This is a genomic window from Kitasatospora sp. NPDC059812 (assembly GCF_042732075.1).
Lineage (GTDB): Bacteria > Actinomycetota > Actinomycetes > Streptomycetales > Streptomycetaceae > Kitasatospora.
This window is the reverse complement of sequence record NZ_JBHWIO010000074.1, coordinates 1-41,015: the sequence shown is the minus strand read 5'-3', so window position 1 is coordinate 41,015 and position 41,015 is coordinate 1. Positions and strand designations below refer to the sequence as shown.

Sequence of the window (41,015 nt, the reverse complement as noted above, 5' to 3'; positions counted from 1 at the left end):
GTCGCATGGCACGCGGGCCTCGTGACTGGATAACTCGGGGGTTCGGGCGGGGCCCGGCCCCCCACCCTCGGGCCCCAGCGACCCCCCCCCGGCGGCCCAGCGGACGCCGCCGATGTGGATCGGGCCGGTCGGGTTGGCGGAGACGAACTCCAGGTTGATCTTCAGGCCCTTGAGCGCCTCGTTGCGCCCGTAGGCCTCGCCCGTCTCGACGATGGTGCGCGCCAGCGCGCCCTGGGTCGCGGCGTCCATGGTGATGTTCAGGAAGCCCGGCCCGGCGATGTCGACCTTGGCGACGCCGGTGATCCCTCGCAGGCGGTCGGCCAGCAGTTCCGCCACGGCTCGCGGCGGGCGGCCGGCCGCCTTGGCGAGCTGGAGGGCCACGTTGATCGCGTAGTCGCCGTGGTCCCTGTTCTTGGGTCGCTCGACCGTCACGTGCTCGGGCACGGCGACGGTCAGCTCGCCCGCCTCGACGGCGGCGCTCACTGCGGCCTGGACTGCCTGGGAAAGCTCTGCGGGTGTCACGACGCCAAGCGTAGGCGAGACGGGGTACCCGCCCGCCACCCGGTTTGCCGGTCGGGACGCCCGCGGGCGCTCCCGTCAGCGGTGTCAGCCTCGATCCGTCCGCTCTGTTCGCTCAGGGCGAAACCCGCTCGGCTGTCCGCCCAGGGTCATCAGCCGCCGCACCAGCGCCACCAGATCGGCCGGGTCGAAGGGCTTGCCGAGGTAGCCGTCCACCCCGACGGCCTCCCCCAGGTCCAGATCGGCCGGGGTGCAGGCGCTCACGATCGCGATCGGCAGCCGGCTGGTCCCCGGGGTCGCGCGCAGCCGGGCCGCCGTCCGCAGGCCGTCCAGGCGCGGCATCATCACGTCCAGCGTCACCACGTCCGGCTTCACCCGGCGGACCACCTCCAGGCACTCGGCGCCGTCGGCGGCGGTCACCACCTCGAAGCCCTCAAGCTCCAGGTTGACCCTGATCAGCTGGCGGATCACCTCGCTGTCGTCCACCACGAGGACCCGCCCGGACACTCCCGACACCTCACCGAGGGTATCGGCGCCCCCGCCGCCCCGTCCGGCCTTTGGGCACTTCCACCGCCCCCGCCGCCCGCCGCCGACGCACCCCGCACCCGCTCCCGCTCCCCCGCCGCAAACCCGTGCACGGACCACGCCCGGAGCCTGGTAGTGTTCTTCACGTCGGAGGCCGAAACGCCGACGACATCGAGCAGGCCCCCGTAGCTCAGGGGATAGAGCACCGCCCTCCGGAGGCGGGTGCGTAGGTTCGAATCCTACCGGGGGCACTTCGCAAGAAGTGCAACTGAGGCCCAGATCAGTGGAGTTGATCCACGGATCTGGGCCTTCGTCATGTCCGGGCCCGGTCGGCGGCGCGCGCTGCGGGCCCGGCCGGGCTCAGGACGAGGTGCCCTCGACCTGGGAGACCAGCCCGGCGATGGTGTGGTCGAAGTAGGCGCTGTAGGACGCGTCGTCGCTGTCGCCGCCCTGCTGGTAGCCGCCGATGGCGCCGACCACGTCGCCGGTGGCGACGTTGATCCAGGGGCCGCCGCTGGTGCCGGACGGGTAGGCGGGGCAGTCGATGACGCGCTGGTAGGTGCTCTGCCGGCCGGTGGTGTTGGTGCACAGGATGGGCTCCTCGGCGTCGCCGGGGTAGCCGTAGAGGCGGACGGTGGCGCCGAAGGGCTCGTCGGCGCCGAGCCGGTTGCCGCCGACCACGTCCTCGACGTTGCGGCCGTTGTTCGGGGCCGTCTCCAGGATGGCGAAGTCCTCGTCCTGGTCGCCCTTCTGGGACCAGCCGGTGGTGGTGTGGACCGCGGTGACCTGCCAGCTGCCGTACGGGGCGGAGCCGTCCCGGTAGCCGGGGACGAAGGTGACGCCGCCGGCGCTGCCGAGGCAGTGCGCGGCGGTCAGCAGCAGGTTGCCGCCGGGACTGTGCAGCACGCTGGCGGTGCAGAAGTGGTTGCCGGCCGCCGCGGCGCCGCTGAACAGCGCGCCCACGGTGGCCGCTTCGGGGGTGGCGGCGGCGGTGGCGGTGGTGCCGAGGACGACGCCGCGGGTGTCGGGGGTGGCCGGCGCGGAGGGCGTCGGGGTGGCCGCCGGGGCGCTGCCCGGGTCGGCGCTCGCGCCGGCGCCCGCACTGCCGGTCGGGCCGTCCGTCGGGCCGTCCGTCGGGGCGGCGGAGGGGCTGTCGGTCGGAGCGGGGGCGTCGACCGGTGCGGGTGCGGCGGGCGCCTCGGACGCGGGCGCGGTCGCGGCCGGCGCGACGGCGGCCCGGGAGCTGCGGGCCGCCTTCCCGGCGGCCGTCGCGTCGGACAGGCTCAGCCCGTGCGTGCCGGTGACCACGGCGGCCACCACCACCGCCGAGAGCGCGGTGAACAGGGTCGGCCCCAGAAGGCTGCGGCGGCGGCGCGACGTCGGGCGGCTGTGCTGACCCATGTCTGTCTCTCCTGCCAGTGATCGACGGCTTCCCGGGGGCTGCGTGCGATCAACGACTATGCCGCTTCAGCCTGGAAAGGTCGTTACCGGTGGCTGGGATATCCATGAGAAAAAGCTCACCCGTCGGCGCGTAAGCGGTCCAGCGCGCTCCCCAGTTCCTCGGCCCCGATGAAGGCGGTGTGCGTCCCGGCGACGGTGCAGGTGAAGGCACCGGCGACCGAGCCGGCCCGGGCGCACTCCAGCGGCGGGCGGCCCCGGAACCAGGAGGCGAGGAAGCCCGCGACGAAGGCGTCCCCGGCGCCGTTGGTGTCCACCACCGGGCGGCCCGGGTCGACGGCCGGCAGGTGGCGCACCTCGTCGTCGTCCCGGGTGAGCAGGTAGCAGCCGTCGGCGCCCGCGGTGGCGGTGACGACACCGGCGCGGCCCTCGGCGAGGATCGCGCGCATCACCTGCTCGTGCCGGCCGCGGCAGCCGGCCACCGAGAGGAACACCAGGTCCGAGCCGAGCGCGTAGTCGCGGTGGTGCGGGTTGCTGCCGTCCCAGTCGTGCAGGTCGGTGGAGGTGGTGCGGCCGAGCCGGTGGAGGTCGGCGTACATGTCCCGGTTGACGCCGGTGATGGAGAGGTGGACGTGCCGGCTGCGCCGCGCGTACGGCAGGTAGAACTCGGGCGGCAGCCGCAGGTCGGCGGGGTGGCGGCCGTCGAAGAAGGAGAACCGGCGGCCGGCGGCGTCCACCAGGTTGACCCCGCGCGGGGTGCCGTGCGGGCTCACCAGGTGCGCGAAGTGCAGGCCGTGGTGCTCGTAGGAGGCGCGGACCAGGGCGCCCTGCGGGTCGTCGCCGAGGAAGTCGAGGAAGGCGGTGCGCAGGCCGAGGCGGTGGGCGCCGAGGGCGACGCCGTTGCCGGTGTGGCCGACGTAGTCGCGGACGGGTCCGACGAACAGCGAGTCGCCGGGCGGGACCTCCAGCCGGTCCACCCGGACGATGGTGTCGACGCCGGAGCCGCCGACGACGAGCAGGTCGAACTCGGGCAGCACGACGGCGCCTCCTCGGTCCCTGGACGGTGGCCAGGAGTCAAGCAGGCGCCGGAGGTTGACTGCAAGGTCTTGCTGAAAATTTCAGGGTTCTCGTCGGGGCTCTGCCGGGACGGCCGGGTGGGCCCCCGCCTGCGCCTCGACCGGGGCGACGGTCGTCACGGCGGGCGCCGGCCGGTGGTCGATCACCCGGAAGGCGATCAGCGCGGCCAGCAGCAGGACGCCCGTCGACACCCAGTTCGCGACCACGTAGCCGTGCACCGTGGCCTGGGCCCGCACCGCCGGCGACGAGGCGATCCGGGTGGCCAGGAACGACGCGGTGGCACTGGCCGCGACCGTGTTCAGCAGCGCCGTGCCGAACGAACCACCCACCTGCTGGGCCGAGTTGATGGTGGCCGAGGCCGCGCCCGCCTCGCGCGGGGAGACCCCGAGGGTGGCCAGGTTCATCGACGGCATGAAGACCAGGCCCATGCCGGAGCCGAGCAGCAGTTCGGCGGGCAGCACCGTGCCGGCCCACGGGCTGTCCACCGTCATCCGGGTCAGCCAGGCCATGCCGGCCGCGGCGAGCAGCAGCCCGGGGCAGACCAGGTTCCGGGTCGGCACCCTGGTCATCAGCCGGGCCGCGAAGCCGGTCGAGCTGAGCACGATGGCGGCCGTCATGGGCAGGAAGGAGACGCCCGACAGCACCGGCGAGAAGTGCTTGATGACCTGGAGGTAGTAGGTGAGGAAGAGGAACAGGCCGAACATGCCGATCATGGCCAGGCCGACCGAGAGGGCGGCCCCGCCGCGGTTGCGGTCGGCGACGATGTGCAGCGGCAGCAGCGGGTGCGCGGTACGCCTCTCGACCAGGACGAACACCGCGAGCAGCGCCAGGCCGAGGGCCAGCGAGCCGAGCACCAGCCCGTCGCCCCAGGTCCGGGTGACGGCCTCGGAGGTGCCGAAGACGATCGCCAGCAGGCCGCCGCAGCCGAGCAGCGCGCCGGGCAGGTCGAGCCGGACCCGGCGCCCCCCGGCGGCGTGGTCGCGCTCCAGGAGGCAGGTGGCCGCGAGGGCCGCGGCGGCGGCGATCGGGACGTTGACGAACAGGCACCAGCGCCAGTCCAGGTACTCGGTCAGCAGCCCGCCCAGGATCAGGCCGAGTGCGGAGCCGCCGGCGGCGATCGCGCCGAAGACGCCGAAGGCCGTACTGCGCTCCCTGGGGTCCGTGAAGGTGGTGGAGAGCAGCCCCAGGGCCGAGGGGGCGAGCAGGGCGCTGAACCCGCCCTGGAGGGCGCGGGCGCCGAAGAGCATGGCCGGGCCGTCCGCCGAGCCGCCGAGGGCGGAGGCGGCGGCGAAACCCAGCAGGCCGACGGTGAAGACGCGTTTGCGGCCGAAGAGGTCGCCCAGCCGTCCGCCGAGCAGCAGCAGGCCGCCGAAGGCGAGCGTGTAGGCGGTGATCACCCATTGCCGGTCGGCGTCGGAGATGCCCAGGTCCCGCTGGGCCGACGGCAGCGCGATGTTCACGATGGTGACGTCGAGGACGATCATGAGCTGGGCGACGGCGATGACCGCCAGCGCCCACCAGCGGCGGCTGTCCGCGTTCTCATGACCGGTGGCGGTTCGCGCAGACACTGGTCAGCCTTCCGGAGGGGTACGGAGGGGTCACGCAGTCGGGGAAGTCACGCAGTCGCCTTCAAGCGAAGCTCCCGCACGGACGGATGGCAAGGAAAAACCTCACCAAATCGACCTTTTCGGGCCAAAGGACCAGCGGCCCCGGGACTCGCGGACGAGGCCCGGGGCCGGCGGCCGACCTACAGTGCGGACAGCTCCTCGACCAGGTCGTCCAGCCCCAGCGAGCCCTGCGAGAGCGCCGCCATGTGCCAGGCCTTGAGGTCGAACTCCTCGCCGCGCGCCTCGTGCGCCGCCCGCGCCGCCGCCCGGCCGCGCAGCCAGGCGCGCTCGCCCAGCTTGTAGCCGATCGCCTGGCCGGGCATGCCCAGGTAGCGGACCAGCTCGCTGTCCAGGTAGTCGGGGGTCAGGCCGCAGTACCGGCCGAAGAACTCCCGGGCCGCCTCCGGGCTGACCGGCTCGCCCGGCAGGTACGGGGAGTCGGCCGGGAAGTCCAGGCCCGCGTGCATGCCGATGTCGACGATCACCCGCAGCGCACGCATCATCTGCGCGTTGAGGTAGCCGAGGCGGTGGCCCGGGTCGGTGAGGTAGCCGAGCTCGTCCATCAGGCGCTCGGCGTACAGCGCCCAGCCCTCCAGGTTGGCGCTCACCCCGCCCAGACTGACCTGGTAGGTGGAGAGCCGGTCCGCGACGTAGTTCCACTGCGCGAGCTGCAGGTGGTGGCCCGGGACGCCCTCGTGGTACCAGGTGGAGACCAGGTCCCAGACCGGGAAGCGCTCCCGGCCGAGCGCCGGCAGCCAGGTCCGCCCGGGGCGGCTGAAGTCCAGCGAGGGCGCGCTGTAGTACGGCGCGGCCGCACTGCCGGGCGGGGCGATCCTCGACTCGACCCGGGTGATCGGCTCGGCCAGGTCGAAGTGGGTGCCCTGGAGGTCCCGGACCGCCTGGTCCATCAGCTCCTGGAGGTACACCCGGGTGGCCTCGGCGCCCTCCACGGCCGGGCCGTCCGCCTCCAGCCACTTCATCGCCGCCATCGGGCCGGCGCCGGGGCGGACCTTCTCGGCCTCGGCCTCCATCTGCGCGAGCAGGTCGCGGAACTCGCCCCAGGCCCATGCGTAGGCCTCGTCCAGGTCCAGGTCGGAGCCGGTCCAGAAGCGGACGAAGCGGCGGTAGCGCTCGCGGCCGGTGGTGTCGGAGGTGTCGGCGGCGGCCGGGCCGTAGACGTCGCGCAGCCAGTCGCGCAGGGCGGCCAGCGCCTCCCCGGCGGCCAGCGCGGGCCCGGACAGCTCGGCGCGCAGGCCCTCCGGCGCGCCCTGGACGAACGCGCCGAACCAGCCGCCGGGCACGTCCCCCTCCAGCCACTCGCCGAGCTGCCCGACCACGGTGGCCACCTGGCGCGGGCCGGACAGCAGGCCGCGCTCGATGCCGGCGGCCAGCGTCTCCCGGTACTGCGCCAGCGCGAGCGGCACGCGGGCCAGCCGGCGGCCGACCACCTGCCACTCGGCCTCGGTGTCCGTCCCCATCAGGGTGAAGACATCCCGGACCTCGTGCACCGGGGAGCCGAGGTTGCGCACCGCGCGGAAGTTCTCCCCGGCCTCGTGGACGGCGAGGGAGGCGGTCAGCCGCTCGCGCAGCAGGCGGGCGCAGCGGCGCTCCGCCTCGTCCTGCGCGGCGTCGGAGCGTTCGGCCTCGGCGAGGGCCGCCAGGGTGCGGCGGCCGAGGTCGGCGATCGCCTCGGCGCCGGCCGGCGAGAGGTCGGGCAGCCGGTCGTCCTCGGGGCTGAACCCCAGGTAGACCGCGGTCAGCGGGTCGAGTTCGGCCAGGGCCCGGACGTAACCGTCGGCGACGCGGCGCGGGGTGGTGGCGTCGGAGGTGATCAGTTCTTCAACCATTCGGACATCATGGCGCGGCGGGGGCCGATTGCAAGCCTTTACCGGGCGATCGGTGACATGCACCGGCCGACCGCCGCCGGGCGGGCCCACGCAAACACACGTTCGGGAAACCGCCGCGCGCGACAGGATCCGATCGGGCCCACGCCCATTACGCTGACCGCCATGGAAGCCCGCCCCGCCACGGCAACCGACCAGGTGCCCGCCCCGGCCGCACCCGGCCCCCGCCCGCGCCGCACCGGCTACCGGCGGCTGCCGGTGCAGCAGCGCCGCGAACAGCTGATCGCGGTCGCCCTGGAACTGTTCGCCGCCCGGCCGCCCGAGGAGGTGGGCCTGGACGACGTCGCCGAGGCCGCCGGGGCCTCCCGCCCGCTGGTCTACCGCTACTTCGCGGGCGGCAAGCAGCAGTTGTACGAGGCCGCGCTGCGCAGCGCTGCCGACGAGCTGACCAGCCGCTTCACCGTCCCGCTGGCCGGGACCCCGTCCGAGCAGCTGGCGGCCGTCCTGGACGGCTACTTCGCCTTCGTGGCCGAGCACGACGCCGGCTACTCGGCGTTGCTGCGCGGCGGTTCGGTGGTGGAGACGGCCCGCACCTCGGCGATCGTCGACGACGTCCGGCGGGCGGCGCTCAAGCGGACCCTGCGGCACCTCGGCGTGCGGGAGGCCGGGCCCCGGCTGACGCTGCTGGTGCGCTCGTGGATCGCGGTGGTCGAGGGCGCGTCGCTGACCTGGCTGGACGAGGGGCGCACGCTGCCGGTGGGCGAGCTGCGCGACTGGCTGGTGGACCAGTTCACGGCGATGGCGGCGGCGACCGCGCTGCACGACCCGCAGACCGCGCAGGTGCTGGCCGTGCTGCTCGCGCTGGAGGGGCCGCAGGCGTCGCGGGCCGAGCGGCTGCGCGAGGTGCTGGCGGCCCGGTGACCCGACCCCCGTGCCCGGGGTCGGGGCGGCCGGTGCCGCGCCGGCAGGGCGTTACGCCTTGCCGAGCACCTGCCGCTGGCGGCCGAGGCCCTCGATCTCGATCTCGACGATGTCGCCCGGGGCCAGGAACGGCGTGCCGGGGTGGCCCAGGGTGACGCCGGCCGGGGTGCCGGTGACGATCACGTCGCCCGGCTCCAGGACCATGAACTGGCTGACGTAACGGACCAGTTCGAGCACCGGGAAGATCATCTTGCCGGTGTTGCCGTCCTGCCGCAGCCCGCCGTTGACCCACAGCCGCAGCGGCAGCTGCTGCGGGTCGGCCACCTCGTCCGCGGTGACCAGCCAGGGCCCCAGCGGGGTGAAGGTCTCCGCCGACTTGCCCTTGTCCCACTGGCCGCCGCGCTCGAACTGGAAGGCCCGTTCGGTGACGTCGTTGGCGATCGTGTAGCCGGCGATCACCGCCGCGGCCTCCTCGTGCCCGGCCAGGTAGCGGGCGGTACGGCCGATCACGACGGCCAGCTCGGCCTCGTAGTCGGTCTTCTCGCCGCCACGCGGCACCAGCACCTCGTCGTACGGGCCGACCACGGTGCAGCTCGGCTTGAGGAAGATCACCGGCTCGTCCGGGGGCGCGACCCCGGCCTCGGCGGCGTGGTCGCGGTAGTTGAGCCCGATGCCGACCACCTTGCCCGGGCGGGCGACCGGCGCGCCCACCCGCTGCCCGGCGAGGTCCACCCGGGGCAGCACCCCGGCGGCCACGTCCCGCGCCAGGGCGGCGGCGTCCAGCCCGGCCAGGAAGGCCCCGTCAATGTCCCGGGCACGCCCGGAGAGGTCGTACCCGATGCCGTCCTGGCCCAGCACGACCGGGCGCTCGGCGCCCGGGGGTCCGACGCGGAGGAGCTTCATCGATCCGTCACCAGCCTTTTCGTCGCAGCTCACCGGGGCGGCCGAAGACACCGCACCCGACTCTGGCAACGAGGTATATCAACGCCACCGGCCGTGAACCAGACCGTCCCGGTGGGCGGATTCCTCTCAATTCCCACAGTCGCCGCAGACGCCGAATCAGCGGCCCGCACGGTTGACAGCCTCCCGCCCGTACGGCGCCGAGGGCCCTCAGCCGCCCTGCGGACCGCCGCCGAGCAGGCCGGCCAGGCTCAGCGCCCGCGGCCGGCCCGGCCCGCTCCGGGCGGCCTCCCGGTGCCAGCGGTCGAGGTCGCGCAGCGCGTCGGCCCGGACGTCCGGTTCGGCGGCCGGCTCCGCGGCCAGCTCGCGCAGCAGCGCGACGGCGGCGCCCGGGCTGCCGTCCTGGGCCAGCCACAGGGCCAGGTCGTGGCAGGTGCGCAGGGTGCGCGGGTCGGCCGGGCCACAGATCCGGGCGAGGTCGGGGATGAGCGCGGTGAGCATCTCGACGGCCTCCCCGGGGGCGCCCTGCGCGCCGCGTAGCCAGGCCTGGTCGGCCCGGCGGCGCAGCTGCTCCGGGCTGGGGTCGTCCGGGCGGAGCACCCCGGGCCGGATCCGGCGCAGCCGTTCCAGCACCTCGGCGGCGGTGGCCGGCCGGTCCGCGGGCCGTTTGGCGAGCAGCCCGGCGACCAGGTCGGCCAGCGCCGGATCGGTGCTGCGCACCCGGGGCGGGGTCTCCTCCAGGTGCTTGTACATGTACTCGGCGGCCGAGGAGGCACGGAACGGGCGCCGCCCGGTGCAGAGTTCGTACAGCATGACGCCGAGCGCGTAGAGGTCGGCCCGGCCGTCCACGGCGGCGCCGGACCAGCACTCGGGCGCCAGGTACGGGACGGTGCCGACCACGCTGCCGGTGGAGGTGAGCACCGCGGACTGGGTGAGCAACCGGGCGATGCCGAAGTCCAGCACCTTGGCCTTGCCGCCCGCGTCGACCATCACGTTCTCGGGCTTGATGTCGCGGTGGACGACGCCCGAGCGGTGCGCGGCGTCCAGCGCCTTGCAGACCTGGCGCATCCACTTCAGCGCGGCCTCCTGGTCCGGGACACCGTCCTTGAGGATGTCGGACAGGGCCCGGCCGCGGACCAGTTCCAGCACCAGGTAGTGGGTCCCCCCGGTGGCGGTCGCGACCAGGCCGTAGTCGTACACGGTCACGATGTGCGGATTGGAGAGGCCGCCGGCCGTACGGGCCTCGCGGACGAACCGCCCGACGGCCTCCCGGTCGGCGGCGTGCTCCGCCAGCAGCAGCTTGACCGCGACCTCGCGGTCGAGCCGCTGGTCGGTCGCCTTCCAGACCACCCCGAAGCCGCCCCTGCCCAGCCACTCGTCCAGCCGGTACCGGCCGTCGAGCACCTCCCCCTGCTGCATGTCCTCCCCCAAGTCCGCCGTGTCCGGGCGGTGTTCGCCGTCGGATCGGAGGGGTCACCATAGCGGCGGGGGGCGGCGAACGGGTGAACGGACGGGCCCTACGGCTTGGGCAGCCCGGGCGGGTTGACCTCGGAGGTCGGCACCGCCTCGTTGTCCAGGCCCCAGCGCTTGAGCACCTGACCGTAACTGCCGTTCCTGATCACCTCGTTCAGCGCCCCGTTGAGCGCCTGGACCAGCCCGCTGCCCTTGCGGGTGGTCGCGGCGATCTTGCCGAGGACGTCCGCGCCGCCGCCCGAGTAGGTGCCGACGATCTCGGTCTCGCCGGTCTGCGCGACGTGGAAGGCCAGGTTGGGATTGGGGCCGACGTAGGCGTCGATCCGGCCGGAGGAGAGCGCCAGGTAGAACTCGGCGCCCTGGAAGTACTTGATGTCGATCGGCTTGAGGCCGTTCCTGGTGTTCTCCTCGCTCCAGGAGATCAGCAGCTTCTCCTGGTTGGTGCCGGAGGAGACGCCCACCGACCTGCCCGCCAGGTCCTTGGCGCCGGTGACCTTGAGACCACTGCCCTTCCTGGCCTCGAAACCGAGGACGTCCAGCCGGTAGGTGGCGAAGTCGTACTTCTCCTTGCGCGCCTCGGTGACGGTGATGTTGGAGAGGCCGACGTCGTACTTGCCGCTGTCCAGGCCGACGAAGATGTTCTCCCAGGAGACCGGGTTGAACTCGACCTTGAGGCCGAGCACGTTGCCGACCAGGGCGGCGATGTCCGGCTCGACGCCGATGATGGTCCTGTCGTCGTTGGCGTAGAAGTCCAGCGGCGGGGTGGTGCCGAGGGAGTCGACGACGGCCAGGGTCCCTCTCCTCCTGATCTCCTCCGGGACGAGCGCCGCGATCGCGTCGACCTTGGCCGTGGTCACCCGGTTCTGGTCGGCCGTCAGGTTCACCACGGCGCCGTTCGGCGCGGTGCTGCCCTTGGCCGGGGCGAGTTCCGCCGTGGCTCCCGAGGACGCGCCGCCGCAGGCGGTCAGGGCGAGGGCGGCGGCGAGCGCGGCGGCGGCGGTCACGAGGGCGCGACGGGGTAGGGGCATGGCGGAACTCCTGCTCGGTGAAGGGGGTTTCGGTGCGGCGGGAAGGGCTGGAGGCCCTCGGTTCAGAGCACCTCGGCTCAGAGCACCTTGGCGAGGAAGGCCCGGGTGCGTTCGTGCCGGGGGCGGTCCAGGACTTCGGCCGGCGGGCCCTGCTCGACCACCACGCCGCCGTCCATGAAGACGACGGTGTCGGCGACCTCGCGGGCGAAGCCGATCTCGTGGGTGACCACGATCATGGTGGTGCCGGTCCGGGCGAGGTCCTTGATGACGTCCAGCACCTCGCCGACCAGCTCCGGGTCGAGCGCCGAGGTGGGCTCGTCGAACAGCAGCACCTTCGGCTCCAGGGCCAGCGCCCGGGCGATCGCCACCCGCTGCTGCTGGCCGCCGGAGAGCTGCCGGGGGTACGCGGCGGCCTTGTCCGCCAGCCCGACCCGCTCCAGCAGCGCCAACGCCGTCGCCCTGGCCTCGGCCCGGGGGCGGCGCAGCGCGGCGATCGGCGCCTCGACCAGGTTCTCCAGCACGGTGAGGTGCGGGAACAGGTTGAAGTTCTGGAACACGAAGCCGATGTGGGTGCGCTGGCGCAGCACCTCGCGCTCCTTGAGCTCGTACAGCCGGTCGCCGGAGCGCCGGTAGCCGATCAGCTCGCCGTCGATGGCGACGTAGCCGCCGTCGAGCTTCTCCAGGTGGTTGATCGCGCGCAGCAGCGTGGACTTGCCGGAGCCGGACGGGCCGAGCACCACGGTGACCGAGCCGGCCGGGACGTCCAGGTCGACGCCGCGCAGCACCTCCAGTGGCCCGAAGCTCTTGTGCAGGCCGCGGACCTGCACCATCGGTGCGGCCGCCGGTTCGGTCCTGGTGAGCGTGGTCATCGACGTCCTCCGGTGGTGCGGGCGGTCGCTGCGCGGGTGGTCGGCGTGCGGGTGGTCGGCGTGCGGGCGGGCAGGCTCCGGACGAAGGCCCGGGCGCGCTGGAGCGGGGTGGGCGGCGGGGTGCGCTGCGCGCCGCGGGCGAAGTAGCGCTCGACGTAGTACTGGCCGATGGACAGCACCGTGGTCAGCAGCACGTACCAGACGGTGGCGACCATCAGCAGCGGCACCACCCGGCCGGTCCGGCCGTAGACCACCTGGGCCTGGTAGAAGAGCTCGCCGATGGCCATCACGTAGACCACCGAGGTGCCCTTGAGCAGCGAGATCACCTCGTTGGCGGCGGCCGGCAGGATGCCGCGCATCGCCTGCGGCAGCACGATCCGCCAGCTCTGGCGCCAGCGCGGGATGCCGAGCGCGGTGGCGGCCTCCCGCTGGCCGACGTCCACCGCGATGACGCCGCCGCGGATGATCTCGGCGGCGAACGCGGCCTGGTGCAGCCCGAGGCCGAGCACGGCGGCGCCGAGCGCGCTCAGCACGCCGACCGTCTCGAAGTCCCCGAAGGTCGGGCCGAACGGGATGCCGATCCCGAACCGCTTGTAGAGGTACGACAGGTTGAACCAGAACACCAGCTGGACGATCAGCGGGATCGAGCGGAACACCCACACGTACGCCCAGGCGATGGACTGGAGGATCGCGCTGCGGGACAGCCGCATCGCGGCCACCACGGCGCCCAGCAGGAAGCCCAGCCCGGTGCCGTAGACGGTGAGTTCGAGGGTGCGGCCGACCGCCTGGACGATCGTGTCGGCGGTGAAGTAGAGCCGGAAGGTCGCCCAGTCCCAGCCGGGGTTGGTGGCCAGGCCGTGGGCGAACTGGGCGAGCACGACGAGGGCGGCGACCCCGATCCCCCAGCGCCAGGGGTGCCGGGCGGGGACGGCCCGCAGAGCGGCCAGTTCGTCGAGGTCCAGGCGGGGGCCGGAGCCCGGACCGGGATCGGGTCCGGTCGCCGGTGCCCGCTCGGCCCGGACCGGGACCGGGGCCTGGGCTTGGGCTTGGGCCTGGGCTTGGGACGTCGCGGTGGTGCTGGCGGTCATCGGGAGGCTCCTTCGGCAGACCCGGGGATCACTGGTGTTCGGGCGGGCTGATCAGGGACTCCTTGATCGCCGATTCGGCGACCCCCCACTTCCTGAGGATCCGCTCGTACGTCCCGTCCTTGATCAGCTGGTTGACCGCCGCCTGGAAGGCCGGGGTGAGCTTCGAGCCCTTCTTGAACGCGAAGCCGACGTCCAGCCGATGGAACTCGCCGAGGAAGCGCGTCCCGGAGGCCTCCTGCGCGGCCTGGTAGCGCAGGCCGTTGATGGTGGACATCAGGACGTCGACCCGGCCCTGCTGGAGGCCGGTGAGCACGGCCCCCGGGTCGCTGAACGCCCTGACCTCGTACGGCTTCTTCCCGGCGTCGGCGCAGGCGGTGCGCTTCGCGTTCAGCGTGGTCTCGAAGGTGGTGCCGGCGCCGGTGCCGATGGTCAGCCCGCAGAGCTGGAGCAGGTCGGTGACCGGCTGGACGGCCTGGTTGTCCTTGCGGACCGCGAAGCCCTGGCCGTCGTCGATGTAGGTGACGAAGTCGATGGTCTTCAACCGGGCCGTGGTGACCCCGAAGTTGCCGGTGCCGACGTCGAACTTGCCGCTGTCCAGGGCGGGCAGGATGGTCTCGAAGGCGGCCTCCTGGCGCTGCACGGTCAGCCCGAGCAGCCTGGCCACCGCATCGGTGAAGTCCACGTCGATCCCGGCCGGCTTCTTGGTGGCCTGGTCGGCGTAGAAGGCGGTGGGCGGCGAGCCGAAGGACGCGCCGAAGGTCAGCGCGCCGGCCTTGCGGACCTCCTCGGGCAGCAGCGCGGCGGCGGCGTCCGACTTCGCGAGGCCCGAGACGACGTCCTGGGAGACGGCGGTGGCGGCGGGCCCGCTCGCCCCCGCCGGGCCCGCGATCTTCGGGTCCGGGCCGCACGCGGCCAGCGCCAGCACCGGCAGCAGGGCGGTGGCCGCGAGCAGGCGGCGGCGGACGGTGGTGCTTCTCACGGGGGGCCTTTCAGGGGGTCGGAGCCAGCACCGGCAGGTGCTTCTCGAACGGGAGCGGGCCGATCGTCAGGGGGTCGGCGGCGACGTCGAACAGCGGGGTGTAGCCGGACGCCAGGTAGAGGCCCCTGGCCTCGGGCTGGCGCGGACCGGTGGTGAGGTAGATCCGGGCGTAGCCGGCGGCGGCCGCCGTCCGCTCCAGCTCGGCCAGCACCCGGCGGGCCAGGCCGCGGCGACGGTGCGCGGAGTGCGTCCACATCCGCTTCAGCTCGGCGGTGCGCGCGTCGTACCGCTTGTACGCGCCGCCGGCGACGGGCTCGCCGTCCTCCAGCAGGAGCAGCAGGACGCCGTGCGGCTCGGCGAAGGCGTCCCGGGGGTAGCGGGTCATCTCCTGGCGCGCCTCGGGGCCGTAGCGGCTGACGTACTCGTGGGTGAGCTCGCGTAGCAGCGGCTCGACCAGCGGGTCGTCGATGGTGACCCGGCGGAACCCGGCCGCCGGGCCCGCCTCCCGGTCCGGAGCGCTCACGCCTGCACCGCGATCAGCTGGTGCCGGTCCCGCTCGGCGCGCTCGGCTACCGCCGCGGCCTTGGCGGCGTCGCGCTTGGCGACCTCCTCGCGGACGATCGGGATGACGTGGCGGCCGAAGTCGATCGCGTCGTCGAGCAGGTGGTAGCCGCGGGCGGAGAGGATGTCCACGCCGAGGTCGTAGTAGTCGAGCAGCGCCTCGGCGACCGTCTCCGGGGTGCCGACCAGGGCGTTGGAGTTGCCGGCCCCGCCGGTGGCCGCGGCGGTCGGGGTCCACAGCGCGCGGTCGTAGCGCTCGCCGGCCTCGGCGATCTCGATCAGCCGCTGGGAACCAGTGTTTTCGGGCGCTGCGGCGCCGAGCGGGCGGCCCCGGCGGACGAGATCCCCGGACTCCCGGCGGGCCTTGATCGCGGCCACCGTCCGGTGCGCCTTCTCCCAGGCCAGTTCCTCGGTCGGCGCGATGATCGGCCGGAACGCCACCTGGATCCGCGGCACGTCGGTGCGCCCGGCGGCCCGGGCCGCCTCCTTCACCCGCTCGATCTGCTCGGCGGTGCGGGCCAGCGGCTCGCCCCACAGGCAGTAGACGTCCGCCTCGGCGCCGCCGGCCGCGTAGGCGGCGTCCGAGGAGCCGCCGAAGGAGACCCCGGGGCGCGGCTGCTGGACGGGGAAGACGTCGGAGACGAAGTCGTTGAAGCGGTAGTGGGCGCCCTCGTGGTCGAAGGGCTCCCGGCTGGTCCACGCCTTCTTGACGATGCCGATGTACTCGCGGGTGCGCTCGTAGCGCTCGTCCTTGGACAGGAAGTCGCCCTCGCGCTGCTGCTCGTGGTCGCTGCCGCCGGTGATGAAGTGGACGGTCAGCCGCCCGTCGCTGATCTGGTCCAGGGTCGCGAAGGTCTTGGCGGCGAAGGTCGGGTAGGAGACGTTCGGCCGGTGCGCCAGCAGGATCTGCAGCCGGTCCAGGTGCGAGGCGAGGAAGGCCGCCGCGGCCGCGGGTTCCGGGGAGCCGGCGCCGTACGCGAAGAGCACCCGGTCCCAGCCGTGGTCCTCGTGGGCCCGGGCCAGCCGCAGGGTGTAGTCGCGGTCGAAGGCGGCGGTGGAGCGGGGGGTGGTCTCCGAGCCGTCGCCGGTGGCGGCGATACCGAGGAATTCGACGGGCATGGCGGAACCTTTCGGGGTGAGCGGAGTCCGGTGGACTGCGGGTGGGCAGGCCGGAGCCGGCCGGGGCGGGGCGGCCGTGAACACGGGTGCGCGGCGGCCGCGCCGACGGTGGGGTCGGCGCTCGCGCGGCGGGAGGAGGTGGGAGGCAGGCGTGGACGAGGGAGTACTGCCGGAGTTCAGTGCGCGGTCGTCGGACGGCAGCGTGCGCCTGGGACGCCGTCAGCTGCGGACGGCTGGTCCCGGCCCGCGGCGGGGCAGACCGAGGGAGGGCTCCCCGCGGGAGATCAGAGGGCCGGACGGGCGGCCCGCTGCCGGGTCAGCCGCAACACGCCGCGGACCACACCCGACCGAAGTCGATGTGGTCGCGGGTGACCAGGGGCTGCTCGGCGTACATGGCCTCAAGTTGAACAGCCCGCCAAGTGGTCCGTCAACCACCCATCATTGCCGCTCTGTTGCGATCTCCTGTCGCCCTGCGACCGGTCCGCGCCGGGCCCCGGCCAGGGCCCGGACCACCCTTGACAGCCGTCGATCGCGCATGCGTACGATCACGGCGGAGTGCAGTGCACAGCGCCGGCCGTGTTGAGGGACACGGGCCGGTGCGACGGCCGTACGTGACCACACCCGTACCTCCCGCCCGCCCGCACCTCCGCCAGGAGCCGCCGCCATGGCCAGCCCGCAGGACCTCCTCCCCGCCCGCTCCACGCCCACCCCCGCTTCCACCTCAGCCCCCGACCTCCCCGGCCCACCGCCCGACCCCGGCGCCCGGATCGTCGCCCGCCGCCGACCCGGGCAGTGGGCCTGCGCCGGGATCGCGCTGCTGCTGACCGCGATGGCCGTCAACTCCGTGGTGCGCAACAAGGCCTTCCAGTGGGACGTGGTCGCCGACTGGTTCACCGCCGGGTCGGTGCTCAACGGCCTCACCCTGACCCTCTGGCTCACCGCCGTCACCCTCGCCCTCGGCTTCGTCCTCGGCACCGGCCTCGCCGTCATGCGGATGTCCGGCAACCCGGTGCTGCGCACCCTGAGTTGGGGCTACATCTGGATCTTCCGCTCCACCCCGCCGCTGGTGCAGCTGCTGTTCTTCTTCAACATCGGCGCGCTCTACCCGACCCTCGGCCTCGGCATCCCGTTCGGCCCCGAGTTCGTCACCGTCAAGACCGTCAACCTGATCGGCCCCACCCTCACCGCCGTCATCGGCCTCACCCTGCTGGAGACCGCGTACGCCGCCGAGGTGATCCGCGGCGGCATCCTGTCCGTCGACCGCGGCCAGTTGGAGGCCGCCTCGGCGCTCGGCCTCGGTCGGTGGCGGGTGCTGCGCCGGATCGTCGTCCCGCAGGCGATGCGCTCGATCGTGCCGACCGCCGGGAACATGCTGATCAGCGCGCTCAAGGGCACCAGCATCGTCAGCGTGCTGGCCGTCTCCGACCTGCTCTACTCGGTACAGCTGGTCTACCTGCAGTCGTACCGGGTCATCCCGATGCTGGTGGTCGCCACCATCTGGTACCTGGTGGTCACCACCCTGCTGTCCGTCGGCCAGTACTACGTCGAGCGCCACTACGCCAAGGGCGCCACCCGGGACGGCCTACCGCCCACCCCGCTCCAGCGGACCCGGGCCGCCCTGCGACGGCTGCGCGAGGTGGCGGCATGAACACCCTCGTGATCGTCGGCGCGGGCCCGCGGGGCACCGGGCTGCTGGAACGGATCGCCGCCAACGCGGCCGAACTCCTGCCCGCCGAACGCCCGTTGCACGTCCACCTGGTCGACCCGCACCCGCCCGGCGCGGGCCGGATCTGGCGCCACGACCAGTCCCCGCTGCTGCGGATGAACTCGATGGCCGAGGACGTCACCATGTTCACCGACGAGCGCTCGACCATCGACGGGCCGGTCCGCCCGGGCCCCTCGCTGGCCCAATGGGCGCTCCGGCGGCGGGAGTTCGCGCCCTACCGGGAGGTCGCCGACCCGGCCGTCCGGGCCGAACTGGACACCCTCGCGCCCACCGACTTCCCCACCCGCCGGGCCCATAGCGCCTACCTGAACTGGGCGTTCCGCCGCGCCGTCGCCGACCTGCCGCCGCACGTCACGGTCACCGTGCACCGGGACACCGTCCGGCGGATCGACGGCCCGCCCGACGGCCCGCAGACCGTCCACCTCACCGGCCGGACGCTCACCGCCGACCACGTCGCCCTCACCCTCGGCCACCTCGACTCCACCCCGCACCCCCGGTACGCCGCCGACGCCGACTTCGCCGCCCGGCACGGCCGCTTCCACCTCCCGCCCGCCTACTCCGCCGACGCCGACCTGGACGGCATCGCCCCCGGCGAGCACGTCGTGCTGCGCGGCCTCGGCCTGGCCTCCGTCGACCTGGTCGCCCTGCTCACCGAAGGGCGCGGCGGCCGCTTCGAGCCCACCGGGGACGGGCTGCGCTACCGCCCGTCCGGCCGCGAACCGGTGCTGCACCTCGGCTCCCGGCGCGGCGTCCCGTACCACTCCAAGACCGACTACCGACTCCAGGGGCCGCCCGCCCCGCTCCCCCGGTACTTCGACGCAGCCGCCGTGGACGCCGTCCTCGCGACCGGCGGGCCGCTCGAACTCCGGCGCGACTTCTGGCCGTTGATGGCCAAGGAGACCGCCTTCGGGCACTACCACGAGCTGTTCCACGCCCACCCCGAGCGCACCGCGCTGCCCTGGCCGGAGTTCCTGGCCCGGTTCGACCGGCACGACTGGTACTCCCCCGACCTGGCCGCCCTGGTCGCCGAGGCGGTACCCGACCCGGCCGACCGGATCGACTTCGAACGACTCGACCACCCGCTGGCCGGCCTCGAACTCGGCTCCGCCGAGGAACTCCAGCAGCACCTGCGCGCCTACGTCACCGCCGACGCCGACCGCCGCGCCGACCCCGCGCACAGCGCCGACCTCGGCGCCTTCCTCGCCCTGCTCTCGCTGTTCGGCCAGCTCCCGCGCATCCTCGCGACCGGCCGGCTCACCGCCCGCTCGGTCGCCGAAGAGGTGGACGGGTGGTTCTTCGGCTACTTCAGCTACCTCGCCTCCGGCCCGCCCGGCTTCCGGCTGCGCCAGCTGCTCGCCCTGTCCGAGGCCGGGATCGTGCACTTCCTGGGCGCGGGCGTCCGGGTCGAACGGGACGAGGCCACCGGCACCTGGCGGGCCGGCGGCGACACCGTGCCGGGCCACCGCATCACCGCCACCGCCCTGGTCGAGGCGTACCTGCCCAAGCACCAGCTGACCCGCACCCTCGACCCGGTGCTGCGCGAACTGCACCGCGCCGGGCGGCTCGTGGAGGAGGTGGTCGCCGACGAGGAGTACACCCACCGCTCCGGCCTGGTCACCATCGCCTCCGGCGACAGCCGACTGCTCGACCCGGCCCTGGGCGGCGCCCCGCACCCGCGGCGCACCGCACTCGGCCCGCACACCAGCCTGCGCGCCGCCGCCGCCTTCGCCCGGCCCCGCACCGACTCCCCGGGATTCCGGCAGAACGACGCCGCCGCCCGCGCGCTGCTGCGGGCACTGGCCGCGCTCCCGGCCGCCGCCCCGGCGCCCGTCGTCGATCCCCCGCCCGCCCGCCGCCGCCAAGGCACCCGCCTCGCCGCGCGGTCGGCGGTCGCCGCCCCTGCTCCGCCGTGCGGTCAGCGCACCCCGCCACCGCCGCGCCCGCCCTCCGGCCGGACGAGGGGGGCCTGACGGCGGGCCCCGGGAGCGGCCCGGTCGCAGGTTCGGGGCCCGAAGACCCGTTCGACCCCCCTCCCCCCGTCCGTACCCGGATGGAAGGATGGGCCCTCAGCCCCCGCGCCGAAGCGGCGGGCCCGGCGGACCCGGTGTCACCCCGGTGTCACGGCCGCCGGACGAGCAGAGCCGAGGAGAAGCGGTCATGGCCAAGCAGGCCCCGCAGAGCGACCCGGCGCAGGACGCCCCCGAGGTGTCCGCGCCCCAGCACGCGGCGGCCGGGCTGCCCGCGGTCGGCCACAGCCTGCGGATGGCCGCCGAGCAGATGGGCCCCCTGCGCACCCTCGCCACGCTGCGCAAGGTCAACCAGCCGGACGGCTTCGACTGCCCCGGCTGCGCCTGGCCGGAACCGGGCAAGACACACACGGCGGAGTTCTGCGAGAACGGCGCCAAGGCCGTCGCCGAGGAGGCCACCGAGCGCCGGATCCGCGCCGAGTTCTTCGCCGCCCACCCGGTCGCCGAACTGGCCGAGCGCTCCGGCTACTGGCTGGGCCAGCAGGGCCGCCTCACCCAGCCGATGCTGCTCGACGAGGGCGCCACCCACTACACGCCGGTCTCCTGGGACGACGCCTTCGCGCTGATCGCCGAGGAGCTGCGCGCCCTGGACACCCCGGACGGCGCCGCCTTCTACACCTCCGGGCGGACCAGCAACGAGGCCGCCTTCGCGTACCAGCTGTTCGCCCGCCGGCTGGGCACCAACAACCTGCCGGACTGCTCCAACATGTGCCACGAGTCGTCCGGCTCGGCGCTCACCGAGACGCTCGGCGTCGGCAAGGGCAGCGTCAGCCTCAAGGACCTCTACCAAGCCGACCTGATCATCGTGGCCGGCCAGAACCCGGGCACCAACCACCCCCGGATGCTCTCCGCGCTGGAGCGCGCCAAGCGGGCCGGCGCCACCATCGTGAGCGTGAACCCGCTGCCGGAGGCCGGCCTGGAGCGCTTCAAGAACCCGCAGCACGCGCGCGGCCTGGTCGGCCACGGCACCAAGCTGACCGACCTGTTCCTGCAGATCCGCCTCGGCGGGGACCTGGCGCTGTTCCGCGCGCTCAACCGGATGATCCTGGAGCAGGACGGCGTCGACCGCGCCTTCGTCACCGAACACTGCCACGGCTTCGAGGAGTTCGAGGCGCAGGCGGGCGCGACCGACCGCGCCGAGGTGCTCGCCGCGACCGGCCTGCCGTGGGAGCAGATCGAGGAGCTCGGCCGGCTGGTGCTGGGCTCCCGGAAGATCATCGTCTGCTGGGCGATGGGCCTCACCCAGCACAAGCACGCCGTCCCGACCATCCGCGAGGTGGTCAACTTCCTGCTGCTGCGCGGCAACGTCGGCCGCCCGGGCGCCGGGGTCTGCCCGGTGCGCGGGCACAGCAACGTCCAGGGCGACCGGACGATGGGCATCTTCGAGCGGCCCTCGACGGCCTTCCTGGACGCGCTCGGCAAGGAGTTCGGCTTCGAGCCGCCGCGCGCGCACGGCCTCGACTCGGTGGACACCATCCGGGCGATGCGCGACGGCCGGGTCGGGGTGTTCTTCGCGATGGGCGGCAACTTCGTCGCGGCCACCCCGGACACCGACGTCACCGAGGCGGCGATGCGCCGCTGCCGGCTGACCGTGCACGTCTCCACCAAGCTCAACCGCTCGCACGTGGTCACCGGCGCCCGCGCACTGATCCTGCCCACCCTGGGCCGCACCGACCGGGACGTCAGCGGCGCCGGCGCCCAGTTCGTCAGCGTCGAGGACTCGATGGGCCAGGTGCACTCCTCGCGCGGCGGCCTGCGCCCGCCCGCCCCGGGCCTGCTCTCCGAGACCGCGATCGTCTGCCGGCTGGCCCGCAGCGTCCTCGGCCCCGGGGACACCGTGCCGTGGGAGGACTTCGCCGCCGACTACGACACCCTGCGGGACCGGATCGCCCGGGTCGTCCCCGGCTTCGAGGACTACAACGAGAAGGTCCGCCGCCCCGGCGGCTTCACCCTGCCGCACGGCCCGCGCGACTCCCGGACCTTCCCCACCGCGACCGGGAAGGCCAACTTCACCGTCAACCCGCTCACCGCCCCCGAGGTCCCGCCGGGCCGCCTGCTGTTGCAGACGCTGCGCTCGCACGACCAGTACAACACCACCATCTACGGCCTGGACGACCGCTACCGGGGCATCAAGGGCGGCCGCCGGGTGGTCCTGGTCAACCCGGCCGACGCCGCCGAACTGGGCCTGGCCGAGGGCGCCTTCGTCGACCTGGTGAGCGAGTGGCGGGACGGCGTCGAGCGGCGCGCCCCGCACTTCCGGGTGGTCCACTACCCGGTGGCCCGCGGCGGCGCGGCGGCCTACTACCCGGAGACCAACGTGCTCGTCCCGCTGGACTCCACCGCCGACATCAGCAACACGCCGACCTCCAAGGCCGTGGTCGTCCGCTTCGAGCCGGACACCGGCGCCCCGGCGTGACGCACGCGAAGGCCGCCCGGTGTCCGTGGACGCCGGGCGGCCTTCGTCATGGCTCAGGCCCTGTCCGGACCTAGGGCCTAGTTGCCGCCGAGCGGCAGTGTCGCGGTGGCGCTGCCCGGGGCTCCGGCGCTCGCCGAGCCGGTGGTGGTGGAGGCCGCGGTGCCGGTGGAACCCGGGGTGCCGGTGCCGGTCGGCGCGGGCGTCGCCGGGCCCGTGCCGGTCGGCGCGGGCGTCGCCGGGCCCGTGCCGGTCGGCGTCGGGGTGCCCGTCCCGGTCGGGGTGGGCGTGCCCGTCCCGGTCGGGGTCGGGGTCGGCGTGGACGTGCCGGGGGCGGTGGTGCCGGTGCCGGACGGCGTCCCCGGGTCGGCGGGCGTTCCGGTCCCGGTGCCGGACGGCGTGCCGGTGCCGGTGCCGGTGCCGGTGTCCGCGGGCGTGCCCGGGGTGGTGGACGGCGTGCCCGGGGTGGCCGGCGGGTTGGCGGGCGTGCCGGGGGCCGGGGCGGTCGGGACCTGGTTGGCCGGGCTGGGCGCGATCGGGGTGACGGTGTCCCAGCCGGCGGGCAGGTCCGGCACCTTCCAGCTGCCGCCGGCCTCGTCCGCCGCGCCGGACGGGTCGGGCCGCACCGCCCCGAGGATCGGCATCGAGCCGATCGGCGACACCTTGATGACGGCGCCCGGCCGGGGTGCCTGGACGACCAGTCCGCCGCCGATGTACATCGCGACGTGCGTGGCGCCCTCGAAGTAGATGACCAGGTCGCCGGGGCGGAGCTGGTTCAGCGCGATGTGCGGGAGCTGGGCCCACTGCTCCTGGCTGGTGCGCGGGATCGGCAGCCCGGCGTGCAGCCAGGCCTGCGAGGTGAGGCCCGAGCAGTCGTAGGAGTCCGGCCCCGCGCCGCCCCACAGGTACGGCTTGTTGAGCTGGGCGAGCGCGAAGGCGATGGCGGTGCGGCCGGCCGCCGACGGGGTGCGCTCGCCCTTGCCGAGGACGCCGGAGGCGAGGAAGAGGAGCTGGGCCTCGTCGGCCTTGGCCTTCTCCAGCTTCTCCAGTTCGGTGCGCTGGGCGCCGGTGAGCGAGGAGACCAGCTGCTCGACGGAGGCGAGGTCGGTGGCGACCTTGGCCTTGGCGGCGTCCTGCTGGGTGACCAGCGTCTGGGAGGTCTTGAGCGCGTCCTCGGTCTGCTTCGTCAGGCCTGCGAGGGCCTCGCGGTCGGTCTTCAGCCGGTCCAGGAACTCGGACTGCGAGCGGCTGGCGGCGGTGAGCAGTTCCGCGATGGTGACGGCCTCGTACGGGTCCTTGGAGAGCAGCAGTTCGGCGTAGGCGGAGGCGGCGCCGTTGCGGTACTGGGCGGCGGCGAGCTGGGAGGCGATGTCGGTGCCGGCGTCGACCTGCTTCTGCTGGCGGTCCAGCCGGCCCTGGAGGTCGGTGAGCGCGGCCTGCTGCTCGGCGACCTTGGCGACGGCGCCGTTGTACTGCTCGGTGGCGGTCTCGGCGCTCTGGTAGAGCGCGTGCAGCTGGTCGAGCAGCGGGCCGAGGGTGGCCTTGGCGGCGGCGAGCGGGTCGTCGCCCGGGCTGGCCGCGGTGATCGAGGCGCCCGGGTCGGGGGCGGCGTACGCGGCCTGCGCGGCGAGCGGGAGGGCGAGCGCGGCGGCCGCGAGGGCGGCTCCGCAGCGCAGTGCCGCCCGCAGCCAGGGCCGTACGACTGCCGTTTCAGTGCGCTGTGCAGCCCCGCCCATGGGTTGGTCCTCCCCGCCCCAGCCTGTCACCGGCGTCCCCGGATCCCGCAGATCCTCCCACGGGTTACTCACCGGAAACAGGGCGCATCCGGACTGGGAGGTTAATTCTGGGTTGATCTGTGAGACAGCTCTCAGCAAACCGGAGCGAACCGGGGCGAACTTCGCTAATGTCCAGCTCAGCGCGACCGCCGACACCCTTCCGAAAGCTCCCGGACACCGCTGGGACACCAGCGGAACCACGATTCCCGGCTCAGTTCACCTTCCGTTTACCAAACAGACCTACGGTCGCGACGACACCAACGTCCGTGCGACAACTACGACGATTGTTTGGGTATGGAACACATCTCGTTCCTGGTAGCCGTTGTGATCATCACGGCGCTCGCCTTCGACTTCACCAACGGGTTCCACGACACCGCCAATGCGATGGCCACCTCCATCGCGACGGGAGCCCTCCGGCCGAAGGTCGCGGTCACCATCGCGGCCGTCCTCAACTTCGCGGGCGCGTTCCTGTCCGTGAAGGTCGCCACCACCATCTCCGGCGGCATCGTCAACGAGAAGAGCGGCATCCACCCCGAGATCATCTTCGCCGCGCTGGCGGGCGCGATCCTCTGGAACCTGCTGACCTGGCTGCGCGGCCTGCCGTCCAGTTCCTCGCACGCGCTGTACGGCGGCCTGATCGGCGCCACCGTCGTCGGTGTCGGCATGAACGGCGTCAACTTCGACACCGTCCTCTCCAAGATCCTGATCCCGGCGATCGCCTCCCCGCTGGTCGCCGGCCTGGCCTCCTGGGGCGCCACCAAGCTGGCCTACGCGATCACCCGCAAGGGCAACGAGACCACCGCCACCAAGGGCTTCAAGACCGGCCAGATCTTCTCGTCCTCGCTGATCTCGCTCGCGCACGGCACCAACGACGCCCAGAAGACGATGGGCATCATCACCCTGACCCTGGTGTCGGTCGGCGCCCTGCCGCACGGCGCGCTGCCGCCCACCTGGGTGATCATCTCCGCGGGCGCCGCGATCGCGCTCGGCACCTACATGGGCGGCTGGCGGATCATCCGCTCGATGGGCAAGGGCCTCGCCGACATCAAGGCGCCGCAGGGCTTCGCCTCCGAGTCGGCCGCCGCGACCGTCATCCTGACCTCCTCGCACATGGGCTTCGGCCTCTCCACCACCCAGGTCTGCTCCGGCGGCATCATGGGCGCCGGCCTCGGCGGCCCGAAGGCCGAGCTGCGCTGGAGCCTGGTGCGCCGCATGGTCTACACCTGGGCGCTGACCCTGCCGGCCGCCGCGCTGGTCTCGGGCGGCGCCGCGCTGCTGGTCCGCCAGGGCACCTGGGGCATCGTCCTGGTGGGCGCCGTGCTGGTGGCCGGCTCCGGCGCGATGTGGCTGATCTCCCGCCGCCAGCCGATCAGCGCGGACAACGTCAACGACGTCAACGACGTCACCCCGGTGGAGGTCCCCGCCACCGCCGCCCCCGCGAACGCCCCCACCCCCGCCTCGACCACGGTCGCGGCCTGAGCGCCGCAGGCTGAGGAGCACCCGCCATGCACATCAAGTGGAACGCCCTGGCCCAGACCGCCGGTGCCAGCTTCGGCATCACCGTCGCCGTGGTCTCCGTCTTCGCCCTCGGCATCCTGGCCCTGTCCCGCCGCGAGGCCGCGCTGAGCGCCCGCGAGGGCGAGGCCGCCCAGGAGCCGGGCGGCGGCCGGCTGGCCCTGGCCGGCGCCTACGCCTGCTTCGGCCTCTGCGCCGCGGCCGTCGTCTACGGCCTGGTCCTGATCGCCGCGCCGTAGCGCGTGGTCCTGATCGCCGCGCCGTAGCGCGTGGCCGACGGTTCCCGCCGTCCGCGCGCGGGACGAACCGAACGGGCCGGGGAGTGTGATCCACGCTCCCCGGCCCGTTCGCGCATCCCCGCCCGGAGTCAGCCCTGCTGGCTGGTCTTCAGCGCGGTCTCCCGGATGAACAGCACCGTGACGAAGGCCAGCGCCGCGAACGGCGCGGCCCACAGGAAGACGGTGCCGACGCCGTGCCCGAACGCGTCCGTCACCAGCGGGACGATCGGGGCGGGCAGCTTGTGCAGGTCCGGGATGCCCCCGCCGCCGGCCGCGCTCGCGGCCGGGATGTGCGCGGCGGCCAGGTTCTCCGCGAGGTAGTGGGTCACCTTGCTGTTCATCAGCGCGCCGAGCGCGGAGACGCCCATCGCGCCGCCCATGGTGCGGAAGAACGTCACCACGGAGCTGGCCGCGCCGAGCTCGTGGCGCGGCACCGTGTTCTGCACCGCGAGCACCAGGTTCTGGCTGGTCAGGCCGAGGCCGATGCCGGTGATCGCCATGTAGACGCAGAGCAGCTTGTAGTCGGTGTCGGCGCGGGCGGTGGCGAGCAGGCCGAAGCCGATCGCGAGCAGCGCCGTGCCGGCGACCAGGTAGGCCTTCCACTTGCCGTACTTGGTGATCAGCCGGCCGGCGACGGTGGAGGCGAGCGCCAGGCCGAGGATCATCGGCAGGGTCATCAGGCCGGCCATGGTCGGGGACTTGGCGCGGGCCAGCTGGAAGTACTGGCTGAGGAAGGTGGTCGCGCCGTACATCCCGACGCCGACCAGCACGCTGGCCACCGCGGCCAGGGTGACGGTGCGGTACTTGAAGAGGTCCGGCGGGATGATCGGCTCGGCGGCGCGGCGCTCGATCACCACGGCGAGGGCGCCCAGCAGCAGGCCGCCGCCGACCATCGCGGCGGTCTGCCAGGACAGCCAGTCGTAGTTCGTGCCGGCCAGCGTGATCCAGATCATCAGCAGGCTGACGGCGCCGGTGATGACCAGCGCGCCCAGGTAGTCGATCTTCGCCTTGCGCTTGACCACCGGCAGCTTGAGGGTGCGCTGCACCACCAGGATCGCGGCCAGCGCGAACGGGATGCCGACGTAGAAGCACCAGCGCCAGCCCAGCCACGAGGTGTCCACGATGACGCCGCCGATCAGCGGTCCGCCGATGGTGGCCAGCGCGAAGACCGCGCCGAAGTAGCCGCTGTAACGGCCGCGCTCGCGCGGCGGGACCATCGCGGCCAGGCAGATCTGGCCCAGCGCGACCACACCGCCGGCACCGATGCCCTGGAGGGCGCGGCAGGCGATCAGCTCGGCGGTGTTCTGGGAGAGGCCGGCCAGGGCGGAGGTGGCGATGTAGATCAGCAGGGCTATCTGGAGCAGCAGCTTCTTGCTGACGAGGTCGGAGAGCTTGCCCCAGATCGGGGTGGAGGCGGTCAGGGTCAGCAGGGCCGCGGTGATCACCCAGGTGTAGGCGGACTGGCCGCCGTGCAGGTCGGTGAGGATGTGCGGCAGGGCGTTGGAGACGACGGTCGACGAGAGCACGGCTACGAAGAGGCCGAGCAGCAGGCCGGACAGCGCCTCCATCACCTGCCGGTGGGTCATCGGTTGATCGTCGACGGCGGCTCCGACGGTCGCCTCGGCTGTGACGGTCATCTGGGTCCTTCGGCGGGAGGAGTGAGCGGGGGGCGGGGGGTGCGCAGGCAGGGAAAATTGTTGCCTTACGCAACCATAGGCCCGATGGTTGACTAAGGCAACTTTCTTCAAGCCCAAGTAAAGGCCGCGCCCCCAGGCCTGGATCCAGCCACCGTGGCCCCGACCCCGCCCCGGGGCCCGGCCCCCGGTCACTCCGCCGGCGGCTCCCCGATCACGTCGTTGAAGCGGTGCAGCAGCACCGCGAAGCGGTCCACGTCCTCCGGCGACCAGCTGCCCAGCAGCTCCCGCACCCGCCGCATCCGGACGTCCCGGGCCGCCAGGTAGCGCCGCCGCCCATCCTCGGTCAGCGAGACCAGCGCGGCCCGGCGGTCCAGCGGATCCGTCTCCCGGGCCACCAGGCCCAGCTCCTCCAGCGCCCGGATCTGCCGGCTCACCGTGGCCTTGCCGACCGCGAAGTGCACGCCGACGTCCGTCACCCGCACCCGCCCGGCCTGCTCGATGTAGCCGAGCATGCTGTACGCCATCCCCTCCAGCTCGGGGTGCACCCGGCGTGAGAGCTCCGCCACTCGGGCCCGGCCCCGCCGGAACATCAGCGCGACCTCGCGCTCCACCGCCAGCAGGGATTCCTCGTCACTCACCGCGCCAGTATCCCGCAGCCGCACTGGCTGGAAGGCGGCGCGTGGGGTGCGACAAGCTAACTAGTTCATGGTATGAAGTATCCGTTTTCCCCCAATACACAAGGAGATGTGGATGGCCGCCCCGGGGCAGGGTTTCGTCGCTGAACTGAAGGGCGCGGTCACACCGCGTGCGGCACTGCTCGTGATCGGCGTGCTGCTGCTGCAGCTCGGCTTCATCACCTCGTACGTCGGGGCGCTGCACCACCCGGCCCCGCACGAGCTGTCGATCGCGGTGGTCGCCCCGCCGCAGGTCGCCCCCAAGCTGGTCCAGGCGCTGGAATCCGTGCCGGACGACGCCGTCAAGGCCGTCACCGCCCCGGATGCCGAGACGGCCACCCAGCAGATCAAGGACCAGAAGATCTACGCCGCGCTGGTCGTGAACCCGACCGGCACCGAGGACACCCTGCTGGTCGGCGGCGCCCGCGGCACCTCCGCCGCCAAGGCCGCCGAGTCCATCACCACCGCGCTGGACAAGGCCCAGGGCCGCACCGTCAAGGTCGAGGACGTCGTGCCGCTCGCCAAGGGCGACACCAACGGCCTCTCCGCGTTCTACCTGGTCATCGGCTGGTGCGTCGGCGGCTACCTGGTCGCCTCGATCCTCGGCATCAGCGCCGGCTCCAAGCCCGCCAACGTCCACCGCCTGCTGATCCGCCTCGGCGTGCTCGCGCTGTACTCGGTCGGCGCCGGCCTCGGCGGCACGATCATCGCCGGACCGGTGCTGGACGCGCTGCCCGGCTCGATCCTGGCCCTGACCGGCATCGGCGCCCTGGTGGTGTTCACGGTCGGCGCGTTCACCATGGCGCTGCAATGCCTGTTCGACGTCATCGGCATCGGCGTCGCGGTGCTGATCTTCGTGGTGCTGGGCAACCCGAGCGCCGGCGGCGTCTACCCGGCACCGATGATGCCGCCGTTCTGGCGGGCCATCGGCTCGCTGATCCCGAACGGCGCCGGGACCAGTGCCACCAAGTCGATCGCCTACTTCGGCTCCACCAACCTGGGCATGCCGATCGTGGTCCTGGTGGTCTGGGCGCTGATCGGCATCGGCGTCGCCTACCTGGCCGTGCTGCGTGGCCCGCGCTCCGGCGGCCGCGAGATCGTCGCCGCCGAGGCGTCCTCCGAGGCCTGATCCCCCGCGTTCCTGCGCCCGAGCCCCCGGCCGCCCGGCCGGGGGCTCGGGTGCGTCCCGGGCCGGGAGGTCAGCCGCCGGCGAGCCGGCCCGGGTCCGCGACGACGGCCCGCACCACGCCCACCGCGGCGCCCAGCAGCGGCCCGCGCCGGCCCAGCCGGGACACCGTCAGCCGCTCGTCCGACCAGGGCCGCACCGTCACCCGGGCGGCCAGCTCGGCCCGCATCGCCGGCAGCAGCCAGGGCGCCAGCCGGGCGTAGCCGCCGCCCAGCACCACCTCGGCCGGGTCCAGCAGGTTGACCGCCCCGGCGGCCGCGATGCCCAGCGCCGAACCGGCCCCGGCCAGCACCGCGAGGGCCGGCTCGTCCCCGGCCCCGGCCCGCCCGGCGAGCAGCGTCACCCAGTCGCCCCGCGCGCCCGCCGGCCCGGCCGCCCGCAGCACGGCCGCCTCCCCCGCGTACTGCTCCAGGCAGCCGTGCGCGCCGCAGGCGCAGCGGTGGCCGTCCGGGTGGACCGGTACGTGGCCGAACTCGCCCGCGTAGCCGCGCGCCCCGCGCAGCAGCCGCCCGCCGACCACGATCGCCGCGCCGACGCCGGCCTCGGCCGACACGTACAGGAAGTCCTCCGGCCCGCCGCCCAGCCACCGTTCGGCCAGCCCGCCCAGGTTGGCCTCGTTGTCCGCCTCGACCGGCAGCTCGGCCAGTTCGGCCGCGCCGGCCGCGCGCAGCGCCGGGCGCAGTTCGGCCGCCAGCGGGACGTCCCGCCAGCCCAGGTTGGCGGCCCGCTGGAGCACCCCACCGGAGGTGCCGACCAGCCCGGGGACGGCCAGGGTCAGCCCGGCCGGGCGCAGGCCCGCCTCGGCGACGGCCGCGTGCAGCAGTTCGGCGAGGTCGGCCATGACAGCGGCGGGCCGGCGACCCCGGTTGCGGACCTCGCGGCGGCGCCAGGTCCGGACCTCGCCGCTCAGGTCGACCACGCAGGCGCCGAGGTGCTCCACGCCGATCTCGGCGCCGAGGCCGCCGGGCCCGAGCGGGTTGAGCCCGAGCGCGGTGCCGGGGCGGCCGACCTTGCCGCTGGGCGCGGCCGGGCCCTCCTCGACGACCAGGCCGCCGGCGATCAGCTGTTCGGCGAGCGAGGAGACGGCGGCCCTGGTCAGCCCGGTCTCGGCGGCCACCTCGGCCCGGGAGCGCGGGGCGCGCGCGATCACCCCGAGCACCAGGGCCAGGTTGGCCCGGCGCATCCCCTGCTGGCTGGCGGGCCCGCTCCGAACCGCGTCCGGTTCCCCGCGCATAACCCTCACCTCACGGCCTTATGGGGCATCCCGTGGCATCTCGGGTGCAGCGTAACCGGGTTCGTACCTCGGGTGCGCCCGTTCGGCGGGCCGGGTGAAGACCCACCGCTGCATCGCCCAGAAGCGGAACAGCATCGCGGCGAAGGTACCGACGACCATCCCGCTGAGGAAGTCCGCGGTCTCCTGGACGAGCGGGCCGACGTACGGCTCGCGCAGGTCCAGGGCGTAGCGGGAGAGTGCCAGCGGCAGGTCGTTGACGGCGATCGCCATGGCGCTGACCAGGAAGAACAGCAGTGCCTCGCGCGGGTGCCCGGCCGTCCGGAAGGCCCAGCGACGGTTGAGCACGTAGGAGACGACGGTCGAGATCACGGTCGCGACCGTCAGCGCGACCACCGGCTTGTGCTCCAGCACGGTGAACTTCAGCTCGAAGTCGGTCACCGTGGTGAGCACGAAGCAGGCGCCGCCGACCAGCAGGAACTTCACCAGCCTGCGGTGCCGCACCAGGAACGGACGCAGCCGGGCCGGCACCCGGGCCAGGGCGCGCTGCGTGGGGGACGGCATCTCCGCAGTGTGGCACGCGCAGACGCCGTCCTCCCGTCGATCCTCCCGCCGACCCGGCGCGGCCGGGTCAGGCCGCCGCGGCCAGGACCTTGGCCGGCTCCAGGGCCAGCTCCAGCACCTCCCGCACGTCCGCCACCGGGTGCACGGTGAGCCGCTCCAGCACCTCGGCCGGGACGTCGTCCAGGTCGGCCTCGTTGCGCTTGGGGATGATCACCGTGGTGACGCCGGCCCGGTCGGCGGCGAGCAGCTTCTGCTTCACCCCGCCGATCGGCAGCACCCGCCCGGTCAGCGACACCTCGCCGGTCATCGCCAGGTCGGTGCGGACCTTGCGGCCGGACAGCAGCGAGGCGAGCGCCGTGGTCATGGTGATGCCGGCGCTCGGCCCGTCCTTGGGGACGGCCCCGGCGGGGACGTGCAGGTGCACGCCGCGGTCGCGCAGCGAGGTGACCGGCAGCTCCAGTTCGGCGCCGCGCGAGCGCAGGTAGGAGAGCGCGATGTGCGCGGACTCCTTCATCACGTCGCCCAGCTGCCCGGTGAGGGTGAGCCCGGTGCCGCCGGTCTCGGCGTCGGCGAGCGAGGCCTCGATGTAGAGGACGTCGCCGCCGGCGCCGGTCACGGCGAGGCCGGTGGCCACGCCGGGGACGGCGGTGCGCCGCTCGGCCGGCGCCTGGGCGGCCTCCGGCACGTGGTGGGGCCGGCCGATCAGGGCGCGCAGCTCGTCCGGGCCGATCGCGGCGGGCAGTTCGCGCTCGCCGAGCTCGGCCTGGGCGGCGATCCTGCGCAGCACCCGGGCGATCGAGCGCTCCAGGTTCCGCACGCCGGCCTCCCGGGTGTACTCCCCGGCCAGTCGGCGCAGCGCCGCCTCGTCGACGCTGACCTGCTCGCCGCCCAGTCCGGCCTTCTCGCGCTGGCGCGGGAGCAGGTGGTCGCGGGCGATGACGACCTTCTCGTCCTCGGTGTAGCCGTCGAGGCGGACGAGCTCCATCCGGTCGAGCAGCGCCTCGGGGATGGCCTCCAGCACGTTGGCGGTGGCGAGGAAGACGACGTCCGAGAGGTCGAGCTCGACCTCCAGGTAGTGGTCCCGGAAGGTGTGGTTCTGCGCCGGGTCCAGCACCTCCAGGAGGGCGGCGGCCGGGTCGCCCCGGTAGTCGGAGCCGACCTTGTCGATCTCGTCGAGCAGGACGACCGGGTTCATCGAGCCGGCCTCCTTGATCGCCCGCACGAGCCGGCCGGGCTGCGCGCCGACGTAGGTGCGCCGGTGGCCGCGGATCTCGGCCTCGTCCCGGACGCCGCCGAGCGCGACCCGGACGAAGGTGCGGCCCATGGCGCGGGCCACGCTCTCGCCGAGCGAGGTCTTGCCGACGCCGGGCGGGCCGACGAGTGCCAGCACCGCGCCTCCGCGCCGGCCGCCGACCAGTCCGAGCCCCTGGTCGGCCCGGCGCTTGCGCACGGCGAGGTACTCGACGATGCGGTCCTTCACGTCGGCGAGGCCGGCGTGGTCGGCGTCCAGCACGGCGCGGGCGCCGGCGATGTCGTACGCGTCCTCGGTGCGCTCGTTCCAGGGCAGCTCCAGGACGGTGTCCAGCCAGGTGCGGATCCAGGGGCCCTCGGGGGACTGCTCGGAGGCCCGCTCCAGCTTGTCGACCTCCTTGAGGGCCGCGTCGCGGACCTTCTCGGGCAGGTCGGCGGCCTCGACCCGGGCGCGGTAGTCGCCCTCCTCGTCGGCCGGGTCGCCGTTGAGCTCGGCCAGTTCCTTGCGGACGGCCTCCAGCTGGCGGCGGAGCAGGAACTCCTTCTGCTGCTTGGCGACGCCCTCCTCGACGTCCTTGCGGATGGTGTCGTTGACCTCCTCCTCGGCGAGGTGGTCGCGCAGCAGGGTCAGCGCGTACTCCAGGCGGGCGACCTGGTCGGCCTCCAGCAGCACCTTGAGCTTCTGCTCGGCGGTGGCGAAGGGCGCGTAGCCGATGTTGTCGGCGAGCTCGCCGACGCCCTCGATCTGGGCCACCCGGTCGACGATCTGCCAGGCGCCGCGCCTGCGCAGCCACTGGGTGGACAGCGCCTTGTACTCCTTGACCAGCTCGGCGGCCCGGCCGGCCGCCGGGGTGTCCACCGAGGACTCCCGGAAGGGCGTGGTCTCCACCCAGAGGGCGGCGCCGGGGCCGGTGGTGCCGGCCCCGATGCGGACCCGGCGCACGGCGCGCACCAGCGCGGCCGGCTCCCCGTCGGCCAGCCGGCCGACCTGCTCGACGGTGGCCAGGGTGCCGACCGCCGCGTACGAGCCGTCCACCCGCGGGACCAGCAGGACCTGCGGCTTGCCGGTGCCGGTGGCCGCCGCGCGGGCGGCCTCGACCGCGGCGCGCACCTCGGTGTCCTTGAGGTCCAGCGGGACGACCATGCCCGGCAGGACGACCTCGTCGTCGAGCGGCAGCACGGGCAGGGTGAGCGGTGTGGACGTCGATGCCATGATCTCTCCCCAGTCAGTGAAGTTGAGTCGACCTGACTAAGGCCTGGCGTGCGCCGGATGTTCCCGGGGCGGTGTTCGCCGTGAGCGAACAGGAGGAGGGTGCGGAGCGAACGGGGGGAGGGCGCGGGAAGCGCCGTCAAAAGCACGCGGGAACGGCACCCGGAAGGGTCAGCGCACGTCCAGGACCGGAGCGCCGCCCGGCGCGGGCGAGGAGCCCGCGGCCGGCGCCTCGACCCGGCGCATCCGCGGCTTCGGCCGCGGTCGGCGGGCCTGGACCCGGCGCAGCCAGCGCCACAGCGCCACCCCGGTGAGCACCGCGGCGGGGTGCCCCACGGCGGTGACCAGGTCCCGCTCGGTGAGGATCTGCTCGGCGATCAGCAGCCCGGCGCCGCCGAGCGCGACCAGCCGCCCGCGCCACGGCAGCAGCCCGGCCACCGCACCCAGGCAGGTGAGCACGCCGTAGCTGACGCCGATGTCCAGGTAGTCCAGCGCCGCGGTCTCCATCCGCCCGGTCTCCACCGCGGTGATCACCACGCCCTGGGACAGCAGCGTGGCCGTGACGTGCCCGATCGCGAAGACCGCCGCCGCCCGGGCGGGACCGATCCGGCGCTCCAGCGGCGCGAGGGTGACGGCGAATCCCCACAGGTAGGGCATCCACACCTCGCCGGCCACCCAGAAACCGCTGAGCAGCAGCGCGCGCAGGGGGTGCTGCAGGAGGTTGTGGCCGTCGGAACTGGAGGCCTCCTGCAGCCGCTGCACGAGTTCCGGATCGGCGAGTTTGGCAAAGGTCGTGGTGGCGCCCACCACGGCGAGATAGCCGAGGGTGAAGGGGTTTCGCCGGGGTGTCGGCACCCGCGCCAGCAGCCACTCGACGACGCCGGTGCGCAGACCGTGCCGGAGCATGCCGTACGGCGGGCCGGCGGGCGACGCCCCGACCCGTCCGGCACCTCGCCGCAGTCCAGCCATGCCGCCCTCCGCTCCACGCCGGCAGCCACCGGCCCCTCACCAGGTGCCCAACGTACCGGCGCGCGCCGCGGATCCCGCCCTGCGGGGCGTTGTCGTGGCCACGTTACGTCGAGGTTCTGAGAGGCATCTGAGAAAAGCCGGTGAAGACCGTCAGGAAACCGGTCGACCGGATTCCTGATATTGGTCCAGACCTTCTTCCGGCGGGCGCACCGGCAGGGGCTCTGACCGGCGACTTGGCGTCAACTCGACTGCATACGTACCGTTACGCAGAGAAAAATCGCCGGGTAAGGTATCGGCCCGTGCCCACTCGTGCAGTGGGCTCCGAGGGCGGCCCGACAGCCGGCCCACGGGCCGGAAACGTCCGGTCCACCTGCCGGGAGGCATCCGCTGTCCGTACGCTGCGAAGTGCGCGGGAGAAGTGGGCGGGCGACAATCCGCCCGCCGACCCGCACGCACGACGGGACGGCGGACCCGGCACAGTCCACGACGGAACAAGACTACGAGCGGAGCCCGCCATCCCCACAGGTGGCCGGCCCGCAGCCCTGGGGGCGGTGGCGTGACCGTGACAGAACTTCAGCAGGACAACAACCACAGCGGCGGCACGGTGAGCAGCCAACGCAGAGTGCTGGTGGTGGAGGACGAGCCGACGATCGCGGAGTCGATCGCGGCCCGGCTGGGCGCGGAGGGCTTCAAGGTCGCCGTGGCCCACGACGGGCCGGGCGCGGTCGACGGCTTCCACACCTGGCAGCCGGACCTGGTGGTCCTCGACATCATGCTGCCCGGCTTCGACGGCCTTGAGGTGTGCCGCCGGATCCAGGCGCAGCGCCCGGTGCCGGTGCTGATGCTGACCGCGCGCGACGACGAGACGGACCTGCTGGTCGGCCTCGGCGTGGGCGCCGACGACTACATGACCAAACCGTTCTCGATGCGCGAACTGGCCGCCCGGGTCAACGTGCTGCTGCGCCGCGTCGAGCGCGCCCAGCAGGCGGCCCGCACGCCCGCGCTCGGCTCGCTGCGCTTCGGCGAGCTGGAGATCGACCACGTGCAGCGCCGGGTCCGGCTCGCCTCGGGCGACGTCCACCTGACGCCCACCGAGTTCGACCTGCTCGCCTGCCTGGCCGCGCAGCCGCGCGCCGTGCTGACCCGCGAGCAGCTGCTGGCCGAGGTCTGGGACTGGACGGACGCGTCCGGCACCCGCACCGTGGACAGCCACGTCAAGGCGCTGCGCCGCAAGATCGGCGCGAGCTGGATCCGTACCGTCCACGGCGTCGGGTACGCGCTGGAGGCCCCGCTCTCCTAGCGGCGAGCCTCGGGCGACGGGCCTCCGGGGGGCCCGTGTCCCGAACTGCCGCGCACCACGCGGGGGACGTACGCGGGGATCACAGGGGACCAATGACCTTTCCACAGCAACGCAACGGGGACACCGGCGGCACGCGGTCGCAGACGCTGGCCGCCCGCGCCGCCCGCCGGGTCTGGGCCGACATCCGGCCGCTCGACCCGGTCCGCTCGATCAAGGGCAAGCTCGCCCTGCTGGTGATCGTCTCCGTCTTCCTGGCCACCGGCATGGTGGTCGTGGCGATCCGGTCCGAGACCCAGATCCGGATCATCATGGTCTTCTCCATGATCGCCTCGCTGCTCTTCATGCAGTTCCTCGCGCACGGGCTGACCGCCCCCCTGCGCGAGATGACGGCCGCCGCCCGCGCGATGGCCTCCGGCGACTACAGCCGCCGGGTCGAGGTGAACTCGCGCGACGAGATCGGCGAGCTGGCGACCACCTTCAACCAGATGGCCGCCGACCTGGGGGCCGCCGACCGGCACCGCCGCGAGCTGGTCGCCAACGTCTCGCACGAGCTGCGCACGCCCATCGCCGCACTGCGCGCCGTGCTGGAGAACGTGGTGGACGGCGTCGTCCAGCCCAATCCGGCGACCCTGGGGGCCGCCCTGGAGCAGACCGAGCGGCTCGGCCGCCTGGTCACCCACCTGCTGGACCTCTCCAAGATCGACGACGGCGTGGTCGACCTGGACGCCCGCCCCTTCGAGGTGCGCGAGTTCCTGGACGGCGTGCTGCGCGGGGTCACCGTGGACGGCGCGACGGCCGGCGGGGCGTTCTCCCGGCGCGGCGACGTCCGGCTGGCGCTGGAGGTCAGCCCGACCGGCCTGACCGGCGTGGCGGACCCGGAACGGCTCCACCAGGTGGTCGCCAACCTGGTCGACAACGCCTGCAAACACTCCCCGCCCGGCGGCACCGTGACGGTGCGCGCGCGGCCCGACGGCGGGCCCGGCGGCCTGCTGCTGGAGGTCGAGGACGAGGGTCCGGGCATCCCGCCGGCCGACCGCGGCCGGGTGTTCGAGCGGTTCAGCCGCAGCGGCACCGCGACCGCCCAGGGGCCCGGCTCGGACGGCGGCACCGGCCTCGGCCTGGCCATCGCCCGCTGGGCGGTGGACCTGCACGGCGGTCGGATCGCGGTCGCCGAGTCGCCGCGCGGCTGCCGGATCGAGGTCCGGCTGCCGGGGCAGCGCTGAGGGTCGGATGTGTCACAGAAGCGACACAGACGTACACGAAGATCATTGGATGATCTACGTGCGCCTTTGTCCGGTTTTGCCCGGATATGCCCCATGGGTGGGCGCGATCGCTTCCCCTCAGATACGGCTTTCTAACGCACATTTTCAGCCAAACTGCAGGTCAGGACTGTGATCTGGGCGACGCCTGGGGCCCGGGGACTGCGCGATCACTGGTCAGGGGCGTAGCCTTAATCCCCGCTGTCCAAACATCCCAAAAGGAAGCGGAAGAGGGCGGTTGCCGCCGTGTCGCCACAGTCCCCTGAAACCCCCAATAGCTCGGCTAGCTCCACTGGCTTCGGTCCCAATGAGTGGCTCGTCGATGAGATCTACCAGCAGTACCTCCAGGACCCGAACTCGGTCGACCGAGCCTGGTGGGACTTTTTCGCCGACTACAAGCCCGGTACCGAGGTGACCCCAGTGACCCAGGCCGCGACCCAGGCCGGCCCCACGCCGACCCCTGCCGCTGCCCCCGCGCCCGCTGCTGCTGCTCCGGCCGCGACCGCCCCCGCCGCACCGGCCGCCCCGGCCGCTCCGGCGCCGGCCCCCGCGCCGCTCGCCGCAGCTCCCGTCGCGCCCCCGGCTCCGGCCCCGGCCCCCAAGGCCGCCGCCCCGGCCCCTGCGGCCGCTCCGGCCGCCGCCGCGGCGGACGCGCCCGCCGGCCCCGAGCTGATCCAGCTGCGCGGCCCGGCCAAGGCCGTCGCCACCAACATGGACGCCTCGCTGGAGGTGCCGACCGCGACCTCGGTCCGCGCGGTGCCCGCGAAGCTGTTGATCGACAACCGCATCGTCATCAACAACCACCTGCAGCGCGCCCGCGGCGGCAAGGTCTCCTTCACCCACCTGATCGGCTACGCCCTGGTCCAGGCCATCAAGGCCGCCCCGGGCATGAACTACAGCTACAAGGTGGAGAACGGCAAGGCCTTCCTGGTCAAGCCCGAGCACGTCAACCTCGGCCTGGCCATCGACCTGGTCAAGCCGAACGGCGACCGCCAGCTCGTCGTCGCGGCCATCAAGAAGGCCGAGACCCTCGACTTCTTCGGCTTCTGGCAGGCCTACGAGGACATCGTCCGCCGGGCCCGCGCCAACAAGCTGACCATGGACGACTTCACCGGCGTCACGGTCTCGCTGACCAACCCCGGCGGCATCGGCACCGTGCACTCCGTGCCGCGCCTGATGCAGAACCAGGGCACCATCGTCGGCGTCGGCGCCATGGAGTACCCGGCCGAGTTCCAGGGCTCCGCCCCGGAGACCCTGTCCCGGCTGGGCGTCTCCAAGATCATGACGCTGACCTCGACCTACGACCACCGCGTCATCCAGGGCGCGGCGTCCGGCGAGTTCCTGCGCGAGATCCACCGCCTCCTCCTCGGGGAGAAGGGCTTCTACGACGAGATCTTCGAGTCGCTGCGGATCCCGTACGAGCCGGTCCGCTGGGCCACCGACGTCGCCACCACCCACGACGACGAGGTCAACAAGACCGCCCGCGTCATGGAGCTGATCCACGCGTACCGTGTGCGCGGCCACCTGATGGCCGACACGGACCCGCTGGAGTACAAGCAGCGCAAGCACCCCGACCTGGACGTCACCACCCACGGCCTCACCCTGTGGGACCTGGAGCGCGAGTTCGCGGTCGGCGGCTTCGGCGGCCAGAAGATGATGAAGCTCCGCGACATCCTCGGCCTGCTGCGCAACACGTACTGCCGCACCGTCGGCGTCGAGTACATGCACATCCAGGACCCGAAGCAGCGCAAGTGGCTGCAGGAGCGCCTGGAGAAGCCGTACTCCAAGCCCGAGCGCGAGGAGCAGCTGCGCATCCTGCGCCGGCTGAACTCGGCCGAGGCCTTCGAGACCTTCCTGCAGACCAAGTACGTCGGGCAGAAGCGCTTCTCGCTGGAGGGCGGCGAGTCGCTCATCCCGCTGCTGGACGCCACCATCGACGCCGCCGCCGAGCACCGCCTCGACGAGGCCGTCATCGGCATGGCCCACCGCGGCCGCCTGAACGTGCTGGCCAACATCGTCGGCAAGCCGTACGGCAAGATCTTCGGCGAGTTCGAGGGCAACCTCGACCCGAAGTCGATGCACGGCTCCGGCGACGTGAAGTACCACCTCGGCTCCGAGGGCACCTTCACCGGCCTGGACGGCGAGACCATCAAGGTCTCGCTCGCCGCGAACCCCTCCCACCTGGAGACGGTCGACCCGGTCGTCGAGGGCATCGCCCGCGCCAAGCAGGACATCCTGGACCAGGGCGGCACCACCTTCCCGGTGCTGCCGATCCAGATCCACGGCGACGCGGCCTTCGCCGGCCAGGGCGTCGTCGCGGAGACCCTGAACATGTCGCAGCTGCGCGGCTACCGCACCGGCGGCACGATCCACCTGGTGGTCAACAACCAGGTCGGCTTCACCGCCGCCCCGGCGTCCTCGCGCTCCTCGATGTACTGCACCGACGTGGCCCGGATGATCGAGGCCCCGATCTTCCACGTCAACGGCGACGACCCGGAGGCCGTGGTCCGCGTCGCGCGGCTCGCCTTCGAGTTCCGCCAGGCGTTCCACAAGGACGTCGTGATCGACCTCATCTGCTACCGCCGCCGCGGTCACAACGAGGCCGACAACCCGTCGTTCACCCAGCCGCTGATGTACGACCTGATCGACAAGAAGCGCTCGGTGCGCAAGCTGTACACCGAGGGCCTGATCGGTCGCGGCGACATCACCATGGAAGAGGCGGAGCAGGCGCTCCAGGACTTCCAGGGCCAGCTGGAGAAGGTCTTCGCCGAGGTCCGCGACGCCGCCCAGACCCCCGCCCCGGCCATCGCCGGCAAGCCGGTCGCCGACTTCCCGGTCAACATCCAGACCGGCATCTCCCAGGAGATGGTCAAGCGGATCGCCGCCTCGCAGGTCAACCTGCCGGACTGGCTGACCGTCCACCCGCGCCTGCTGCCGCAGCTCCAGCGCCGCGCCGCCTCCGTCGAGGACAACACCATCGACTGGGCGACGGGCGAGACCCTCGCCATCGGCTCGCTGCTCATGGAGGGCCACCCGGTCCGCCTGGCCGGCCAGGACAGCCGCCGCGGCACCTTCGGCCAGCGGCACGCCGTCCTGATCGACCGCAACACCGGCGAGGACTACACCCCGCTGCAGTACCTCACCGAGGACCAGGCCCGCTACACCGTCTACGACAGCCTGCTGTCGGAGTACGCGGCGATGGGCTTCGAGTACGGCTACTCGCTGACCCGCCCGAACTCGCTGGTCATGTGGGAGGCGCAGTTCGGCGACTTCGTCAACGGCGCGCAGACCGTGGTGGACGAGTACATCGCCTCCGCCGAGCAGAAGTGGGGCCAGCACTCGGGCGTCACCCTGCTGCTGCCGCACGGCTACGAGGGCCAGGGCCCGGACCACTCGTCCGCCCGCCCGGAGCGCTTCCTGCAGCTGTGCGCGCAGAACAACATGACGGTCGCCATGCCGACCCTGCCGTCGAACTACTTCCACCTGCTGCGCTGGCAGGCGCACAACCCGCACCACAAGCCGCTGGTCGTCTTCACCCCGAAGTCGATGCTGCGTCTCAAGGCCGCGGCGAGTGCGACCGAGGAGTTCCTGTCCGGCTCCTTCCGCCCGGTCATCGGCGACAACACCGTCGACCCGGCGCAGGTGCGCAAGGTCGTCATCACCGCCGGCAAGTTCTACTACGACCTGGCGGCGGCCCGCACCGAGCGCGGCGTCACCGACACCGCGATCGTCCGGGTCGAGCGGCTCTACCCGCTGCCGGTGGCCGAGCTCCAGGAGGAGCTCGCCCGCTACGGCGACGACGTCCAGTTCGTCTGGGCGCAGGAGGAGCCGGACAACCAGGGCGCCTGGCCGTTCATCGCGATGAACCTGGTCGACCACCTCCAGGTCGTCGTCGGCCGCAGCGCCAACGGCTCGCGGCTGCGCCGCGTCGCCCGCACGACGGCCTCGTCCCCGGCGGTCGGCTCGGCCAAGCGGCACGCCGCCGAGCAGCAGGCGCTGATCGAAGAGGTCTACTCGCTCTGAGGCCCTGAGGCCCCGAAGCGCTGGAGCACCGAAGCCCGCGGCCCCCGTCCTCCCCTGGGAGACGGGGGC

At 73.4% G+C, this 41,015-nt stretch carries 30 protein-coding genes, 1 tRNA gene and 1 pseudogene; 11 read left to right on the top strand and 21 right to left on the bottom strand.

Features of this window, described 5'->3' with window-relative positions; genetic code table 11:
- Positions 1 to 522: pseudogene (locus ACFV6D_RS29420) on the bottom strand (arginine--tRNA ligase); the annotation flags it as partial.
- An 84-nt stretch (positions 523 to 606) separates the two neighbouring features.
- Entirely contained in the window at positions 607 to 1,026 is a 420-nt protein-coding gene (locus ACFV6D_RS29415; protein ID WP_063347820.1) for a PleD family two-component system response regulator, read from the bottom strand.
- A 197-nt stretch (positions 1,027 to 1,223) separates the two neighbouring features.
- On the opposite strand from ACFV6D_RS29415, the gene ACFV6D_RS29410 reads away from it, so the two are divergent.
- A tRNA-Arg gene (locus ACFV6D_RS29410) sits at positions 1,224 to 1,295 on the top strand.
- Positions 1,296 to 1,404: 109 nt separating this feature from the next.
- Here ACFV6D_RS29410 and ACFV6D_RS29405 read toward each other — a convergent pair.
- From ACFV6D_RS29405 to ACFV6D_RS29390, 4 genes are all read right to left on the bottom strand, one after another.
- A complete protein-coding gene (locus tag ACFV6D_RS29405) occupies positions 1,405 to 2,445 on the bottom strand; it encodes a trypsin-like serine protease (protein WP_380561755.1) in 1,041 nt (346 codons plus the stop codon).
- Positions 2,446 to 2,561: 116 nt separating this feature from the next.
- Positions 2,562 to 3,479 (bottom strand): carbohydrate kinase family protein, encoded by a 918-nt coding sequence (locus ACFV6D_RS29400; RefSeq protein WP_380336769.1) that lies wholly within the window; start codon positions 3,477 to 3,479, stop codon positions 2,562 to 2,564.
- A gap of 81 nt (positions 3,480 to 3,560) precedes the next feature.
- On the bottom strand, positions 3,561 to 5,087 hold the full coding sequence (locus ACFV6D_RS29395) for an MFS transporter (protein WP_380561753.1): 1,527 nt from the start codon (positions 5,085 to 5,087) through the stop codon (positions 3,561 to 3,563).
- 179 nt (positions 5,088 to 5,266) lie between these two features.
- The gene (locus ACFV6D_RS29390) at positions 5,267 to 6,973 is read right to left on the bottom strand and encodes a DUF885 domain-containing protein (RefSeq protein WP_063347822.1); all 1,707 of its coding nucleotides are present in this window, start codon (positions 6,971 to 6,973) and stop codon (positions 5,267 to 5,269) included.
- A gap of 162 nt (positions 6,974 to 7,135) precedes the next feature.
- Here ACFV6D_RS29390 and ACFV6D_RS29385 point away from each other — a divergent pair, with 162 nt between their 5' ends.
- Entirely contained in the window at positions 7,136 to 7,891 is a 756-nt protein-coding gene (locus ACFV6D_RS29385) for a TetR/AcrR family transcriptional regulator (protein WP_380336772.1), read from the top strand.
- A gap of 51 nt (positions 7,892 to 7,942) precedes the next feature.
- Here ACFV6D_RS29385 and ACFV6D_RS29380 read toward each other — a convergent pair whose 3' ends face one another.
- The 8 genes from ACFV6D_RS29380 to ACFV6D_RS29345 all read right to left on the bottom strand — a co-directional run bounded on the left by ACFV6D_RS29380 (position 7,943) and on the right by ACFV6D_RS29345 (position 15,908).
- Positions 7,943 to 8,794 carry a fumarylacetoacetate hydrolase family protein gene (locus ACFV6D_RS29380; RefSeq protein ID WP_380561751.1) on the bottom strand — a complete coding sequence of 284 codons (852 nt, stop codon included), beginning with the start codon at positions 8,792 to 8,794 and terminating at the stop codon, positions 7,943 to 7,945.
- Positions 8,795 to 9,001: 207 nt separating this feature from the next.
- Positions 9,002 to 10,210, bottom strand: coding sequence for a serine/threonine-protein kinase (locus ACFV6D_RS29375; RefSeq protein ID WP_363371862.1), 1,209 nt, complete (start codon positions 10,208 to 10,210; stop codon positions 9,002 to 9,004).
- A 98-nt stretch (positions 10,211 to 10,308) separates the two neighbouring features.
- Complete coding sequence (locus ACFV6D_RS29370) at positions 10,309 to 11,292, bottom strand: ABC transporter substrate-binding protein (RefSeq protein WP_380561750.1); 984 nt, start codon at positions 11,290 to 11,292, stop codon at positions 10,309 to 10,311.
- Between the two features lie 77 nt (positions 11,293 to 11,369).
- Complete coding sequence (locus ACFV6D_RS29365) at positions 11,370 to 12,161, bottom strand: amino acid ABC transporter ATP-binding protein (protein ID WP_350879624.1); 792 nt, start codon at positions 12,159 to 12,161, stop codon at positions 11,370 to 11,372.
- Positions 12,158 to 13,249 (bottom strand): amino acid ABC transporter permease, encoded by a 1,092-nt coding sequence (locus ACFV6D_RS29360; RefSeq protein ID WP_380561748.1) that lies wholly within the window; start codon positions 13,247 to 13,249, stop codon positions 12,158 to 12,160. The genes ACFV6D_RS29365 and ACFV6D_RS29360 overlap by 4 nt, the downstream gene beginning before the upstream one ends.
- Positions 13,250 to 13,277: 28 nt before the next feature.
- A complete protein-coding gene (locus ACFV6D_RS29355) occupies positions 13,278 to 14,228 on the bottom strand; it encodes an ABC transporter substrate-binding protein (RefSeq protein ID WP_380561746.1) in 951 nt (316 codons plus the stop codon).
- A 10-nt stretch (positions 14,229 to 14,238) separates the two neighbouring features.
- Positions 14,239 to 14,751, bottom strand: coding sequence for a GNAT family N-acetyltransferase (locus ACFV6D_RS29350; protein ID WP_380561744.1), 513 nt, complete (start codon positions 14,749 to 14,751; stop codon positions 14,239 to 14,241).
- Positions 14,748 to 15,908: an LLM class flavin-dependent oxidoreductase gene (locus ACFV6D_RS29345; protein ID WP_380561742.1), complete on the bottom strand. Its 1,161-nt coding sequence runs from the start codon at positions 15,906 to 15,908 to the stop codon at positions 14,748 to 14,750. The genes ACFV6D_RS29350 and ACFV6D_RS29345 overlap by 4 nt, the downstream gene beginning before the upstream one ends.
- 664 nt (positions 15,909 to 16,572) lie before the next feature.
- Between ACFV6D_RS29345 and ACFV6D_RS29340 the strand changes: the two genes are divergently transcribed.
- The 3 genes from ACFV6D_RS29340 (at position 16,573) to ACFV6D_RS29330 (ending at position 22,077) form a co-directional block, all read left to right on the top strand.
- Complete coding sequence (locus ACFV6D_RS29340; protein WP_380561741.1) at positions 16,573 to 17,556, top strand: amino acid ABC transporter permease; 984 nt, start codon at positions 16,573 to 16,575, stop codon at positions 17,554 to 17,556.
- Complete coding sequence (locus ACFV6D_RS29335; RefSeq protein WP_380561739.1) at positions 17,553 to 19,604, top strand: FAD/NAD(P)-binding protein; 2,052 nt, start codon at positions 17,553 to 17,555, stop codon at positions 19,602 to 19,604. Before ACFV6D_RS29340 ends, ACFV6D_RS29335 begins: the two co-directional genes overlap by 4 nt.
- Before the next feature lie 187 nt (positions 19,605 to 19,791).
- Positions 19,792 to 22,077: an FdhF/YdeP family oxidoreductase gene (locus ACFV6D_RS29330; RefSeq protein ID WP_380336801.1), complete on the top strand. Its 2,286-nt coding sequence runs from the start codon at positions 19,792 to 19,794 to the stop codon at positions 22,075 to 22,077.
- A 77-nt stretch (positions 22,078 to 22,154) separates the two neighbouring features.
- Here the strand turns inward: ACFV6D_RS29330 and ACFV6D_RS29325 are convergent, their stop codons facing one another.
- Complete coding sequence (locus tag ACFV6D_RS29325; RefSeq protein WP_380561737.1) at positions 22,155 to 23,810, bottom strand: NlpC/P60 family protein; 1,656 nt, start codon at positions 23,808 to 23,810, stop codon at positions 22,155 to 22,157.
- Positions 23,811 to 24,143: 333 nt separating this feature from the next.
- On the opposite strand from ACFV6D_RS29325, the gene ACFV6D_RS29320 reads away from it, so the two are divergent.
- Positions 24,144 to 25,328, top strand: coding sequence for an inorganic phosphate transporter (locus ACFV6D_RS29320; RefSeq protein ID WP_063347834.1), 1,185 nt, complete (start codon positions 24,144 to 24,146; stop codon positions 25,326 to 25,328).
- Positions 25,329 to 25,354: 26 nt separating this feature from the next.
- The gene (locus tag ACFV6D_RS29315) at positions 25,355 to 25,603 is read left to right on the top strand and encodes a hypothetical protein (RefSeq protein WP_063347835.1); all 249 of its coding nucleotides are present in this window, start codon (positions 25,355 to 25,357) and stop codon (positions 25,601 to 25,603) included.
- A 128-nt stretch (positions 25,604 to 25,731) separates the two neighbouring features.
- Here the strand turns inward: ACFV6D_RS29315 and ACFV6D_RS29310 are convergent, their stop codons facing one another.
- Both ACFV6D_RS29310 and ACFV6D_RS29305 read right to left on the bottom strand, forming a co-directional pair.
- The gene (locus ACFV6D_RS29310) at positions 25,732 to 27,279 is read right to left on the bottom strand and encodes an MDR family MFS transporter (protein WP_063347836.1); all 1,548 of its coding nucleotides are present in this window, start codon (positions 27,277 to 27,279) and stop codon (positions 25,732 to 25,734) included.
- Between the two features lie 188 nt (positions 27,280 to 27,467).
- Positions 27,468 to 27,917: a MarR family winged helix-turn-helix transcriptional regulator gene (locus tag ACFV6D_RS29305; RefSeq protein ID WP_371517154.1), complete on the bottom strand. Its 450-nt coding sequence runs from the start codon at positions 27,915 to 27,917 to the stop codon at positions 27,468 to 27,470.
- A 112-nt stretch (positions 27,918 to 28,029) separates the two neighbouring features.
- Here ACFV6D_RS29305 and ACFV6D_RS29300 point away from each other — a divergent pair, with 112 nt between their 5' ends.
- Complete coding sequence (locus tag ACFV6D_RS29300; RefSeq protein ID WP_063347837.1) at positions 28,030 to 29,082, top strand: ABC transporter permease; 1,053 nt, start codon at positions 28,030 to 28,032, stop codon at positions 29,080 to 29,082.
- A gap of 70 nt (positions 29,083 to 29,152) precedes the next feature.
- Here ACFV6D_RS29300 and ACFV6D_RS29295 read toward each other — a convergent pair whose 3' ends face one another.
- The 4 genes from ACFV6D_RS29295 to ACFV6D_RS29280 all read right to left on the bottom strand — a co-directional run bounded on the left by ACFV6D_RS29295 (position 29,153) and on the right by ACFV6D_RS29280 (position 34,364).
- On the bottom strand, positions 29,153 to 30,373 hold the full coding sequence (locus tag ACFV6D_RS29295; protein ID WP_063347838.1) for an ROK family transcriptional regulator: 1,221 nt from the start codon (positions 30,371 to 30,373) through the stop codon (positions 29,153 to 29,155).
- A gap of 18 nt (positions 30,374 to 30,391) precedes the next feature.
- Positions 30,392 to 30,934 (bottom strand): GtrA family protein, encoded by a 543-nt coding sequence (locus tag ACFV6D_RS29290; protein ID WP_380561735.1) that lies wholly within the window; start codon positions 30,932 to 30,934, stop codon positions 30,392 to 30,394.
- Between the two features lie 67 nt (positions 30,935 to 31,001).
- Positions 31,002 to 33,398, bottom strand: a complete 2,397-nt coding sequence (gene lon / locus ACFV6D_RS29285; RefSeq protein ID WP_380561733.1) for an endopeptidase La — start codon at positions 33,396 to 33,398, stop codon at positions 31,002 to 31,004.
- A gap of 168 nt (positions 33,399 to 33,566) precedes the next feature.
- Positions 33,567 to 34,364 carry a rhomboid-like protein gene (locus ACFV6D_RS29280; RefSeq protein ID WP_063347841.1) on the bottom strand — a complete coding sequence of 266 codons (798 nt, stop codon included), beginning with the start codon at positions 34,362 to 34,364 and terminating at the stop codon, positions 33,567 to 33,569.
- A 562-nt stretch (positions 34,365 to 34,926) separates the two neighbouring features.
- Between ACFV6D_RS29280 and ACFV6D_RS29275 the strand changes: the two genes are divergently transcribed.
- The 3 genes from ACFV6D_RS29275 (at position 34,927) to ACFV6D_RS29265 (ending at position 40,946) form a co-directional block, all read left to right on the top strand.
- On the top strand, positions 34,927 to 35,664 hold the full coding sequence (locus ACFV6D_RS29275; protein WP_063351140.1) for a response regulator transcription factor: 738 nt from the start codon (positions 34,927 to 34,929) through the stop codon (positions 35,662 to 35,664).
- Positions 35,665 to 35,756: 92 nt separating this feature from the next.
- Positions 35,757 to 36,887, top strand: a complete 1,131-nt coding sequence (locus ACFV6D_RS29270) for a cell wall metabolism sensor histidine kinase WalK (RefSeq protein ID WP_063347842.1) — start codon at positions 35,757 to 35,759, stop codon at positions 36,885 to 36,887.
- A 282-nt stretch (positions 36,888 to 37,169) separates the two neighbouring features.
- Entirely contained in the window at positions 37,170 to 40,946 is a 3,777-nt protein-coding gene (locus ACFV6D_RS29265) for a multifunctional oxoglutarate decarboxylase/oxoglutarate dehydrogenase thiamine pyrophosphate-binding subunit/dihydrolipoyllysine-residue succinyltransferase subunit (RefSeq protein WP_063347843.1), read from the top strand.
- Positions 40,947 to 41,015: the final 69 nt, after the last annotated feature.

What these genes read in the sequence shown, in the direction of transcription:
- ACFV6D_RS29405 (WP_380561755.1), bottom strand. Translation starts at nt 2,445, where the DNA reads ATGGGTCAGCACAGCCGCCCGACGTCGCGCCGCCGCCGCAGCCTTCTG.
- ACFV6D_RS29390 (WP_063347822.1), bottom strand. Translation starts at nt 6,973, where the DNA reads ATGGTTGAAGAACTGATCACCTCCGACGCCACCACCCCGCGCCGCGTC.
- ACFV6D_RS29385 (WP_380336772.1), top strand. Translation starts at nt 7,136, where the DNA reads ATGGAAGCCCGCCCCGCCACGGCAACCGACCAGGTGCCCGCCCCGGCC.
- ACFV6D_RS29380 (WP_380561751.1), bottom strand. Translation starts at nt 8,794, where the DNA reads ATGAAGCTCCTCCGCGTCGGACCCCCGGGCGCCGAGCGCCCGGTCGTG.
- ACFV6D_RS29375 (WP_363371862.1), bottom strand. Translation starts at nt 10,210, where the DNA reads ATGCAGCAGGGGGAGGTGCTCGACGGCCGGTACCGGCTGGACGAGTGG.
- ACFV6D_RS29370 (WP_380561750.1), bottom strand. Translation starts at nt 11,292, where the DNA reads ATGCCCCTACCCCGTCGCGCCCTCGTGACCGCCGCCGCCGCGCTCGCC.
- ACFV6D_RS29365 (WP_350879624.1), bottom strand. Translation starts at nt 12,161, where the DNA reads ATGACCACGCTCACCAGGACCGAACCGGCGGCCGCACCGATGGTGCAG.
- ACFV6D_RS29360 (WP_380561748.1), bottom strand. Translation starts at nt 13,249, where the DNA reads ATGACCGCCAGCACCACCGCGACGTCCCAAGCCCAGGCCCAAGCCCAA.
- ACFV6D_RS29345 (WP_380561742.1), bottom strand. Translation starts at nt 15,908, where the DNA reads ATGCCCGTCGAATTCCTCGGTATCGCCGCCACCGGCGACGGCTCGGAG.
- ACFV6D_RS29340 (WP_380561741.1), top strand. Translation starts at nt 16,573, where the DNA reads ATGGCCAGCCCGCAGGACCTCCTCCCCGCCCGCTCCACGCCCACCCCC.
- ACFV6D_RS29335 (WP_380561739.1), top strand. Translation starts at nt 17,553, where the DNA reads ATGAACACCCTCGTGATCGTCGGCGCGGGCCCGCGGGGCACCGGGCTG.
- ACFV6D_RS29330 (WP_380336801.1), top strand. Translation starts at nt 19,792, where the DNA reads ATGGCCAAGCAGGCCCCGCAGAGCGACCCGGCGCAGGACGCCCCCGAG.
- ACFV6D_RS29325 (WP_380561737.1), bottom strand. Translation starts at nt 23,810, where the DNA reads ATGGGCGGGGCTGCACAGCGCACTGAAACGGCAGTCGTACGGCCCTGG.
- ACFV6D_RS29320 (WP_063347834.1), top strand. Translation starts at nt 24,144, where the DNA reads ATGGAACACATCTCGTTCCTGGTAGCCGTTGTGATCATCACGGCGCTC.
- ACFV6D_RS29315 (WP_063347835.1), top strand. Translation starts at nt 25,355, where the DNA reads ATGCACATCAAGTGGAACGCCCTGGCCCAGACCGCCGGTGCCAGCTTC.
- ACFV6D_RS29310 (WP_063347836.1), bottom strand. Translation starts at nt 27,279, where the DNA reads ATGACCGTCACAGCCGAGGCGACCGTCGGAGCCGCCGTCGACGATCAA.
- ACFV6D_RS29300 (WP_063347837.1), top strand. Translation starts at nt 28,030, where the DNA reads ATGGCCGCCCCGGGGCAGGGTTTCGTCGCTGAACTGAAGGGCGCGGTC.
- ACFV6D_RS29295 (WP_063347838.1), bottom strand. Translation starts at nt 30,373, where the DNA reads ATGCGCGGGGAACCGGACGCGGTTCGGAGCGGGCCCGCCAGCCAGCAG.
- ACFV6D_RS29290 (WP_380561735.1), bottom strand. Translation starts at nt 30,934, where the DNA reads ATGCCGTCCCCCACGCAGCGCGCCCTGGCCCGGGTGCCGGCCCGGCTG.
- lon (WP_380561733.1), bottom strand. Translation starts at nt 33,398, where the DNA reads ATGGCATCGACGTCCACACCGCTCACCCTGCCCGTGCTGCCGCTCGAC.
- ACFV6D_RS29280 (WP_063347841.1), bottom strand. Translation starts at nt 34,364, where the DNA reads ATGGCTGGACTGCGGCGAGGTGCCGGACGGGTCGGGGCGTCGCCCGCC.
- ACFV6D_RS29270 (WP_063347842.1), top strand. Translation starts at nt 35,757, where the DNA reads ATGACCTTTCCACAGCAACGCAACGGGGACACCGGCGGCACGCGGTCG.